The 57671-nt window shown below is 60.8% G+C and carries 49 protein-coding genes, 1 pseudogene and 1 riboswitch (1 of these 51 running past the window's edge); of the genes and pseudogenes, 26 read left to right on the top strand and 24 right to left on the bottom strand.

Features of this window, described 5'->3' with window-relative positions; translation table 11 throughout:
* Positions 1-591: the end of a hypothetical protein gene (locus tag C0617_RS13590; RefSeq protein ID WP_291317580.1), read on the top strand. 774 nt of this gene lie to the left of the window's left edge; only the last 591 of its 1365 coding nucleotides appear in the window; its start codon lies beyond the left edge, outside the window; its stop codon occupies positions 589-591.
* A gap of 252 nt (positions 592-843) precedes the next feature.
* The gene (hypF, locus tag C0617_RS13585) at positions 844-3108 is read left to right on the top strand and encodes a carbamoyltransferase HypF (protein ID WP_291317579.1); all 2265 of its coding nucleotides are present in this window, start codon (positions 844-846) and stop codon (positions 3106-3108) included.
* 144 nt (positions 3109-3252) lie between these two features.
* Here hypF and C0617_RS13580 read toward each other — a convergent pair whose 3' ends face one another.
* From C0617_RS13580 to C0617_RS13540, 9 genes are all read right to left on the bottom strand, one after another.
* Complete coding sequence (locus tag C0617_RS13580) at positions 3253-3978, bottom strand: hypothetical protein (protein ID WP_291317578.1); 726 nt, start codon at positions 3976-3978, stop codon at positions 3253-3255.
* The gene (locus C0617_RS13575; protein ID WP_291317577.1) at positions 3975-5024 is read right to left on the bottom strand and encodes a GSCFA domain-containing protein; all 1050 of its coding nucleotides are present in this window, start codon (positions 5022-5024) and stop codon (positions 3975-3977) included. Before C0617_RS13575 ends, C0617_RS13580 begins: the two co-directional genes overlap by 4 nt.
* A 272-nt stretch (positions 5025-5296) precedes the next feature.
* Positions 5297-5884, bottom strand: a complete 588-nt coding sequence (locus tag C0617_RS13570; RefSeq protein WP_291317576.1) for a sulfotransferase family 2 domain-containing protein — start codon at positions 5882-5884, stop codon at positions 5297-5299.
* A 203-nt stretch (positions 5885-6087) separates the two neighbouring features.
* A complete protein-coding gene (locus tag C0617_RS13565; protein WP_291317575.1) occupies positions 6088-6672 on the bottom strand; it encodes a sulfotransferase family 2 domain-containing protein in 585 nt (194 codons plus the stop codon).
* A 133-nt stretch (positions 6673-6805) separates the two neighbouring features.
* A complete protein-coding gene (locus C0617_RS13560; RefSeq protein ID WP_291317574.1) occupies positions 6806-7357 on the bottom strand; it encodes a hypothetical protein in 552 nt (183 codons plus the stop codon).
* A 149-nt stretch (positions 7358-7506) separates the two neighbouring features.
* On the bottom strand, positions 7507-8124 hold the full coding sequence (locus C0617_RS13555; RefSeq protein WP_291317573.1) for a sulfotransferase family 2 domain-containing protein: 618 nt from the start codon (positions 8122-8124) through the stop codon (positions 7507-7509).
* An 85-nt stretch (positions 8125-8209) separates the two neighbouring features.
* Entirely contained in the window at positions 8210-9007 is a 798-nt protein-coding gene (locus tag C0617_RS13550) for a sulfotransferase family 2 domain-containing protein (protein ID WP_291317572.1), read from the bottom strand.
* Between the two features lie 48 nt (positions 9008-9055).
* Entirely contained in the window at positions 9056-9772 is a 717-nt protein-coding gene (locus C0617_RS13545) for a hypothetical protein (protein WP_291317571.1), read from the bottom strand.
* A 590-nt stretch (positions 9773-10362) separates the two neighbouring features.
* Complete coding sequence (locus tag C0617_RS13540; RefSeq protein WP_291317570.1) at positions 10363-10851, bottom strand: histidine phosphatase family protein; 489 nt, start codon at positions 10849-10851, stop codon at positions 10363-10365.
* A gap of 154 nt (positions 10852-11005) precedes the next feature.
* Between C0617_RS13540 and ppgK the strand changes: the two genes are divergently transcribed.
* Positions 11006-11779 carry a polyphosphate--glucose phosphotransferase gene (gene ppgK / locus C0617_RS13535; protein WP_291317569.1) on the top strand — a complete coding sequence of 258 codons (774 nt, stop codon included), beginning with the start codon at positions 11006-11008 and terminating at the stop codon, positions 11777-11779.
* 28 nt (positions 11780-11807) lie between these two features.
* Here the strand turns inward: ppgK and C0617_RS13530 are convergent, their stop codons facing one another.
* The 3 genes from C0617_RS13530 to ppk1 are packed head-to-tail and all read right to left on the bottom strand — an operon-like array spanning position 11808 to position 15558.
* Positions 11808-12290, bottom strand: a complete 483-nt coding sequence (locus C0617_RS13530) for a CYTH domain-containing protein (RefSeq protein WP_291317568.1) — start codon at positions 12288-12290, stop codon at positions 11808-11810.
* Positions 12280-13248 (bottom strand): CHAD domain-containing protein, encoded by a 969-nt coding sequence (locus C0617_RS13525; protein WP_291317567.1) that lies wholly within the window; start codon positions 13246-13248, stop codon positions 12280-12282. The genes C0617_RS13530 and C0617_RS13525 overlap by 11 nt, the downstream gene beginning before the upstream one ends.
* Positions 13249-13272: 24 nt before the next feature.
* Positions 13273-15558, bottom strand: coding sequence for a polyphosphate kinase 1 (gene ppk1, locus C0617_RS13520; RefSeq protein ID WP_291317566.1), 2286 nt, complete (start codon positions 15556-15558; stop codon positions 13273-13275).
* A gap of 468 nt (positions 15559-16026) precedes the next feature.
* Between ppk1 and C0617_RS13515 the strand changes: the two genes are divergently transcribed.
* Positions 16027-17571, top strand: coding sequence for a Ppx/GppA phosphatase family protein (locus C0617_RS13515; protein ID WP_291317565.1), 1545 nt, complete (start codon positions 16027-16029; stop codon positions 17569-17571).
* 148 nt (positions 17572-17719) lie between these two features.
* On the opposite strand, the gene C0617_RS13510 is transcribed toward C0617_RS13515, so the two are convergent.
* The 5 genes from C0617_RS13510 to C0617_RS13490 form a co-directional block, all read right to left on the bottom strand.
* Complete coding sequence (locus C0617_RS13510) at positions 17720-18415, bottom strand: pirin family protein (protein WP_291317564.1); 696 nt, start codon at positions 18413-18415, stop codon at positions 17720-17722.
* 72 nt (positions 18416-18487) lie between these two features.
* Entirely contained in the window at positions 18488-19825 is a 1338-nt protein-coding gene (locus C0617_RS13505; protein WP_291317563.1) for an ATP-binding protein, read from the bottom strand.
* A gap of 3 nt (positions 19826-19828) precedes the next feature.
* Positions 19829-20536 carry a response regulator transcription factor gene (locus C0617_RS13500; RefSeq protein WP_291317562.1) on the bottom strand — a complete coding sequence of 236 codons (708 nt, stop codon included), beginning with the start codon at positions 20534-20536 and terminating at the stop codon, positions 19829-19831.
* A 119-nt stretch (positions 20537-20655) separates the two neighbouring features.
* Complete coding sequence (locus C0617_RS13495; protein ID WP_291317561.1) at positions 20656-21966, bottom strand: DUF3422 domain-containing protein; 1311 nt, start codon at positions 21964-21966, stop codon at positions 20656-20658.
* A gap of 214 nt (positions 21967-22180) precedes the next feature.
* Entirely contained in the window at positions 22181-23083 is a 903-nt protein-coding gene (locus C0617_RS13490) for a hypothetical protein (RefSeq protein ID WP_291317560.1), read from the bottom strand.
* Between the two features lie 801 nt (positions 23084-23884).
* On the opposite strand from C0617_RS13490, the gene C0617_RS13485 reads away from it, so the two are divergent.
* From C0617_RS13485 to C0617_RS13475, 3 genes are all read left to right on the top strand, one after another.
* Positions 23885-24391 carry a Spy/CpxP family protein refolding chaperone gene (locus C0617_RS13485; RefSeq protein WP_291317559.1) on the top strand — a complete coding sequence of 169 codons (507 nt, stop codon included), beginning with the start codon at positions 23885-23887 and terminating at the stop codon, positions 24389-24391.
* A gap of 144 nt (positions 24392-24535) precedes the next feature.
* Positions 24536-24618, top strand: a riboswitch (cyclic di-GMP riboswitch).
* An 87-nt stretch (positions 24619-24705) separates the two neighbouring features.
* A complete protein-coding gene (locus tag C0617_RS13480; RefSeq protein ID WP_291317558.1) occupies positions 24706-26853 on the top strand; it encodes a GGDEF and EAL domain-containing protein in 2148 nt (715 codons plus the stop codon).
* Positions 26837-29125, top strand: coding sequence for an ATP-binding protein (locus C0617_RS13475; RefSeq protein ID WP_291317557.1), 2289 nt, complete (start codon positions 26837-26839; stop codon positions 29123-29125). Before C0617_RS13480 ends, C0617_RS13475 begins: the two co-directional genes overlap by 17 nt.
* Before the next feature lie 52 nt (positions 29126-29177).
* Here C0617_RS13475 and C0617_RS13470 read toward each other — a convergent pair whose 3' ends face one another.
* A complete protein-coding gene (locus C0617_RS13470; protein WP_291317556.1) occupies positions 29178-29873 on the bottom strand; it encodes an alpha/beta family hydrolase in 696 nt (231 codons plus the stop codon).
* A gap of 236 nt (positions 29874-30109) precedes the next feature.
* Between C0617_RS13470 and C0617_RS13465 the strand changes: the two genes are divergently transcribed.
* From C0617_RS13465 to C0617_RS13440, 6 genes are all read left to right on the top strand, one after another.
* The gene (locus C0617_RS13465; RefSeq protein ID WP_291317555.1) at positions 30110-30340 is read left to right on the top strand and encodes a hypothetical protein; all 231 of its coding nucleotides are present in this window, start codon (positions 30110-30112) and stop codon (positions 30338-30340) included.
* 19 nt (positions 30341-30359) lie between these two features.
* A complete protein-coding gene (gene lon, locus C0617_RS13460) occupies positions 30360-32741 on the top strand; it encodes an endopeptidase La (protein ID WP_291317554.1) in 2382 nt (793 codons plus the stop codon).
* Between the two features lie 83 nt (positions 32742-32824).
* Positions 32825-34321: a pitrilysin family protein gene (locus C0617_RS13455; RefSeq protein ID WP_291317553.1), complete on the top strand. Its 1497-nt coding sequence runs from the start codon at positions 32825-32827 to the stop codon at positions 34319-34321.
* Positions 34318-35733: a pitrilysin family protein gene (locus C0617_RS13450; protein WP_291317552.1), complete on the top strand. Its 1416-nt coding sequence runs from the start codon at positions 34318-34320 to the stop codon at positions 35731-35733. The genes C0617_RS13455 and C0617_RS13450 overlap by 4 nt, the downstream gene beginning before the upstream one ends.
* Positions 35734-36005: 272 nt before the next feature.
* Positions 36006-36533 carry a YkgJ family cysteine cluster protein gene (locus C0617_RS13445; RefSeq protein ID WP_291317551.1) on the top strand — a complete coding sequence of 176 codons (528 nt, stop codon included), beginning with the start codon at positions 36006-36008 and terminating at the stop codon, positions 36531-36533.
* 93 nt (positions 36534-36626) lie between these two features.
* Complete coding sequence (locus C0617_RS13440; protein ID WP_291317550.1) at positions 36627-37997, top strand: YihY/virulence factor BrkB family protein; 1371 nt, start codon at positions 36627-36629, stop codon at positions 37995-37997.
* Positions 37998-38006: 9 nt separating this feature from the next.
* Here C0617_RS13440 and C0617_RS13435 read toward each other — a convergent pair whose 3' ends face one another.
* Positions 38007-38747 carry a UDP-2,3-diacylglucosamine diphosphatase gene (locus C0617_RS13435; RefSeq protein WP_291317549.1) on the bottom strand — a complete coding sequence of 247 codons (741 nt, stop codon included), beginning with the start codon at positions 38745-38747 and terminating at the stop codon, positions 38007-38009.
* Positions 38748-38964: 217 nt separating this feature from the next.
* On the opposite strand from C0617_RS13435, the gene C0617_RS13430 reads away from it, so the two are divergent.
* The 11 genes and pseudogenes from C0617_RS13430 (at position 38965) to C0617_RS13380 (ending at position 49794) form a co-directional block, all read left to right on the top strand.
* Complete coding sequence (locus C0617_RS13430) at positions 38965-39183, top strand: 4-oxalocrotonate tautomerase family protein (protein WP_291317548.1); 219 nt, start codon at positions 38965-38967, stop codon at positions 39181-39183.
* A gap of 156 nt (positions 39184-39339) precedes the next feature.
* Positions 39340-40584 (top strand): tetratricopeptide repeat protein, encoded by a 1245-nt coding sequence (locus tag C0617_RS13425; protein WP_291317547.1) that lies wholly within the window; start codon positions 39340-39342, stop codon positions 40582-40584.
* A 12-nt stretch (positions 40585-40596) separates the two neighbouring features.
* Entirely contained in the window at positions 40597-43269 is a 2673-nt protein-coding gene (locus tag C0617_RS13420) for a heavy metal translocating P-type ATPase (RefSeq protein WP_291317546.1), read from the top strand.
* 32 nt (positions 43270-43301) lie between these two features.
* Complete coding sequence (locus C0617_RS13415; protein WP_291317545.1) at positions 43302-43775, top strand: TIGR00725 family protein; 474 nt, start codon at positions 43302-43304, stop codon at positions 43773-43775.
* Positions 43772-44806 (top strand): bifunctional oligoribonuclease/PAP phosphatase NrnA, encoded by a 1035-nt coding sequence (locus C0617_RS13410; RefSeq protein ID WP_291317544.1) that lies wholly within the window; start codon positions 43772-43774, stop codon positions 44804-44806. Before C0617_RS13415 ends, C0617_RS13410 begins: the two co-directional genes overlap by 4 nt.
* Before the next feature lie 94 nt (positions 44807-44900).
* On the top strand, positions 44901-45974 hold the full coding sequence (locus tag C0617_RS13405) for an N-acetylmuramoyl-L-alanine amidase (protein ID WP_291317543.1): 1074 nt from the start codon (positions 44901-44903) through the stop codon (positions 45972-45974).
* 44 nt (positions 45975-46018) lie between these two features.
* A pseudogene (rph, locus tag C0617_RS13400) lies at positions 46019-46705 on the top strand (ribonuclease PH).
* Positions 46705-47298, top strand: a complete 594-nt coding sequence (locus C0617_RS13395) for an XTP/dITP diphosphatase (protein ID WP_363324388.1) — start codon at positions 46705-46707, stop codon at positions 47296-47298. Before rph ends, C0617_RS13395 begins: the two are co-directional and overlap by 1 nt.
* A 284-nt stretch (positions 47299-47582) precedes the next feature.
* Positions 47583-48557 (top strand): 4Fe-4S dicluster domain-containing protein, encoded by a 975-nt coding sequence (locus C0617_RS13390; RefSeq protein WP_291317541.1) that lies wholly within the window; start codon positions 47583-47585, stop codon positions 48555-48557.
* Positions 48544-49191, top strand: coding sequence for a cytochrome b/b6 domain-containing protein (locus C0617_RS13385; RefSeq protein ID WP_291317540.1), 648 nt, complete (start codon positions 48544-48546; stop codon positions 49189-49191). The genes C0617_RS13390 and C0617_RS13385 overlap by 14 nt, the downstream gene beginning before the upstream one ends.
* 141 nt (positions 49192-49332) lie before the next feature.
* On the top strand, positions 49333-49794 hold the full coding sequence (locus C0617_RS13380) for an SRPBCC family protein (protein ID WP_291317539.1): 462 nt from the start codon (positions 49333-49335) through the stop codon (positions 49792-49794).
* Between the two features lie 125 nt (positions 49795-49919).
* Here the strand turns inward: C0617_RS13380 and C0617_RS13375 are convergent, their stop codons facing one another.
* Positions 49920-51125 carry a peptidoglycan-binding domain-containing protein gene (locus tag C0617_RS13375; protein ID WP_291317538.1) on the bottom strand — a complete coding sequence of 402 codons (1206 nt, stop codon included), beginning with the start codon at positions 51123-51125 and terminating at the stop codon, positions 49920-49922.
* A 457-nt stretch (positions 51126-51582) separates the two neighbouring features.
* Here C0617_RS13375 and C0617_RS13370 point away from each other — a divergent pair, with 457 nt between their 5' ends.
* Together C0617_RS13370 and C0617_RS13365 are read left to right on the top strand one after the other, a co-directional pair.
* A complete protein-coding gene (locus tag C0617_RS13370; protein WP_291317537.1) occupies positions 51583-52650 on the top strand; it encodes a hypothetical protein in 1068 nt (355 codons plus the stop codon).
* A gap of 501 nt (positions 52651-53151) precedes the next feature.
* On the top strand, positions 53152-53352 hold the full coding sequence (locus tag C0617_RS13365) for a DUF1059 domain-containing protein (RefSeq protein WP_291317536.1): 201 nt from the start codon (positions 53152-53154) through the stop codon (positions 53350-53352).
* Positions 53353-53578: 226 nt separating this feature from the next.
* Here the strand turns inward: C0617_RS13365 and C0617_RS13360 are convergent, their stop codons facing one another.
* The 4 genes from C0617_RS13360 to C0617_RS13345 form a co-directional block, all read right to left on the bottom strand.
* A complete protein-coding gene (locus C0617_RS13360) occupies positions 53579-54148 on the bottom strand; it encodes a LemA family protein (protein WP_291317535.1) in 570 nt (189 codons plus the stop codon).
* A 38-nt stretch (positions 54149-54186) separates the two neighbouring features.
* Positions 54187-56223: a GIDE domain-containing protein gene (locus tag C0617_RS13355; RefSeq protein WP_291317534.1), complete on the bottom strand. Its 2037-nt coding sequence runs from the start codon at positions 56221-56223 to the stop codon at positions 54187-54189.
* Between the two features lie 44 nt (positions 56224-56267).
* Positions 56268-57053, bottom strand: a complete 786-nt coding sequence (locus C0617_RS13350) for an acyl-ACP thioesterase domain-containing protein (protein WP_291317533.1) — start codon at positions 57051-57053, stop codon at positions 56268-56270.
* Positions 57050-57671 (bottom strand): NlpC/P60 family protein (locus C0617_RS13345; protein ID WP_291317532.1); only part of this gene is annotated, 622 nt, incomplete at its 5' end. The genes C0617_RS13345 and C0617_RS13350, both read right to left, overlap by 4 nt.

Genomic DNA, 57671 nt, shown 5'->3' with positions numbered 1-57671 from the left:
ATCGACGGCGGCCGCACCCCCTTTACCGTCGAGGCCGGCGCGCGAACCAACGCTCTCTATGTCGAAGCCGACGGCGATATCGGCTTCGGGACTGCGAACCCCGTCGTCGACCTGCACGTAGTGCAAGGCAACACCCCGACCCTGCGCCTCGAGCAGGACGGCAGCAGCGGCTTCACCCCCCAGACTTGGGACGTGGCGGGGAACGAGGCCAACTTCTTCGTCCGTGATGCAACCAACGGTTCGGAATTGGTCTTCAGAATTCAGCCTGGCGCTCCCCAGGACAGCTTGCACATTGCCAGTACCGGGAAAGTCGGTCTCGGCACGAGCAGCCCTAGCACCTCACTGCACATCAAGGGTTCCAACCCAGTTTTTTCCCTTGAAGAGAACGGCCAGGATAGGTGGGTGTTTCGCACTAAGTACAATCAATTCAGGATCAGCAAAACCGGCACCAGTCGCGAGTTCCAGATCGACGCTGACGGCACGGTGTGGATGGGAGCGAACGGGAATGCTTATTTCAAGCTGACCCCGACCGGCGACCTTTATATCTCAGGCAAAATTTACTCAAACAACAAAGAGGTGATGACTTACTAATAAATTGTCCTTGGCGACGATTGAGGTGGCGACTCTCCTCTCACCGAGAGGGCTCCCTGCGGCTTGGTCCACAGGGGGATGTTATCGAACTGATCTGAAATCGCCGTGCCTTCCGACATGAGGGCGCGGCGATATTTTATGCCCGGGGTGGAAGTCCTGATCGGGGTCCGGAGAAGAGAGGCGATTGCCACAGGCCGAGTGAAAATGCTACAAAGGAGGGGGCCTCAGCTCTAACGCATCAAAGGGGATTCCTTGCCGAGAAAAAGAATCGTCATCGAGGGGGTCGTGCAGGGGGTGGGGTTCCGGCCCTTCGTCTACCGCACCGCCCGGGCCCACGGGCTTGCCGGGTGGGTGCTCAATGACTCCCGGGGGGTCCACATCGAGGCCGAGGGGGAGGCGAGTCCCATTAATGCCTTTCTCGATTCGCTGCATTCCGACCTCCCCCCTCTTGCCGTCGTCACCCGCTTTGATGCCACCGACATCCCTTCCGCCGGGGAGGAGGAGTTCGTCATCCGCCAGAGCAGCGGCGGGGGCGAGCGCGGCGCCCAGATCTCCCCGGACACCCACGTCTGCCCCGACTGCCTGGAAGAACTCTTCGATCCCGCCGACCGGCGCTTTCGCTACCCCTTCATCAACTGCACCAACTGTGGCCCTCGCTACACCATCGTCACCGGCATCCCCTACGACCGGCCCAAGACGACCATGGCCGCCTTCCCCATGTGTCCGGCCTGCCGCGCCGAGTACGAGGACCCTGGTTCCCGGCGTTTCCACGCCCAGCCGGTCGCTTGCCCCGATTGCGGCCCCCGTCTGGCCCTGCACGACGGAAGGGGGAAGGTCGTGGAGACCTGCGATCCCCTCCGGGCGGCGGCCGAACTGTTGCGGGCAGGACAGATCGTCGCGGTCAAGGGGCTCGGGGGCTACCACCTGGCGGCCGACGCCGGCAACGACGGGGCGGTGCGCGAGCTTCGGCGACGAAAGGTGCGGGACGAGAAGCCCTTCGCCCTCATGGCCAAGGACGCTGGAGCGGTCGCCCGTCTCGCCGAGGCCGGCGAGACGGAGTTGCTTCTCCTGACCGGCGTCGAGCGCCCCATCGTCCTGCTGCGGCAGAAGGAGGGGCACCCCCTCTCCGCCGCGATCGCCCCGCGCAACCGCTACTTCGGCGTGATGCTCCCCTACACCCCCCTGCACCACCTCCTGCTGGAGGAGTGCTTCGCCGCCCTGGTCATGACGAGTGGCAACCGCAGCGACGAGCCGATCGCCTTCCGGGACGGCGATGCCGCCGAGAAGCTCTCCGGCATTGCCGACGCCTACCTGACCCACGACCGGGAGATCCATATCCGCACCGACGACTCCATCGCCCGGGTCATGGCGGGCCGCCCCCTCCTGCTGCGGCGGGCGCGGGGCTACGTTCCGCGGGGCGTGACCCTGCCGCGGCCCCAGCGGCGGGTCCTCGCCCTCGGGGCCGAGTTGAAGAACACGGTCTGCCTCTCCCGGGAGGACCGGGCCTTCCTTAGCCAGCATGTCGGCGACTTGCAGAACCCCGAGGTTCATCGCTCCTTTGCAAAGACCGTCGACCACCTCCGTTCAATTCTGGAAATAGAGCCCGAGGTTGTGGCTCACTACCTGCACCCCGACTATCATTCGACCCGCTACGCCGCGGCCCTCGGGGACATGCCCCGGGTGGCGGTCCAACACCACCACGCCCACCTGGCCAGCTGCCTGGCCGAGAACGGGGTCGCCGGCGAGGCCATCGGGGTGATTTTCGACGGTCTCGGCTACGGCGCCGACGGCCACATCTGGGGGGGGGAGTTTCTCGTCGGGGGATTTTCCGGATACCGGCGGGCAGGTCATTTCGCCTACGTTCCCATGCCCGGCGGCGACGCCGCCACCCGTGAGCCGCTCCGCATGGCGATCAGCTACCTGATCCATGCCTTCGGGGAGGACCTCCCAGATCTGCCCCTGCTCGAGAGGGTTCCGGAGAGGGACCTGGCGCTCTACCGGCAGATGATCGCCAGGGGGGTCAACTCGCCGCTGACATCCAGCTGCGGCCGGCTTTTCGACGCCGTCGCCGCTCTGGTCGGGCTGCGCGACAAGGTCAGCTACGAGGGGCAGGCCGCACTCGAACTGGAGATGGCGATCGAGGGGGAGGGGGAGAGAGCGTCGTATCCCTTCGAGATCGAAGTGAAGGGAGAGTCGCTGATCTTGGACCCGGGCTCGCTTGTCCGGGCCGTGGTCGCCGACGTTCGGGACGGTGTAGGGGTCGGGACGATGAGCGCCAGGTTTCACAACACCCTTGCATTGATGGTCCGGGAGGTCTGCCTGCGGATTCGGGAGGGGACGGGCCTCGACTGTGTCGCACTCTCCGGGGGGGTGTTCCAGAACTGCGTCCTGACGGAAAAGGTCGTGCCCCTTTTGGAGAATGAGGGGTTCAGGGTCTTCACTCATTCCCTTGTCCCGCCCAACGACGGCGGGTTGGCCCTCGGACAGGCTGCTGTGGCGGGGGAGTGCGTCGACTAGGGCTGGGGGGTGTCGTTAAGGCGAAATAGAGAGGGTCTTACCCGGGCTTTTTGGCGAACCTCCCCGAGGCTTAATTGAAAGATGCTGAGATATTGAAATCTATGCGCTGAGTGGTAAGGCAAGACCCCCGCCACCCGCGGGTGATTATAATTCAGATTTAAGCCTACCCAGAAACGATTCCAGCCATATTTTTCCGAACTCGTCGTTCATATGCCTATTGTCACTCTCCGGGTGAAGCTCACCATCTTTTTCATCACCAACATCTAAACGTTTAGAGCCTTTCGAGTAAATAGAATGTGTGTTTCTCCCTTTTCCAACAATTGTTTGCTGAGGCTGCTCTAGCAACTCCGCTCCAAGTGGAAAAAACAGACTCTCATTAACCAGAGAGATGCCAAGGCTGTACTGCTCCGTTAATACCTTATCAAATTCAATACCATCTCTATCTTTGTTGACTCGCAACGGATCGTGACCTATAAATGTTTTCGTATCAACAACATCGCGAATCATGGTTAATATTTTAAACGACAATGAACTCGTATGATTGTCTTCAATAGACTTTATAAGGACAGCTTCGGAATAAAAGACCTTACTTAAGAAGTATGGCCTAGTACTTAAACCATAAACAAGAAAAACATCATACAAACTCAAGTCGACATATGGTTTGCCGCCTGATGTAAACTTTAAATTTTCTTTTAAATACTCGTTTTGGGGAATCAGCTTAGTCCCCTCAATCTTTAACCCCTCCAGCCTTTGTGCTCTGCTAGCAAAAAAAGTAAGATCAAAGATATTTTTGAAATTCGAATCAAAAAACGTATCCCAAGCTCTTTTTAAAGCTCCGGTGTGACTATTTCCTATAATACACACTTTCATTTACAAAAAGCCTCCAACAACTCTTCCTCACAAACCTCATCCGACTTTTTGACTATGGGAGGCGTCTGTTTTGTCTTCTTGTGAAGGTCACCAAACTTATCAACAAGGCATTTAAAGAAGTTATCCATAACAAAACTCACACCATACGGATTCACGCTTCGTTGATTTGGCTCAAAGAAGGCCCCCTTGAACACAGGACTATTGATGATCTCGTATGCAGGGAAGTAATCTACATAGCCTCGGTTAGCTACTAACTGGCTGGTTACCGCTCTTAAGATCGATTTTGAGGCCATCGTCGCAACAAGTACGTGCTGATTCGAATTAGTAGCCATCAAAGGAACAGGAGACACTGTCAGGATAAATTTTAGATCAGAATTCACCTCTCTCATCATCTCCATGGACTTGCCTAAGGCAGAGATGACCTGATTAAATTGCTGATTTACGAATTTATGCCTTATGTCATCAAACTTACCTGCCGCAGTGCCAGGACACATAGGGTATTCGTAACCCAGGTCCGAGTTCACCCAACTCTCAGTTAGTCCTAATGTGAAAACGAAATAGTGTGATTTTTTAATAGCCTCCCTGAACGAGGAAATTGTTTGATCAAGAGAGCTACCTACCTCTTCTTGGGAAGCAAATCCATTAGGTTCAATTCTTGGCCTAAATGGGTCAAAAAACCTCCCCTCTTTTTCCCAGATTTCATCAGGTACATCTTTTATGCCTAAGGCCCACTCTGTCCATTGCTTTAAAAGGGTAGTGGTGTAGATGTTTCCTGTTCTTGCAGAAAAGATGTTGTAGTTGAATGCTTTACAATTCGTTTCGCTCAAACCATATGGTGGGTTTTCAGTGCTTAGCCACTTGAAGCCTCTTTGTTTCATAGCGTTACCAATATGCTGAGCAAAACAAGAGCCAAAAGTCACGATGTGTTGATTCTGCTTGATGTGAAATTTAGGGTCCCAAAGTTCAGATATGTCAAACATGCTTTTATTTGCAACAGAAGATTTCCAAATAAATCTTTCTGGTAAATTATCGTAAGGATTTTTCATATTTCATACCTATTTTTTCTAGTTTATCTTTTAGCGATTGTTTGCCTAGTAAAAAAAGAATTGAATTTACAGCAGAATTGCCTATGCAATACAAACTACCCATGACATATTGAAGTTGCAAATGAAAATGGAGAGAGGTGGGAATCGAAACCAGAACCCCTAGGTGTTCGGGGGGTATAATATCAGTTTTAATGTTTTTCAATGCACACAAGATTCAAGTTGCAAGTGAATAAACTTTGTCTCTGAACTGCTCCGAATGTGCCCCACATTGGTTATTGCCTTTCGAAGCTATAATCCAGACGCCTAAGGTCTTCAGAGTAGAAGTCCTCAGCCATGCTGCGTGTTTTATCGTCGTAGTAGGTTGAATAATGCAAGTGCTCTGAAAAATGGCGTTTGGGAAGCGGCTTGTAGGGGTAGGAGACCGCTTTGCAAATATGCCGAAAATCTTCATCCAGGTTTTCGTAGCGCCCAACGAAGTCTGCCAGATGAAGACAATTGAACGGATGTGTTAGAGGGATGGTGTGATGTCTAATTCTTTCTTTCACTGTTTTTCTTCTTTCGTCATAAATAATCGATTCATCCATAACAATTTCAAGAAATTGTTTCAAGTTGTACTTGGGGTAGTCGGTGGCGTCTAGCTGACTTGTTCCACTTACAAACATGAACCATGCGCTGATGAGACGCTCAAACGGGTTTCGGACGAAAGCGAATTTGAAAAGCCCTTCCCATTCTTTTGGAATTCTACCGAACTCAGGGCCTGAATAATTGTTTTTAAAAAACCCGCTTCGAATGGAGGTTCCCGCTGTTTTGGGAATATGTATAAAGACGCTATTAATGTCTTTCAGTAAAAAGTTAGACATCTTTCAATTGAACTTTTTTGGGGCGTGGTCAGTCTTTAATGTGGTGAGTTGCCAGAGGGGACAACGGAATCCCCTGGCGATGTCCCTCCCTACACCAGAAGGCACCGAAGGGGGAACCGTTAACCGACTAACTCAATTGGGCTCGTAAGCTTCCCATGACGGGAGCACGATCCTTTTATTATCTGTTGACTATGAGTTCCCGGCTACCAAGAGTAGCCAAAAGTTTCTAGGTCCTCTGCATATACGGCCTCAATCTTCGCCCTCAACTCAGGGTCGATGACTTCTCGGTAATTTCTAGGGGTGGTTTTTCTTTTGTGATGGACGGGGCCAGTTTCAAACCCCAACAAAGATTCTATGTCTCTAAAGGCTTTTTCATATGACTCAAACCTACCGATATGCTTTGCCTTGGAGACGGAATGAACTGGGTGGGTCATGGGTGCGAAGTGTAGGCGGAGTTTGGATATGTAGTTATTCTCGTTAAGGGGAATGCTCCGATCAGCGATTGCTTCTAGAATATCGTTAACGGTGAGATTGGCCCTAAATGTTTCCTCTTTTGGTGTCCTAACATCGTAGGTCTTAAACATATGCCAGGCTGAGAGGAACCTGTCGAAGGGGTTTCTTACTATCGCAAAACTGGGTAGACTTTCCCACTCTCTTGGGAAATCACCAAAGCTTCTTCCTATTACGTTTTTCTGCCCTCCAAGAAGGCCTCTGAAAATTGAGGTAGACCCTGTTTTCATTATGCGACAGAAAACGCACCGTGGTTTGTTTATTAATAGTGCCGGCAAGATCAACTCCAGTTGTTAGGTAAAAGCCTTTACTGTGTTCAGCAAGTCAATGTCTATTCAAATTAAAATCAAAAATTCAATGTGAATTTATAAAAAAGAGGCTTGAAAGTTACGGAGCATCAGATGGTCACCCTCAAACAACACCATAGTTGTCAGGCATTTCTGTGGCGTTAAGCGGAAAGTACCGGTGCGGCACCTTTGACATCGACTTGAATTTGGTGATGGCGTTGTCGTAATTGTGGATGCGACTAATAATTTCTTTCCATATTTTTCCGAACACCGGATCATTCTTGGTCGCTCTCATAGTGCGCTTTGACAGGTTGAGGAAGACGTCCTGCCGGTTGATTGCAAAGGTGGCGACACCATCGTATTGCATGACGAGCCGATCGTTGGTCTTTTCCAGGTTTTCTTCGTCAATGCCAGAAGATACGAAAAAAGCGGTATCGGCCATGCGGAGCATGTTTACAAACATTGAAATCAAAAGCGCATTTCGTTTTTGTTCCCCAGAGCCATAATCTGCATATGTGTCGCAGACGGACACCAGCCAGCGGATGGAAAAAGTACTGACGATATCTTCAAGATTGTTTTCGATGAGCTTTCGAAAGGCGGGCCAATTCTGGTCGACGGCTACTGAATTGCGAAGTGCCGATATCAGGGGGGTTGCCGAATTCAATATATCTTCCATGATCTGCCTCCAAATTGAATATAAAATTGGCTTGATAAATAGGACTGCGGTTTCCGGCGTGTTGAACAATCGCTCCGGAATAGTCATTGTTTTTTTGCAGTGCCATAGCCAAGTAATAACTAATTCATCTCCTATTGCCTGTTGAGGCTTTATTGAAAGGAATATCCGAACAATTCAATCTCTCTTGAAAAGGCCTTGGAGATGATCTCCGCCTGTTCAGTTGACAATATTTCTTTGTAGTGTCTTCTGTCGGTCCTGTACTCCGATTTGGCCTTCACGCCTAGAGAACCCTCGAAAGGGATGTTCAGTCTTCTGAAAATATAGGCAAGTTCTTCGGATAGATTCTCGTATTTGACAATTCGGTCTACAATGACACTTCCAGAGTTGTCCGTGTATTTTGGGTAGTTGAAGCAGAATTGGCCCTTTTCGAAATATTCATCCAGCGACAAGTTGTTTTCTGCCCTGAATCTAAGCATATGGTAGTGGGACAGCGTCTTGTCCCAGGGGTTTCGTTCAACACAGAACTTGAAGTAATTGTTCCATATCTCCCTTGACACCTTTTTTTTGATATCTGCTGCCGGGATATGGTTGAAAAATTCCTTTTCCTCATAATTCCTGGCAACGTGGGGCTCTACATGGGGAAAAATGGGGGTCAGGACATCCTCCAGACCGCAATGGCGGGAGAGAAAAACTTCTATCGACGTTCCCGCCGTCTTTGCCGTTTTTATGAAAATGAATTTGTGCTTGTGAGAGATGATCACCGCCACTTCCCCTTTGTATCGTCTCCGTTGATGAAACCGCCATGCGAGGTGTTTCGGGTTGTTCGGTCCCGGTCTCTCCGCGAACCACTCCTCAGGCGAACATGAGACTCTTCGGGCCGAACAGGTCGATATAGAGGGCGATGTCCTCGGCGTACGCCTCGTTAACGATGGAGTGCAACTCGTCGTTGTAGAGGCACCGGGGCCTCGGAGAGCGTCCCGAATGTTTCATGGCCCGTATGGTTTCGGCCGAAAGGGCGGAGAAATCATCCCCGTCGACCAACTCGTGCTTGTCGAGGCCGTGATTAGTCAATCCCCGCGCGTCATGAATGTGCAGGTCGATTTTTGCCCTGAGCGTTCTGACGGCACGGGGGAATTCCTCGACTGAGAAATAATCGTCGTATTCCTTGTAAACCAGGAAGTCGCCTTGCGGTCTCCAGTGCACGTTCCCCCGTTTGACCTCGGGGTTGCGCATCGCCCTGACGAACGCGTCGAAGGTCACCTCTTCAACCCCGCCCTGTTCCCCTGCCATTCTGGCGAACTTGTGCCCGGCGGGTTCACGGCCCACCACCTTGTCCAGATAAACGCTGGCCAGGCGCGCAAAAGGACATCTCAGTATGACGAACGAATAGTTGGCCGTTATCAGGTGATCGAGGTCAGAGGCGAAGGTCTTGTTGTTTTCGTGGATACACTCGTAGTCCCGAACGTCGTCGATGCACCCGTTTTCAAGCGCCAGTGAGAGCCTCATGGTCGAACAGGCGTTTTTGGGGATGAAGCTGTATATCGCATTGGAGCGATATATCCTGAGGGCCCTCTCCATGGCAAACCGGTGGGGTTGGTTGTCGGCAAGGGGGCCGTAACTTGCGGCGGAAAATCTGAGGCGTCTTTTCATGGGCTGTTGGCAATTCCAAGAGGGCAATTGGACCAAGGAGGGTGCCGTCTAATCGAGGCAGGCCTCCATTTTCCGGTAAAAGTATTCGTTGGACATCAGGTGCCTGAGGTTTTCCGCCTCCAACGCAGGGGCATGCCGGGCCTCCCAATGATCCAGCATCTCCCGGGTGATCTCGGTCCACTCGTCGACCACGACGAGGGGGAGGTGCTCCAGGGCCTCGGACATGCTGTTCCTCCGCACGATGGGGATGGCGCCCATGATCAGGGCCTCCCAGCACTTGGGGTTCGGATCCAGTCCCCCTCCGTGGGGACACAGGACAAAGCGGTACCTCCCCATGGCGGCTATGAAGTTGTTTCGGTCCATGCCCGGTTCATGCCAGTCGAACAACTCTTTCCTGTTGATGAAGGTGTCGTAGGCGTTTTGCCTTTCGTTGTCCTCCTCGGGGCAGGTCCCGCTGTGGTGGTTCACCCGCGGGTACCAGCAGCCGAAGATTTTGGGGATTCGGGAGGCGTGCTTCCATGAATCGGCCAGCGCCGCAAAATCGTCCGTCCAGACCGTGGACGAGTTGGTGCCGGCGAGCCACGACGGCAGGTCGGGAAAAGGAATCCCGAGGGGGATCGGTCTGATCTTCTCGTGGACAAGGTCCAGGTTCTCCGTGAACCAGGCCCTCAGGTGGCGATTGCTTATTATGTCCTTCCACCGGAAGTCGAAAAACTTTTCGAAGCCGAGCGGCATGGGGGTGTCGTGGCACGTCGTTACCAGCACGAAGTCTCTGTTCAACCTGCTCAGGACGTTCTCTTTGAAGAAGTTCAAGGCAGTGATTTCACTTCTCACGTAGATAATTCTCGGTTGCCTTGGTTCGTCAACGAAAATGTTATCCTCGTCCCAGATAATCCAGTCGCAATAAAAGGCGAAGTTCGGCATAACTGTTCGAGGATGCCTAACCCGGGTTTGCAGGCAGTCGTTGCCTTTGGTGTAATTTAGGACGGTTTGGTCAAACATGACGGCGTTGAGAAGGGAGAATCCGGACAGGGGTTAACGGGAAGGAACGATATCAGGCACCAATCTTCTTTGCGTCCGGACCAGGCCTCGCCATCTCTTGGTGGCAATAGCCCCGGTGTGATGTCGGCGGTCTGCTCCCGCCTTGTCGGGGAAGTATATTCCTGTTTCTCGGCGGCGGCTTAAGAAGATTTTTAATACTAGCACTCGACTGAATCCCATTGCAAGGTTCACGTTCCTTGGGGGGGGAATCGAAAGATTTTCCGCAGGCAAGGTCGTACGGGTCATTCCGATGGTGGGCACGGAGTAATTGGGGGAGGCGTTTCCTGGCGCTGGAGGGAGGCCGGGACCCCGGATTACCTCTTTGGATAGTCGAAGAAGGACAGGATCGTTGCACCGGCGGCGAGCTCCTTCCAGGATGTGCCCCGCAACTCGGCGCAGAGAATCCCGCAGGTGGGAATGTTGGCGATGCCAGCACCGGTAAGCAGGTTGCCCAACTCGGTCAGGCCCGGGTTGTGGCCGACCAGCAGGGCCGTGTCCTGAGCGTCGTCGAAGCCGCGGATCACGTCGAGAAGCTCGGCGGCACTCGCTTCGTAGATCCTTTCGTCCAGCGCGATCGTCTCTTCCGGATAGGCGATCTCCTCGGCGAGGAGCAGGGCGGTCCTGCGGGCCCTCTTGGCCGGGCTGGAGACGATGAGGCCGGGGGCGATGCCCCGCTCGGCCAGGCGCCGCCCCATGGTCGGGGCGTCCCTTTTGCCCCGCTTGTTGAGGGGGCGGTCGATGTCGGCCAGATCCGGATCGTCCCAGCTCGACTTGGCGTGCCGCACCAGGAGCAGTCTTTTCATGGTTTTCCTCCCCTTTGCTCGTTCCTCATCCCTTCGTTGAATATCTCCATTTTCGAAAGCGCACTTTCTCGAGGGTCTTTCCGTCGATTGGCCCGGGTTGGTTATACTAAGAGTCTAGGCGATAACGGCGGAAAATCCAAAAGGGAGGCGGACCATGCATGTGCTCGGCATCGACATCGGCGGCAGCGGCATCAAGGGGGCCCTGGTCGATGTGACTCGGGGGGAGCTCGTTTCGGAGCGGGTTCGCATTCCGACACCCGCTCCCTCGACGCCCCGGGCTGTGGCAAAGGCCGTACGCGACCTGGCGGGCCGGTTCTCCTTGCAGGGGCCGATCGGCTGCGGCTTTCCGGCGGTCATCCGTGACGGGATCGCCCTGACCGCCGCCAACATCGATTCGGCCTGGATCGGCAACAACGTTGCGGCGGCCCTGAGCGCGGCCACCGGCTGTCCATGCCGGGTCCTCAATGACGCCGATGCCGCCGGGATCGCCGAGATGCGCTTCGGGGCGGGCCGGGGGGAGGTCGGGGTGGTGATGGTGGTGACCGTCGGGACCGGTCTCGGATCGGCCCTTTTTTCAGGGGGAGTTCTTTTTCCCAACACGGAATTCGGGCATTTCCCCATGAAGGGCGGTGCCGCCGAGAAGTACGCCTCCGCCGGGGTCCGGGAAGAGGAGGAGCTGAGCTGGGAGAAGTGGGGCCGGCGGCTTGGCAGGTTCCTGGGGAAGATGGAGGATCTGCTCTGGCCCGACCTGTTCATCATTGGGGGGGGCGTCAGCCGGAAGCACGACCGGTTCTTTCCCGCCTTCAAGGTCCGGGCGCGGGTGGTTCCCGCCCAGCAGCGCAACCAGGCCGGAATTATCGGTGCGGCCTGCCATGCCGCCGAGGCGCTGGAGGTGAAGGGGGAAAAAAGGGGAAAGGTCGACGATTAACCGTCGCATCCAGAGATGCCCTCGGCGCTCAGGGCTCGCCCTTCGCCTCCCAGTCTGTGAAAGGGTGCCGGGCCAGTGCGGCGTTGAAGTAGCGGGGGTCTTCGGAGACTTCGCGGCCGGCCCATGGCGGCAGGGGGACCTCCTGGGCGGCGCTCTCCAGCTCGACTTCTGCGAGAATCAAGCCCGTGTTTTCGCCGAGAAACTCGTCGACTTCCCAGAGCAGGCCGGCATGGGGCACCCGGTAACGGACCTTCTCGATGAGAGGCCGCAGGCAGAGGTGCTCCAGCAGTTCCTCGGCGTCTTCCAGGGGGATGGGATACTCGAATTCGGTCCGGCTGATCCCCTCGGTTTTCCCCTTGATGGTGAGAAAACCCCTTTTCCCCGTCTGGCGGACCCGCACCGCGCGCGGCGGGTCGACGCTCAGGTAGCCCTGGCGAACCGGGATTCCTTCGGCGCCGGCTCTCCACGCATCTCCCCGAACCAGGAATTTCCTCTCGATCTCAACCCCCATTTTTCTCTCCTGTGGACCGGAAGGTTTGCGTCCAGATGCGCCGGTTCGGCTTTCGGGAAAATTTGTCGAACCTTTCGCCAAACTCTTCCCGCGTGCGACCCTGGTGGCGATGCAGGTCGCCGATGAGCATTCCCATGGCCAGCAGGGTCTTCGCCGGGACGGGCCCCTCATCGGCCATCTGGGCGGCGAACCGGCGCAGGGAATCGGTCTGGACCTGAAGGTCCTGGAAGCTGCCAAGGCTGTCCTGGAGGATCTTCAGGTCGCGGATCGCTTTCCGGATTCGACCGGGGGGGTAAAGGCTCTGGAAGAACTCCACCAGGTAGCGCAGTTTTTTGCAGGCGATGCGCAATTCGTGGAGAGCCGACGCGGGCGAATCGATGTCGATGGCCTTCCCTTTTCGCATCACCCTGCGGAAGGCTATGATGATTCGGGCGTCGGCCGTTTCGCGGACCGGGAGGGCGGCGCCCGGGGGGGACGCGGCCGGGTCGGGGCCGGTCTCCAGGAAGGCCTTCCAGTCCCGGAGCAGGTCCCCGTAGCGGCGGGTGTCAAGGCTGCGGAGCATTTTGCGCCGCTCCCGTTTTTGCTGTCGGAGCAGAAAATGGTGCAGCGGCTCCAGGTCGTCCCGCGCCGTCTCCGGGAGGCTGTCGCGATACGCGCAAAACCGGAGCAGGTAGACGTCCATGTCCCGGGTCGCTCCGGTGACCTGGCCGAGCCAGGCAAAACGTGGGCGAAAGGAGACGAGGACCGGCGCCGGAAGAACGTTTTCGACCTGTCCGAAGGCGCAACGGGTGCGGCGAACCGCAACCCTAAAGTCGTGGAGGGACTCCGGGTCGAGGCCCTCCCGAAGGCCTGCCTCGTTGGCTTCCATGGTTTCGAACAGGCGCCTCAGGATCAGGAGCAGGGCCTGCCCCGCGGGCATTTTCTGTGAAAGGGGGTATCGGCGGGCAGCGTCATCCATGGATAGATAGGGTCTGGGAAAGCCCTAGCGCAGGTTGCGTTGTCCGAAACTCTTGGACCTGCGTTTTTTGAGCCGGGTTACGTCCTTGTTGCGCCTTTGGGCCAGTTCGATGAGAATCTCCTGGGAGCTGCGGTCGTCGGCCTCCGGGCGAGGGGAGCGCTGAGCGTAGTTTCCGTCAGGCCCCATCTCCCATCCGCCGCGCTCGTCGTTCCACTGGGCTTCGAGCATTGTCCACAGGTCGCTGCGCAGCAGGGGGGCCTCCACCGGCACCACCACCTCCACGCGGTGCTCCAGGTTGCGCTTCATGCCGTCGGCCGAGCCGATGAGGTATTCCTCCTCTCCCCCGTTGCGGAAATAGTAGATTCGGGCGTGCTCCAGGAAGCGGCCGAGAATCGAGACGACCCGGATGTTCTCCGAGAGGCCCGGGACCTGCGGACGGATCTGGCAGCTGTCGCGCACGATGAGATCGACCCGGACCCCCGCCTGGGAGGCCCGGTAGAGAGCCCGGCTGATGTCGGCATCCTCCAGGGCGTTCATTTTGAAGCGGATATGGCCGGAACCGTTCTCTTCGTGCCGGTCGATTTCCCGCTGGATCTTCTCCAGGAGGGCATTCTTCAGGTGCTTCGGGGCCGGCAGCAGCTTGCGGTAGGTTCGCTTGGGGGTGTAGCCGGTGGTCAGGTAATTGAACAGTTCGGTGGCGTCCCTGCCGATGTCCTTGTCGTAGATCAGCAGACCGAGGTCGCTGTAAACCCGGGCGGTCTCTGGATGGTAGTTCCCGGTGCCGATATGGACATAGCGGCGCAGGCCGTTGTAGTCCTGGCGCACCACGAGGATGACCTTGGCGTGGGTCTTCAGGCCGACGACCCCGTAGGTGACATGGATGCCCGCCTCCTCGATGCGGGAGGCCAGGCGGATGTTGGCCGCCTCGTCGAAGCGGGCCTTCAGTTCGACGACCACCGCGACCTGTTTGCCGTTCTGGGCGGCCGTGATAAGGGTGTCGACGATGGGGCTTCTGCTGGAGGTGCGGTAGAGGGTCATCTTGATGGCGCGCACCTTGGGATCGTTGGCTGCCTCCTGGAGGAACCGCTCGACGGAGGAGGAGAAGGCCTCGTAGGGATGCTGCAGCAGGACCGATCCCGCCTCCCGGATGATGTGGAAGAGATTGCGCTGGCTCTGCAGGGCCGGGTGGTCGATGGGGTGATGAGGCGGGTCCTTCAGCCTGGGCAGCGCCAGCGCGGCCAGTTCGAGCAGGTCGCGCATGCCCATCATGCCCTCGATGTCGAACACGTCGGCTTCCTCGTTCAGCCCCAGTTCAGCGGCCAGGCGTCCGCGGTGGGTCGGGTCCATCTCCGGCATGATCTCCATCCGCACGATGGGGGCGAATTTGCGCTCCACCAGCGCCGACTCGATGAGGGCGAGCAGGTCGTCGGCGTGCTCCTCGCTTCTGTCGGTGTTGGCGTTGCGGGTGACCCGGAAAAGTTCCCACGCGACGATCTCCATGCCGGGGAAAAGCATGTCCAGATTGTGCCCCATGACCTCCTCGAGGAGGATGAAGCGGTTCTTCTCCCCGATCCGAACGAAGCGCGGCGCCCCGGCGATGATCGGAACCTTGACCCGGGCCAGGGAAAGCTCCCGGTCCTCGGGGTAGCGCAGGGTAATCAGGAGGTTGAGGGAGAGGTTGGAGACGAAGGGGAAGGGGTGGGCGGGGTCGATGGACTGGGGGGTGACGAGGGGAAAGATATTGCGGAAATAATCTTCGCGGATCTCCTCTTCCTCTTCTTTAGTCAGGTCCCGGTAGGGGACGACCTCGATGTGGTGGTTTTGCAGCTCCTTTTGGAGTTCGATCCACAGCCTCTGTTTTTCCTCCTGGTGCCTGCGGATGAAGGCGTAGCATTCGGCGATCTGTTCTGCCGGCGTGCGTCCGTCGACAGTGCGGTCATGCACCCCCGCGCCCAGTTGCTGCTTCAGGCCGCCGATGCGTTTCATGAAGAATTCGTCCAGGTTGGACGCGGCGATGGCTGCGAACTTGACCCTTTCCAGAAGGGGGTTGCGCGGGTCTTTGGCTTCGTGGAGAACGCGGTCGTTGAAGGCCAGCCAGGTCAATTCCCGGTTGAGAAAGATCTCCGCGGAACCCAGGCTCGGCGGGGAGGGTCCCTGAGCGGACGGGGCGACCTTGCGCCTCACGGTTCGAGGAGACGTCTTATCCTCAGTGCGCTCCGTTTCCCCCGTCATCCCGCTTGTGGGGAGAGTCTCCTTTTGGATCTTGGCCTGGCTTCTGGTTTCGACGCTCGGTTCCATCTGGTCTGCCATCCTTCTGGATGTTTCCCCGGTTTGGTCTGCTTCAGCCGACCAGGGAGGATTTTCGGTGGGGGAACGCTGGAATCGGGTTTCCCCGTGGCAACAAAGCCCTTTTCAAAAATCCATTTTCAGCGAGGAGTGCTCTCGGATAACAAAGAAAATGAAGGGTGAATCTCCTTCTTGCAATGCGACCGCCGGACACCGGGAAATGCCCTGACCGTGGGCGCTCGGCTTTGGGCGATTACTTTTTCCCCTTCTTCTCGGTTTTGATTTTTTTCGGTTTGCAGACATGATCTTTTTTGGGCGTCTCCGCGCCGCATTTCTGACATTCGTATTTGGCGGACTTGTCCTTGGTTTCTGATTTGCCCTTCAAGCATTTCCCCATGACGAGCACCTTGATAAGAATGGATTTTCATACCATCTCAATTATAATTTTATTGTAACAGATTCTTAAACCATGCCGCCTGTCACGTTCTATTTATGTCATCAAGTTCTGAAAAGAGGCTTGCCGCCATCGATATCGGCACCAACTCGATTCGCTGTATCGTCGTCGAGGTGACGGGCTACAACGATTTTCGAATCCTCGATGACGAAAAGGCCACCGTCCGCCTCGGTGAAGGACTGTTCGCGGGCGGCTCAATCTCCCCTGATGCCTGGGAAAGAGCCAGAGAGGCCCTGCTGCGCATGCGCATGATCATTGAAGGCCTCGGGGCCGGCTTCGTCGAGGCCGTGGCCACCAGCGCGGTGCGCAAGGCGCGCAACGGCCGGGAGTTCATCGTGGCCATGAAGGCTGAAGCCGGGGTGGACATCCGGGTGATCGACGGGAAGGAAGAGGCCCAGCTGGCGGCGACGAGTGCCTATCACAACTTCGACATGGGCGGCCGGCGCTACGCCATGGTCGATATCGGCGGCGGCAGTGCCGAGGTGGTCATCTCCGCAGGGAACCATGTCGAAGAGATCCATTCCCTCGACCTGGGGGCGGTCTATCTGTCCGAGCGCTTCGTCCGGACAGACCCCATCTCGAGCGGCGAGTTTGCAGATCTGCGCAAATACCTCCGAAAATCCCTCAAACAGGCCCTCAAGGGGCCGGACGCATCGCTTCAGACCCTGGTCGGGTCCGGGGGGACGATCACGGCCATCGGGGCCATGACGATGGCAATGCGCGAGGAACGCTACGATTCAATGCACGGCTACGAGGTGTTGCGTTCCGAGGTCGTTCACCTCCTGTCCATGCTGGAGCGCATGACCTTCAAGGAGCGCAGGGCCCTGCAGGGGCTCAACCCCGAACGGGCCGATATCATCGTCGCGGGGGTGGCGGTCATCAACGAACTGATTAGACGGCTCGGCAGCAATGTTTTGAAAGTTAATGAGCGGGGCCTCCGGGAAGGCTTGATCCTGGAGAGTCTCTGGAAGCACGGCCTCATCGAGCGTCGCGCGCACCCCAGGGACTGGCGCGATTCGATCAGGGATTTCGCCCGGTCATGCCACGTTGACATGAACCACGGCGAGCAGGTCCGCAAACTCGCCTTGAGGCTCTTCAAACACCTGGCTGAGCCCTTCGGCCTCGACAAGCGCTCCGGGCAGATGCTGGAGGCGGCCGCCCTTCTCCACGACGTGGGGTATTTCATCAACTACAGCAAGCACCACAAACATTCCTACCACCTTATCCGCCACGCCGACTTGTTCGACTTTTCCCCGCGGGAAAAGGAGGTGGTCGCCAACCTGGCCCGCTACCACCGCAAGGCCCTTCCCAGGTTGCGCCATGAAAACTTCGCGGGGCTCTCTCCCGAAGATCGGACCCTGGTGAAGCGGCTCGGCGGGATTCTTCGCCTGGCCGACGGACTCGACCGGCGCCGCAGCCAGGTTGTCGAGGGGGTGAGCTGTGCTCTCGAGGAGGAAGCCTTCAGCGTTGCAGTGGAGGGGGAGGGGGATCTTTCCGTGGAGGTTTTCGGGGGGCGAGGCAAGGGAGACCTCTTTGAAGAGGCCTTCGGCCTTAGACTCGACATCGCTGCTTCATCGCACTGATCCCTTCGCGCGTCTCCACGCAAAGAGATTTTTGGTCCGAATCGCGGCTCTCTGGTATCTGCTTGCGGGGAAGGAAGCCCCGAGCGATGAGAGGCAGCAGTACCGTTGCGGAGGCCGAAAAAAGGGGGCCCCGCGGGAATGGAGTGGCTCAGTTGAGGTCGAAGAGCAGGAAACGGGCATGGCTGACCGCGGAGATCAGCAGTATCCGCTCCTCGCTGACCGCGGCGCCGTCGCCGGCCTGCAGGGCGGTTCCGTTGAGTTCGACGGCGCCGTCGACGACCTGCACCCACGCATGCCGTTCGGCATCGAGCTGGTGGTCGAGGCGCTTGCCCTTCTCGATCTTCGCCAGGTAAAGGGAGACGTCCTGGTGGATGGTGGCTGAACCGAGGCGGCCGTCCCGGGTGGCGACGGGCCTCAGGGTGTTGGCGGGCAAATCGGAAAAGTCCTTCGTCTCGTAACTCGGTTTCAGCCCCTCTGCATCGGGAAAGATCCAGATCTGCAGAAAGTGGACGGGCTCCTCGTCCGAGGGGTTGTACTCGCTGTGCCGGACGCCGTTGCCGGCAGTGATGCGCTGCAGCTGCCCCGCCTCGATGATCCCCTCGTGGCCGAGGCTGTCCTGGTGCTTCAGCGCTCCTTCGATGACGATGGAAACGATTTCCATGTCGCGGTGGGGGTGGAGGGGAAATCCCCCCCCGGCCTCGACCCTGTCCTCGTTGATGACCCTCAGTTTGCGAAACCCAGTGTGCCGGGGGTCCTGATAGGTGTCAAAGGAGAAGGTGTGCCGGCTGTCGAGCCAGTCCTGTTGATAACGGCCCCTCTCTTCCGACCTGCGCACGGTGATCATCGTTCTGCTCCTTTTGCCGGAAGGCTGTCTTGACGCTCTTGTTTCATTATAGCAGGAGAGCGCAAAGGGGGGCTATGTCGGCAGCAGGATTTCCAGCTCCAGGCCTCCGTCTTCCGGGTTGCGGGCCCTTATGGTTCCTCCGTGCAGGCGCACTGCGCGTTCGGCGATGGCCAGGCCGATGCCCGTTCCGCCGCTCTGCCGGTCCCGGGCTTCGGAGACCCGGTAGAAGGGGTGGAAAATCTTTTCCAGGGATGCTTCGGGGACGCCGGGCCCGTGGTCCCGGATCCGGATGGCGATCGGCTCATTTTCCCGGTGGTGAACATAGACCTCGACCGCCGTTGCCTCCGCCGTGTAATGAACAGCGTTGCGCACCACGTTTTCGATTGCCCGGTGGAGAAGTTCCGGGGACCCTTGGAGAACGACCGGGTCGGCCTGTCTCAGAACCACCGACCGATTGCGGTTGCGGGCCTCGAAGTCGGCGTCTTCGACGATCGACCGAACCAGAGGTCCCAGGTCCACCTCGGTCTTCTTGGCCGGTTCCGCCTTGCCTTCCAGAAGGTTGAGGCTGAGCAGCTGGCCGATCATTTCGTTGAGGCGCTCGGCCTCCCGTTCGATGCGGGCCAGGTCCGATTGCGCCTCGGCGCCCGAGCGCTGGCGCGCCAGTTCCAGACTGACTGCCAGCCGCGCCAGGGGAGAGCGAAGTTCGTGGGAGATGTCTCGAAGCAGGCGCTGCTGGGAACCGACCAGGTCTTCGATTCGCTCCGCCATCAGATCGAAATCGCCGGCCAGGGCGCCGATCTCGTCCTTGCCCTTGATCGTTCCCTGGACCCGGGTTGCCAGGTCGCCGGCGGCGAACCGGCGGGTGGCCCGGCGCAACTTGGCGATGGGGGCGGTCAGGGAACGGGCCAGCAGGTAGCAGATGATCCCTGCAATGACGAAGGTGATCAGCAGGCGCGATCCGAGGCGGTGTGGGTCGAGGAGCATTTCGAGCCGGCCGGAAGGCCGTGCTTTGACCAGGAGGGTGTAGTCCCTCTCCAGGGGCAAGGCCACCCAGAGCCCGTGAGGACCCGGTTTGATCTGGACCTCCCCGCTGTGAAGGGCGAGGGGGACAAGTCGGCGCGGACGCGGCGGAACCGGTTCCCCGGGGAGAAGGCTTTCCGTCCCCTTGAAAAGAAAGAGACGGCTGCGGGAGGCGCCTTTGGGGTCCCTTATTTTTTTCTTCAGTTGACGAGCGCCTCCCTTCTCGTAGGCGGCGACGAGTTCCTGGCCCTGCTGCTGGAGGGCCTGGCGATGGCGGCCAAACTGCGCCCGGTGAGGGTCGGTGTTCAGGGCGAGGATGACGAGGGCGGCGCCGATCAGCACCATGGCCAGCCAGAAGACGAGGAATATTTTCCAAAACAGGCTGCGCATGGGTCAGCTTTCTGCGTGGGGCAGGGCGTAGATATAGCCGATCCCCCGCACTGTCTTGATGCGCTCGGCACTGTCGGCCCGCGGGCCGAGCTTGCGGCGCAGGCTGCTGATATGCACGTCGATGCTGCGGTCGTAGGGGGAGAGCCGGCGACCGAGGACCTTCTTGGTCAGGTCCTCGCGGCTCAGGACCTGCCCGGCCTGTCGCAGCAGCGCCTCCAGGAGGGAGAACTCCACCGAGGTCAGCGCCACCGACTCCTTTCCCCTGAAGATCTCGCGGGTCGCCGGGTCCAGGCGGAGGTCGCCGACGTTCAGACTTTCCTCCTTCGCCGCGGCGGGCGATTGCCCCGCCGCCTCCGAGCGGCGGCCGATGGCGCGGATGCGGGCGACGAGTTCCCTGGGGTTGAAGGGCTTTGGCAGGTAGTCGTCCGCTCCCATCTCCAGGCCGACGATCCGGTCCACGTCGTCGCCCCGGGCCGTGAGCATGATGACCGGGATTCTGGATTTCTCCCGGATCCGGCGCAGCACCTCGAAACCGTTCATCCCCGGCAGCATCACGTCCAGCACCACCAGCTGGTGCTCTTCGGAAAGAGCGCGCTCCGCGCCAGCCTCTCCGTCGTTGACCGTCTCCACCTCGAAGTCTTCCGGTGTCAGGTAATCGGTGAGCAGTTCGCACAACTCGATGTCGTCGTCGATGACGAGAATTCGATTCATGGGTAGATCCTTCCACCGTCGTCTATGGAATTCGTACACCCTAATATTAGCGGAAAGAGGCTGGTCGGTCTGTAAAGAAGTGTAAAGGGGAGAGCTTGGTCGGTACCCGGGCGTAGGTTCTATTCCCCGTGGGCCGGCGCCTTGATCAGCCGGTGCTTGATGCGGTGGGTGAGCCACCAGACCGACCCCAGCACCACCGGCACCGACAGGGCCATCAGCACCTTCTTGTCCAGGTGCCACCGCTCCAGGGGCAGGCCGCCGATCAGGTAGCCGACCAGCCCCACCAGGTAATAGCTGATGGCGGCGATGGACAACCCCTCCACGGTTTCCTGAAGGCGAAACTGAAGGCGGCTGCGCCGGTTCATGGAGGCCAGCAGGCTCCGGTTCTGCTCTTGCAGGGTGAGGTTGACCCGGGTGCGGAGCAGGTCGCCGGCCCGCTCGATGCGCCGGGAGAGGTCCTCCATCCAGTCCTGGACCGACTGGCAGGTGCGCTGGGCGGGGGTGAGGCGGCGGGTGATGAACTCCCCCATGGTCAGATAGCCTTCCACCTTCTCTTCGCCGATGACCTGCAGGCGGTGCAGGACCAGGTCGTGGTAGGCCCGGGTCGCGGAAAAGCGGTGGTTGGTTTCGGCGCGGAACGATTCGAGCCGGGCGGCTTGGCGCGACAGGCTCTGGAGCAGGTCCCGCTCGTCGCCTGCGTCGTCTATCTTCAGAATGCTGGAGAGGGTCTTCGCCAGCTGCTGGTCCATGGACTCCAGTTCAGGGGCGATGCGCTTGGCCAGGGGCAGGGAGATCTGGGAGAGGAGCCGGTAGGTCTCCAGATCGATCAGGCGGCGGACCAGGCGGCCCATCTGGGCGTCGCTCAGGCCCCTGTTTCTGATCATGAAGCGGCCGAAGCCGTCGCCGTGCAGCTTGAAGGCCGAGCCGAGCAAGGCTTTGCCGCCCTTGACCTCGCTGAGGATGACCTTCTGTCCTTCGAAGAAGCCCCCCAGCTCCTCCGGCGTAGCGTCCTCGGTTTCATTGTCCACCGTCAGGTGGAAGGCGGCGACGGCCTGGCCTGGCAGGTCCTTTGCCCAGTCGACGGGAAGCAGATCGAAGGTCGGGTCGCTGAAAGGCGCATCGCCGGGAGGGCAGGGGCGCAGGAGCGTCAGGGAGTAGAACTCCATGTGGCGCTCCCAGTGAAGGACGAAATCGCCGAATTCCTGCCGGTAGGTCGTCCCGCCGGCCGGCGGCGGATTGACGCGGTAGCGGCGGCAGAGTTGCTTCAGGAGGGTGAAGGCCTCCTCCTGCTCCTCTTCCCCTGCCTGAACGGCGAGGTGGGAGATCTGTTGCGGGGTGGCGACGAGGTGGAAGGGCCTGGCGTGGAGTTCGTCGTAGAGGCTTTGGCGCAGCGGATGGGTTGTCAGCGGAAGGAGGTTCGATTCAGGCATGTAAACGGGTTCCCCTCGGGTGCGGTGGCGCCGGGCGCCGAATATTCGGATGTTCTGAATCCACCCGTGATTTGCATCAGGTGTGCCAACAGAGAGAGGCGGGACGAGCGGCCCATGGACGGCCCGGGAAGGAGGGGGGCGGGACAGAATGCCTCTTTTATGGGTTTTTCCTGCCCGAAAGATGTTCCGGCGGGGAAAGGCGGCCGGCTCTTTTTCAGAAGGCGAAGCGGACATTTGCACCGGCGACCCAGGCGTCGTCGAACTCCACCTTGTCCTCCCGGTCCCCGAAACCCTCTTCCCGGAAAAAGCTGCCGTCAAAGGAAAACCCCCCGTAAGCGGAGAGGGTCAGGAGGGCGATTCGTTTTTCGGCGCGCACCTTGACCGTTCGGGTCTCCAGCACCAGGGAGTCGTCCTTGTCCCGCCGCCCGGCAACCAGGTAGCTCTCTTCGTCGATTGCCCCCTCCAGGGCCATGCTCCAGGTCGGGCTCAAGGTTCGCTCCAGGGCGATCTTAGCGCGTCGCACGGGGACGTAGGAACCCTTGAGGGTGGTCCGCTCGTCGATCCGCCAGGAGACACTCGCCACCGGCAGGCCGACCATGAAAAAGAGGTCCCGGTCCGCGAAGGTGTAGACCAGGGTCGGCAGGGGATAATCGAAACGGGTGGTGTAGAACAGCCCGAGGTGCAGGGAACTGCGCTCCCAGCGCGCGACTTCTCGTGAGGCGCTCGCCTGCAGGCTGATCTCGTCGCTGCTGTCAAAGGGCTCGTCACTCTCGGAGGCCAGCCCCAGGGAGAATCTCCACAGGCGGTTTCCGGCGCCGAGTTTGAGCCCGAGCCGGTAAAGGTCTTCGGGGAAGAGGCCGCTGCCGGTGGTGGCGCGATGGGCCAATTCGAAATCCCCGGAGAGGCGGTACGCGCCTAGTTTCCCAAGGCCGAAATTCCCGGTAGCGCGGCTCAGAAGACTGTCGAAGTTGTCCGCGGGCAGGACCTCGAAGGCCAGGTCGATATGGGGGGCCGAGCCCCTGCCCTCGGTTGCATGGGTTAGGGGGGGAACCGTTATTCCGATGCCCCACAAACCCAAAAAACAACAGCTCGCAAGTATCAGAGTGCTCTTGACCATGGTCACTCCTGAGCATTGACGGATCGCACGGGAACGGGCGGTTTCCCCCCACCGGTGCTGGAATATTGCAGCCTCTGTTTCTCTGATCCGTCCCTTTTTGTAAAGAAGCGTAAAGGAAGAGACCCTGGGGCATGACAAAACTTTACCGGAGTTCGCCGACTCTTAACCCAACCTTTACGCAGTTTCGGTTAGCATCCCTACCATGAAAACGGCGACGGAACAAAGGAATAATCTCATGAGCGTTGATGGCGGTGCGTGGGCGGTTCGGGCGAGGGCGGTCACGACCGGGCGGTAAGGCGACAAATCGAAGGCGGGCCACTTGCCCCGGGGAATATTTCCTCCGTTTCCCCGGGGATTTTTTCTGACCCTCGGCCGCCGACAATCCTCCGAGTTCGATGCCCGGCACGGAAATATGAAAAGACGCGGTATTCCGCAGTGGGGAGACGGAAGGGAAGAACATGCTTAAAAGTAATCTCGAAGCCCAGATCCGGGAGACGGAAAATCAACTCGAAGCCACGTTGACTCCGGCACAGATGATGGAATACAGGACGTTCAGGCGGGAGCAGCAGGCACGGGCACTGAGAAGCAGGCCTGGCGGCGCAGGGTCTGGCGACTCCAGTCCGAACGGGGGCAAACGCTGCGGGTCGGGCGAAGTTCGTTGACTTTACATAACTTTACCCAACGCGGTACAGACTTAACACCCGCTTTACCTGAAAGCGGCTACCTTTGAATCAAGGACAGCCCGGTCGGATCCGGACCCGAGCTGAAAGCGAAAAAACCACCCAGAAAGGAGAAAAAGCCATGAAAAACCGATTCTTCATCACCGCTCTTGCCCTCATGACTGCCGCCAGCGGGGGGCTGTTCATCAGCGGCATGTCCCCGCCGGCCATCGCCGAGGAGATCGCTCTGGCAGAGGATGCCCCGATGATGGGGCGCTATGGGGAGAGAGGGCGCGGCCCCGGCCACCGAATAGAGGCCATGGCCGAGGTTCTGGAACTGAGCGAAGAGCAGCAGGCCCAGATCGAGGCCGTCATGGCGGCCGAGCGAGAGGCGACCGAGCCCTATCGGGAGCAGATGAGGCAGACCCGCGAGGAGCTTCGCGAAACCATGCAGGACGGCGCCTTTGACGAAGCCAGGATCCGGGCCCTTGCGGCCCGCCAGGCTGCGGCGAAAACCGAAATGATCGTGTCCAAGGCGCGGACCCACAGCAAGATTTTCGCCTTTCTGACCCCCGAACAACAGGTTCTGGCGAAGAAACTTCGCCCCCTGATGGGCCCCCGAAAAGGCCCCCGGCACTTCATGCATTAAACGAACTGTTCCGTCCCGGTTCGGGCCCCAAGGCTCCCGAGGTCCGAACCGGGACACTTTACTTCTCATTGTTCTGGAAGTGCCCCGCTCGTCTGCATTTTACTTGTCAAATAATATAAAGATTGTTAACCTTTGGTTCGACATCGTCGATAAGAGCAAACCAGGAGAGATCCTGGGACGCAAAGCCACGGGTCCGTCGCAGGAATGCGGACAGCCGGGTTGCCGAAGCTGGTGGATAAAACGATCTTCTGCTTCCCGGTCAAACACCCGCTCTTTCGTGCGAAGAGGGGTGTTTTTTCTTTTGGGAGGGATCGGTGCCCGAAATTGCTGAAAAGGGCATGAATAGCAGCGGGAACCAATCCTTTCCGGAGAGGTTGGCTCTTGCGGACTCCTCTCGGGGGAGGGGTCCCAAACGAGCCTGGTCCTGCCCGACCTCCTCCATCATCCTGATCTTCACCGTTTGCGCGGTGTTCATCGCCGAACTCCTGGTGATGTTTGTGAGCCCGACCTTCGGCACGCTCTCCCCCCTGGACGTGGCTCTTCTGGACGCCCTTCTGCTCACCCTGGTCCTCTTCCCCGTCTTTTTGCGCTGTTTTCTCCGCCCCTATAGGGAACGTCTCCGGCAGCTGCACTGTGCCGAGGAGACTCTCAACGTCGAGCATTCCTTCCTGCAGTCTGTCATCGACGGGGTCATAGATCCGATCATGGTCATCGATCTGGAGTGCCGGATTCTGCTCATGAACCAGGCCGCACGGCTCTATCTTCCCCCGGGAGAAGGGGACGGGGAGGGGCTTCGTTGCCATCAGGTCTCCCATCGTTCCGACCAGCCGTGCCGGGGGGAGGACCATCCCTGCCCCTTGGAGGAGGTGCTCCGCACCGGCAGCGAGGCGATTGTGGTTCACCAGCACCGCCTTGCGGACGGCGAGTTGCGCAGCTATGAACTCAAGGCCTCACCCCTGCGGGACGCCTCGGGAAAGGTGGCGGGGATCATCGAGTCGTCCCGGGACATCACCGAACGACTGCATGCCGAGTCTCAGCTGCGAAGAAAAGAGGCGCGCCTCAAGCATCTGGCTCACCATGACCCCCTGACCCAGCTGCCCAACCGGCTGTTGCTGCGTGACCGCCTGGAGCAGGCCCTGCACAAGGCCGAGCGCCGCAAACGCCAGGCGGCCCTCCTGTTTCTCGACCTCGACCGCTTCAAGACCATCAACGATTCCATCGGCCACGATGTCGGCGACCAACTGCTGCGGGAGGTGGCCCAGCGCCTCTCCGGCTGCGTGCGCAAGAGCGATACCCTGGCCCGCCTCGGGGGGGACGAGTTCCTCGTCGTGGTGGAGGAGTTCCAGAAGTTCACCGACCTGGCCACGGTGGCCGAGAGCATCCTCGGAACCCTCGCCCGCCCCTTCAACATCCGCAACCACGAGCTGTACGTGACCGCCAGTATCGGCATCAGCGTTTATCCTGCTGACGGCATGGATTCGGAGGGATTGTTGCGGTGTGCCGACGTCGCCATGTATCGCTCCAAGGAGCGGGGGCGCAACACCTACCAGTTCTACACCCCGGATATGAACGCCCGGGCCCACGAGCGGCTGCTCCTCGAGGGGGATCTGCGCCGGGCCCTTGACCAGGAGCAGTTCGTCCTTCACTACCAGCCCCAGGTCGAGCTGCCCAGCGGGCGTCTGATCGGGGTGGAGGCCCTGCTGCGCTGGCGCCATTCCAAGCGGGGGCTCGTTCCCCCTGCCGATTTCATCCCCCTGGCAGAGGAGACCGGGTTGATCGTGCCCATCGGAGAGTGGGTGCTGCGGCAGGCCTGCCGACAGGGCCGTGCCTGGCAGGAGTCGGGCCTGGCTCCGGTGCGGATGGCGGTCAATATCTCCGGACGTCAGTTCCGGCAGCCCAACTTCGTCGATACCGTCGACGAGATTCTCGGTGAAACCGGGCTCGACCCGCGCTGGCTGGAGCTGGAAATCACCGAAAGCGTGATCATGGGGGACGTGGAGGAGAGCATCATGACCCTGACCGATCTCAAGGTCCGCGACATCCATCTGGCGGTGGACGATTTCGGCACGGGCTACTCGTCCCTCAGCTACCTGAAGCGTTTTCCCATCTCCAGGCTGAAGGTCGACCGTTCCTTTGTCCGTGACGTGACCAGCGACCCCAACGATGCGGCCATCGCCGGGTCGATCGTGGCGCTGGGCCGGAGCATGGGGCTCGATGTTGTGGCAGAGGGGATCGAGACCCCCGAACAGCTCGCCTTCATGAAGGAGCGGGGGTGCCAGCAGGGGCAGGGTTTCCTGTTCAGCCGGCCCCTGCCTGCGGAGCAGATCGAGAGTTTCCTGCGGCGGGAGCAATCCGGGGAACAGGGCACGTTCTTCCCGGAGGAGACCGGGGGAGCCGCCACAAGGGGAAGACGGGTGGGGGAAATGATGCCGGTGGAGGGATGCCGTGTCGATAAGAAATAAGCTGTTACTGACTTTTCTGGGTCTGGCCTTTTTGCCCTTGTTTGTTGTGGGGGGCGGCGGCTTTTACGCCGGCAAAGACGCCATTCAAAAAAGCACGACGGCCTCACTGGTTGCCGTCGCCGAGCTCAAGGCGAAACGGGCCGCGGCCTTTGTCGCCGACAAGGGCCGGGCCTTGCGGACCCTCCGACACTCATCCGTCCTGTTGCGCAACCTCCCGGTTCTGACCCGCCATGCCGATGTGCCGGGACACTCCGAGTTCGCAGCCGCGACCCGCGCCCTCGACGAGGCCCTGAGTCCCCTCCAAGCCCTCCTCGGCCTGGAGGACATTCACCTCCTCGCCCCCGACTCGAGAATCCTCTACCAAAGCAACAAGAAGCACGCCGTCGAGCGGACCGGTCGCCCTTTTCCGGAGGTCGGGGCGCAGGGGCCTGAAACGCAGCAGGCCGCCGCTCTTTATCGCTGTCACGAGGAGGGGCCGTATGCGTTGCTGCTGAGCGAACCGATTCGCGGAAAGGACGGGGCGATCCTCGGCTTCGTCGCTTTCGAGGTCGGGGTAGAGGGGATCCTCGACCAGGTCCGGGATCAGGTCGGCCTCGGCCGGACCGGAATAACCGTTCTCGGAAAGACGGTTTCGGGGCAGGGCTATATCCATCTCACTCCCCCGCACAAGGGGGGGGGGCATGACCCGAACCTGGTGTCTCCCTTTTCCGAGGCGGGGACAATGCCGATGGAGGAAGCTCTCGCCGGACATAGCGGCACGGGCCTGGTCGAGACCTGCGAGGGGGCCGAGGTGATCGCCGCTTGGCGGCCCCTGCCCGAGCTGGGGCTGGGGATGGTGGTCAAGGTCAATACCGATGAGGCGTTCGCCTCGGTGAGCCGGCTGGAGAGACTGGTCCTGATCCTGTCGCTGTTCGTTTCCCTGATCGGTATGGGCGTGGCCCTGGGGGTCGCCCGGTCGATTTCGAGTCCCCTTTACCGACTGCAGAAGGGGACCGAGGAGATCGGTCGGGGCAACCTCGATTGCAGAGTGGGGACCCTGCGACAGGACGAGGTCGGAGTCCTCTCGCGGGCTTTCGACCGCATGGCGCAGAACCTGAAACAGGTTACCGCGTCCCGCGAGGAACTCAACCGGGAGGTCGCCGAGCGCCAGGAGGCCCTGGCGCTGCTGCTCCAGAGTGAGGCCCGCTACCGTGACCTTTTCGACAATGCCAGCGACCTGATACAAAGCGTCGCCCCGGACGGGTCTTTTCTGCTGGTCAACCGGGCCTGGTGCGAAACCCTTGGCTACGATCAGGATGAGGTCGGCAGCCTTTCCCTTTTCGAAATCATCCATCCGGACTGCCTCGAGCACTGCATGGGGGTATTCCAGCGCATCATGGCCGGGGAGACGGTCGACAGCATCGAGACCTCCTTTAAAGCCAGGGACGGCCGGAATGTCACCGTCGAGGGGAACGTCAATATTCACGTTGAGGACGGCCGGCCGGTGGCCACCCGGGCCATCTTTCGCGACATCACAGAACGAAAAAAGGCGGAAGACAAACTGCGGGAAGTAGGCCTCATGAAGAGCGAGTTTATCTCCACCGCGGCCCATGAACTCCGCACCCCCCTCGCGTCCCTGATGGGGTACACCGAACTGCTTTTAAACCCGGAGGAATTCGGGAATTTCGAACCCGAGCAGCAGAGAGAATTTCTCGGGGAAATCTACGATAAAGGGGAGGTGTTGTCCAAGATCACCGACGACATCCTGGACATCAGCCGCATCGAGTCAGGGCAGGCCATCCCGTTGGAAATGGGGTTCTGGGATCTGCCGGGAATCCTGAAAAAGGTGGTGGGACAGTTCCAGAGCCGTGCGGTCAACCACCGCTTCGAACTCGCCCTGGCCGCGGATTTTCCGGAAAACATTTGCCTTGACCGCAATAAAATGGTGCAGGTCCTTGAAAATCTGCTCAGCAACGCGGTGAAGTATTCCCCCGGGGGCGGGGAAATCCGGGTGGAGGGCTGTCAGGTCGACGACCGTTACCAGCTGTCCGTGACCGACGAAGGCATCGGCATGACCCCTGAGCAGGTCGAGCGGATTTTCGACAAGTTCTACCGTGCCGACGCCAGCAACACGGCAGTCGGCGGATTGGGACTTGGAATGGGTATCGCAAAAAATATCGTGGAAATGCATGGCGGAACGATCTGGGTCGAAAGTGAGCCTTCCCGCGGCACACGGGTCTGTTTTATATTGCCGATCGGTCTTCAAGCTCAGGCGGCGGGGGAAGCGGTATAGAGTCGAACCTCCGCCGCCCCATATCCGGGTGTCTCGCCGCTCCTTGAGGAACTCAGGCCCGAAAACCGCATTCCTCCAGCCATGCCGTGGTCCTTTCCAGAATATCTTCCTTGACCGAAGGGTAGCTTTGTCCGCTGGACTTTGGCACCTTGAAGGAGTGGTCGCCCCCTTCGATCACCTCCAGGTTCCACGGGGCCGTCAGCCTCGGCAAAACATCCTTCAACAGGGTCAGGTCGCACAGAGCGTCGCGGGTTCCGGAGACGAACAGGGTCGGGATCCGAACCTGGCGCAAGTGCCCATCTCGCAGTTTTTCCGGCTTCCCAGGCGGGTGCAGGGGATAGCCGAAGAGGATCAGGCCGTCGGCCGGGAGCAAGCCCTCGGCCACCATCTGCGATGCGATGCGCCCGCCCATCGACTTGCCCGAAACGACGATCCTTGAAGGGCAGGGCCCCTTCTCTCCGGACATGAAATCGAAGGCCGCCCGCCACGCTGCATAGAGCTTTCGCGGAGTGTCGGGTGCTTTTCTTCTCTCCTCGCTGAATGGAAAGTTGAAACGCAGGGTGGCAAGGCCCGCCGCCGTCAGGCCTTCGGCCACCGTGACGATAAATTCGTGGTCCATGTTTCCCCCGGCCCCGTGGGCGATGAGCACCGCGGCCGGGCGCTTTTCTGTTGCATCCTCCGGTTGGGCCAGGACCGCCGAAATGCTCTTTTGCCCGTCTATCGGAAGGGTGACTCGCTCGACCGTCATGGTTCCTCCTCCTGCCCGAAGTTGTGCTCCGATACTTGGTTCGTCACTTATACAATCCGCCGAGCTCTCGGGCAAGGTCGCTGAAGCCTTTTCGGCGCCTCTGCCGGAGAATATGTGCCGGGCTCACCATCCGCTGCCGCTGGCAACGGCGCCGGTATCGAGCCTTGACAGCCCTTTTGGGGTTGTTATCCTTGATGGTGATTTAGGCCCCCATCGACCCGAAAACGAGGTGTGGCATGGACAAGGTCCCTTTGGACGAACCCATCGTTCGCCCGGGAAAGGAGCTCACCCTCTCCGGGCTCGAAACAGACAGCGGCCTGCTTGAATTGCGCGGCGAGGTCGATCGGCTGCGCCTGGAGGTGATCGCTCTTAAGACGTATCTTGGTTCTGCCCACCCATCCTTCAGGGAACTGTTTCCCGACATCCTGGCCCGCACCATCGAAGACGTGAATCCCGAGTTCGATTAACCCAGACAGGGAGCCGATCATGTTCAGCCGGCCACTTCCCTTTCCGCAGGTTCTTCCCATCTATCCCATGCGGGAGCATGTGGTTTTCCCTCACATGGTTTTTCCTCTTTTCGTCAATCCGGCCCAGATGACGATTATCGATCACGCCATGCGCGGAGACCAAATGCTTGGGCTGGTCTCTTGCTTTGTCCCCGGTGAGGAGAGCCGCTTCGAGGACATGGCCCAGATCGGCACCCTGTGCCGGATCAACCAGATTTTCCGTTTCCCCGAGGGAGGGGCGAAAGTGGTGGTGGAGGGTATTCGGCGGGTTCGACTGGTGGCGCCGACCCAACGCATTCCTTATCTTCTGGCCACTGTCGAAACGGTGGAAACCCCCGAGAACAATGGCCTCGTTACTGAGGCCCTGGTGCAGAGCGTTAACGCCCTTCTTAAAATCGCCTTGGCCTACGGGCGGCCCCTTCCGGGCGATGTGCTCAAGATGATCGACCAGATCGAGGATGCCGGTCAGCTGGCCGACCTGGTGGCGGTCTATCTCAACCTTGAACTGCGTGATCAGCAGGGACTTCTTGAGATCACCGACCCCCTGGATCGGCTCAAGGAGGTTTACCTGCAGTTGACCAACGAGGTCCAGCGGCTCCAGGTGCGAGGGGAGGTTCAGTCCGAGGTGGCTAAGCGCCTCGGCAAGACCCAGAAGGAGTACCTGCTGCGTGAGCAGATGCGGGAGATTCAGGAAGAGCTGGGAGACGAGGATCCCCGCCAGTCGGAAATCAACGACTTTCGAAGGAGAATTGCCCGGGCTGGCATGCCGGAGGATGTGCTCAAAGTGGCGGAGAAAGAGCTGTCCCGGCTTGAACGGATCAACCCCTCCTCCCCCGAATACACCGTCTCCCGGACCTTTCTGGAGTATTTGTGCAACATGCCCTGGAGACGGGGTACGGAGGACCGGCACGACATCAATCAGGCTCAGCGGATTCTGGACGAGGACCATTATAACCTCAAGGAGGTCAAGGAACGCATCCTGGAGTACCTCGCGGTGCGCTCCCTCAAGGCCACCACCAAGGGGCCGATTCTCTGTTTTGTTGGCCCCCCGGGGGTCGGTAAAACCTCTCTCGGACGTTCCATCTCCCGGGCCATGGGGCGCAAGTTCATCCGCATCTCTCTCGGCGGGATGAAGGACGAGGCCGAGATCCGGGGCCACCGGCGCACCTACATCGGTGCCTTGCCGGGCCGGATTATTCAGGAAATATGCCGCGCCGAGTCCAACAATCCGGTGTTTATGCTCGACGAGGTCGACAAGATCGGGCAGGATTTTCGCGGAGACCCGGCCTCGGCCCTGCTGGAGCTCCTCGACCCGGAGCAGAACGACACCTTTACCGATCACTACCTGGACGTCCCCTTCGATCTGTCCCGGGTCATGTTCATCACTACTGCCAACATCATGGACCCGGTCCCCCATGCCCTGAAAGACCGCATGGAGGTCATTCGCCTGACCGGCTACAGCGATGAAGAGAAAAGTCAGATCGCGTTCAAGTACCTGATTCCCAAACAGATTGTCGAAAACGGCCTGGAGTCCAACTCCATGGTCTTCGAGGAGGATGCGATCCTCAAGATCGCCAAGGATTATACCCGGGAAGCCGGGGTGCGCAGTCTCGAGCGCAAGATCGCCTCGATTTGCCGCAAGGTCGCCAAGGAGATCACCCAGGGGCAGCCCCCCCATCTCACCGTTTCCCCGGCCGCAGTGGAGGACATGCTCGGTCCGCGCACCTTCTTCACCGACGTGGCCGGCGAGTCCGATCGGGTCGGGGTGGTGACGGGATTGGCCTGGACCGAGTCCGGAGGTTATATCATTTTTGTGGAGGCCTCGCGAATGGCCGGCAGGAAGGATCTGATCCTTACCGGCAGCCTCGGCGACGTGATGCAGGAGTCGGCCAAGACCGCCCTCTCATTCGTCCGGGCGCGGACCGCCCATTTCGGCATCGATGCGCGGTTTTTCGAGAACAGCGATATTCATATCCACGTTCCCTCCGGAGCCATTCCCAAGGACGGGCCCTCGGCGGGTATCACCATGGCGACGGCCCTCATTTCAATGCTCACCGGGCGTCCTGCCCGCCGTGAAGTGGCCATGACCGGGGAGTTGACCCTCTCCGGCCGGGTTCTGCCCATCGGCGGAGTCAAGGAGAAGGTCCTGGCGGCCAGCCGGGCCGGGGCCACCACCGTGCTCCTTCCGGAGTGCAACCGGGAGAACCTTCTGGACCTCGAGGAGTACGTCCGCAAGGAGATCTCCGTATTCTTCGTAGGAGACATGGACGAAGTGCTGGAAAAGACCCTCTTGCCCCCCGAGGGCAAAGGCGCTCCGAGTTTTACCGACAGCTCCGCTACATCCTTCCCCGCCCGCCCCTGACCTGTCCCCTCGACCTGGAGGGGATGAACGGTTATACTATGGGGTAGCCCGTCCAGCCTCAGCCTTACAAGGAGTATCCCCCTATGCACCATCGGTTTGTCGGGAGGTCTTTGACCGCCCTGCTGTTGACCCTGTTGTTGGCCCCCGGGGCTCTTGCCCAGTACCTCGAAGAGAAGGTCCGGGAGCACACCCTGGCCAACGGCCTGAAACTGCTCACCGTGGAGCGCCACGACTCGCCGACCTTCGCCGCCTACATCACCATCGGGGTCGGCGGGGTGGACGAGACCAGTCAGACCCGCGGGGTGGCCCATCTGCTCGAACACATGCTGTTCAAAGGGACGAAAACCCTCGGCACTGTCGATTTTCGCAAAGAAAAACCCCTTCTGCAGGAGATCGAAGAGGTCGGTGTCGCTCTCGATACCCTTCGGGAGGCCAGGGATGCCGACCCGCAGGAGGTTTCCCGTCTGAAAGACCGACTCGAAGCCCTGCAGAAGAGGCACAAAGAGTTCGTGGTCAAGGACGAGTTCTCCCGCATCTATGCCAAAAACGGAGGGGTGGGCTACAATGCCTTCACGAGCAAGGACCTGACTACTTATCTCGTCTCCTTGCCGGCCAACAAGTTTGAACTGTGGGCCGCAGTCGAGTCGGACCGGATGAAGAACCCGGTACTGCGCGAGTTCTATACCGAACGCGAGGTGATTACGGAGGAGCGCCGTCGCTCCTATGAGAGCAGCCCCGGCGGAATGCTTTATGAGACCTTGATCGCCAACGCTTTTACCGTGCACCCCTACCGCAATCCGACCATTGGCTGGCCTTCCGACATCGTCAACCTTTCCCTGGCCGAGACCCGTGATTTCCTCCACAGCTACTACGCTCCGGTCAACACCGTTATCGCCATCGTTGGAGACATCGACACCGAGGAGGCGGTGGCGACCGTGGAGCGCAACTTCGGGGACATTCCGCCCGGAACCCCTGTGCCCCCCGTGGTGGCCGTTGAGCCCGAGCAGAAAGGTGAGAAGCGGGTCAAGGTGGAGTTCGACGCCGAGCCCCGATTGGCCGTCGCCTTCCACAAGCCGACCTTGCCCGAGCGGGACGATTACGTCTTCGACCTCATCGACCTGATTCTCGCCGGGGGCCGGACCTCGCGTCTCTACCGGGCGCTGGTGGTGGAGCAGCAACTGGCCACATCGGTTTCGACCTACGGCGCACCGGGCTCCCGCTTCCCCAACCTGTTCGTCTTTTCCCTCGTGCCACGCTACCCCCACACCCCCGGGGAGGTGGAAAGGGCCCTGTACGCAGAACTCCAGCGGCTGGCCAGCGAACCTGTAACGCCCCGCGAACTCGAACGGGCGCGCAACCGGCTACGCACCGACCGGCTTCGCTACCTCAAGGGAAACACCGGCCTGGCGCGAATGCTGACTTATTACCAGACCGTGGCCAAAGACTGGCGCTACCTTGTGGACTATGACGAAGTGGTGGCGGGGATCGGCGCCGACGAGGTCATGGCCGCCGCCCGCACCTACTTCACCCCGGCCAATCGCACGGTTGTCACCCTTGCCAAGAAAGGGCAGCAACCATGAACCGCCTTCGCTGTTGGGCCCTGATCCTTCTGTGCTTCGTGCTGACCGCCTGTTCCGCCCGGATGCCGCTTCACCCGGACCAGATGCAATTCTCTCCTCTGGCCTTTGAATTGCCGCAGGTGGAGAGACTCGTCCTTCCAAACGGCATCCGACTCTTCCTCAAGGAGGACCACGAACTGCCTCTGGTCTCGGTGACTGCGATGATCGGAGCGGGATCCATCGGCGACCCGGCGACCAAGACCGGCCAGGGTGGAGTGTTCGCTTCCCTGCTGCGCACCGGTGGGGCCGGGGAGATGAGTCCCGAAGCGCTCGACGAGAAACTGGAACACCTGGCCGCCGATTTCTCCGCGACCTCCGACACCTATACCACCACCCTCGGCCTTTCCTTGCGAAGCGGCGACCTGCGGGCTGGACTGGGTGTTTTGGCCGATGTCCTGCGCCGTCCCGGCTTTGACGTCCAGCGTCTCGAGCTGGCCCGCAAGCAGGCCGTCGAGGGGGTGCGCCGCCAGGATGATGACCCCGGAGCGGTGGCCCAGCGCACCTTCATGAAGGCCCTTTACGGAGACCATCCCCTGGGGCGCACTCCCACGGAGAAGACCCTGCAGGCGGTCACCCGCGAGGACCTGGTCGCTTTTCACCGGCGCTATTCTCATCCCGAAAACCTTTGGCTCGGCATTTCGGGGGACTTCTCCCGGGGGGAACTGAAGGCGCTTCTGGAGGAACTGTTCGGCTCCTGGGAAGGGGGGGCTTTCCGGTATCAGGATGTGCCGCCCTTCGGGGGCGTGACCTCTCCGTCGCTGATCCTGGCGCAGAAGGAGATCCCCCAGACCACGATTCTCATGGGACAGGTCGGCATCGAGAAGGGCAACCCCGACCTGCAGGCCCTTCGGGTCATGAACTTCATCCTCGGGGGGGGAGGCTTCAATTCAAGGCTCATGCGCGAAGTTCGCTCCAACCGGGGTCTGGCTTATTCGGTCTATTCCTATTTCCAGGTCGGCCGACTCCTGCCCGGGCCCTTTATCGCCGGGGCCGAGACCAAGAGCGCCTCGACCATGGAGGTGGTAGGCCTGATGAGGGCCCTGATCGGTGAGATGCGCGAAAGCCCCGTTCCCGAAGCGGACCTGCAACTGGCCAAGGAGAGCCTGATCAACTCCTTCGTTTTCGCTTTCACCGACAGCCACGACATCGTCACCCAGAGGCTGCGCCTGGACTTCTTCGACTATCCCGATGGCTACCTGGAAACCTATCGGGACAAGGTGGCGGCGGTGACCGGGGAGGACGTGCTGCGGGTGGCCCGCCGCTATCTCGACCCCGATCGCCAGATCGTGGTTCTGGTCGGGGACGAGGCCGCCCTCGATGCCCCGCCTTCCTCTCTGGGCCTGCCGGTGCGCCCCGCCGCGCAGATAGACTGAGGCGTGGCGGCGAAACTCGAGGTGTCTGCGTCTCTTGCCTCTGCAGCGTCTCTCGGGAAGGGCGCCGGCATCGGTGCCATCGGCAGAGATCTGTTTTTCTGAATCGGGCCGACGATTTGCAGTGTTGGGTCGGTTTCATCGGCAGCACCGTTTATTTGCCGCATCTTGGACTTGATGCTTGTTTTCCCGCATCCCCTTTGTGGTGAACGGGGTGCCGGAGTTCCTGTGCCCCTGAACGTCGGAGGGGGAGACAACCAAGGAAGGATGTACCAATGGACCTGCTCGAAAACTATCGTACCCTGGTGGAACGGGTCGATGCTTTGGCCGGCCGGATCGAGGAGGCCTTCTCCGATGAGATCGCCTGCCATAGGGGTTGCGACAGCTGCTGTCGCCACCTGAGCGTCTTTCCCGTGGAAGGGTATGCCTTGGCCCGCGCCCTGGAGGAAATGCCCGAGAAGGCCGCGAACCGACTTCGTGGACTGGCCCGTAAGGTCGCCCCCGACGCCCCCTGCCCCCTGTTGAAGGGTGGGGAGTGCCTGCTGTATTCGGCACGCCCGATTATCTGCCGTACCCATGGATTGCCTCTGCTCACCGGCGAAGGAGGGGAGCGTCGCATCGATTTCTGTCCTCAGAACTTCACCGGGGCCGCCTCTCTTCCCGCCGAGGCGGTTATTAATCTTGACCTGCTCAACGCCACCCTGGCCACGGTCAACGGATTGTTAGTGGCCGAAAAATACCAGGGGACGCCTCCCGAGGCCCCGCGGCTGAGTCTCGCCGACGCTCTCTTGTCTTCCTGGTAACACCCCATTATCATTGTCAAATTGCATAGATGTGGTGTAATTTAATAAAGCGCCTCTGCGGCGCGCAGGTTGAGTCCTTACCGGAGGGTTGCCGTGGGTCTGCTGGATCAGCTCAGAAGGGTGAAGAGGTTTCTGTTTCGCGACCTGTGGGAGGTTGACATCTCGGATCTGCCGCGGGCGAAAGCCTTGCTGGTTCGGCAGGTGCAGGTCGCGAACCTCGTCGTACGCGATTTCATTGCCGATCGTTGCCTGCTGCGGGCCTCGGCTCTGACCTACGCGACCCTCCTGTCGATCGTTCCTCTGCTGGCCCTCATGTTCGCGGTACTCAAGGGCTTCGGTGTTCAGAACTCCCTGCAACCGCTTCTGCTGGAGAAGTTCGCCGCCGGTTCCGGGGAGGTGATCGGCGAGATCGTCAACTATATCGACAACACCAACGTGGGTCGCCTCGGGATGCTTGGCCTCGCCATGTTGATCTTCACGGTACTGACCCTTCTCTCCAACATCGAGAAAAGTTTCAACGCCATCTGGGGGGTGGACGAAACCCGCGGCCTGCTGCGACGCTTCGCCGACTATTTCTCGGTTGTCACGGTAGGGCCTTTGCTGGTGATCGCGGCCATCTCCATGACCTCCACTCTGCAAAGCCACGCCTTCGTCGCCCGCTTCCAGGCCACCGCCTTCATCGGACCGATTATTCTTTTCCTCTTCAGCACCATCCCCTATCTGGGGATGTGGATTGCCTTCACAGCCCTGTACATCTTCATGCCCAACACCAAGGTGAACTACCGTGCCGCCGTGGTCGGCGGCATCTTTGGCGGTACCTTGTGGCAGTTGGCACAGTTGGGTTATGTCCACTTCCAGGTCGGTGTGGCCAAGTACAACGCCATCTACGGCACCATGGCCGCCCTTCCCATTTTCATGGTCTGGATCTATCTCAGCTGGCTCATCGTCCTCCTTGGGCTGGAGGTGACCTATGCCTGGCAGAACCTGCGCCTCGTCCCGAGCGATGTGCGCGGCGAGCAGGTCAACTTCTCCAGTCGCGAGATGGTGGCCCTGACCGTGATGCTGGTGGTTGGCGAGGCCTTCTATCGCGGCGAGAAGCGCTGGACCCCGGAGCGCCTCTGCGTCGATCTCGACCTGCCTCCGCGGCTGGCCAAAAACATCCTCGCCCAGTTGGTTAGTCTCGGGTTCCTATCGGAGGTGCATGATAATGGCGACGAAGGCTGCCACTATCAGCCCGGTTTGGCTCCCGAAGTTCTAACGGTGCATGATCTGCTGGAGGGGTTGAAGGGGGACGGCGTCACCTTCGCTCGTCTGCGTCGAACCCCGGAACGGGATGTGGTGACGGAGATCGAGGCGCGCATCGCGGAAGCGGGCCGTTCCGCCCTGCAAGGGGCGACCCTGCAGGATCTGGTGACCCGGATGAGGGAAAGAAGGGGGGAGGAAGGCGAGGAGGGGGAAGGGTAGAGCCCAGACTCAGTCGGTCTTGGAACCGGCCCCTTTGAAACTGCGAAGAGAAAAGGCGCCGTCCTCGTAGACGGCGTAGGAAAACTGGTCGATCCAGTCTCCGAGGGCGACCAGAGTACCCTCCTCGATGGTACGGATCATGGGGGAGTGGAAATGCCCGGTGACCACGGCCCGATACCCTTCGGCGAAGCGTTGCCGGGCGAAGGAGGCCAGGGTCGCCTCGGATTGTCCTTTGTTCCTGTCGACGTGGGGGGTTTTCTGGCTCTGGCGGCTGGCCCAGCGGGCCACGGACCAGGCCCAGTCGGGGGGGATAAGGCGCATGAGCCAGTTCAGGGGTCTGCTGCGCAGGCAGCGGCGCAGCAGGCGGTAGCCGGGGTCGTCGGGGCGGACCAGGTCGCCGTGGGCGATAAAAATCCGCTCGTCGTCGATTCGCACCTCGCCCCCGTCGGGCAGGATCCGGCAGCCGAGGGTCTGCTCGAAGAAGGGGCCCATGTGAAAGTCGTGGTTGCCTTCGACGTAGACGATTTCCGTCCCCTCCTCGCGTATCCGGCGAAGGGCTTCCAGGATGGGAACGTACGGGGCAAAGACGGTGTGCCGGTAGCCGAACCAGAAGTCGAAGATGTCGCCGAGCAGGTAAAGTGTGCGGATGCGTCCCCTCTGTTCGTCAAGGAATGTCAGCAGGCGCCGGTAGTTGGCGTCGCCGGGGTCGAGCAGATGGGCATCGGCGATGAAGAGGTCTTTCTCTTTCATGGGAGCCAACTATAGTGACAGCGATGTGCAAAGTCAAGTGACCGAAGCGCCGCCATGGGCGTGTCCGAATGGGGGCCGGCATCGCAGAAGCCCTGGTTCGAATCTTTCGGGCGGGACCGTGGGGGGATCCACGGAGATGCTATGATTCAGGCAGCCGTTTGTCCGGTCCGGGAGGGTCGGCTCAGGTCTGTCTCCAACCTACAATCCAGGAGGAGCCATGCCCTTCGTGAACGTGCGCATCACTACCGGGGCGACGAAAGAGCAAAAGGAACAGCTTGTCGAGGGAATCACCGACCTGCTTGCCAGGGTTTTGAGCAAGAACCCGGCATCGACCCATGTGGTCGTCGAGGAGGTGCCCCCGGGCAACTGGGGAGTGCGGGGGGAGACGGTGGAGAGCCTCCGTGCCAAGGGGGTTCCCGGCATTTCCCCGAAGTGAATTGATCGAGGTCCGACTGGCTCCGCAGAGAGGTGGTTGATGCCTCGGGAAAAGACCTGCGGAACAAGGTGCTTCGTCAGGTCTTTTCTGTTATATTGGCTCCCCCGGACCGCCTCAGGCATGACCGGACGTTTTTCCCTACCGCCGGGAGCTGGCATGAACGAGGAATTCGACGAATACCTGGAAGAGAACGACGACACCCTGGAACTGGCCCAGATGTCTTTGGACCGGGGGGATGACAGCGGCGCTCTGGAGATGGCGGAAAACTGCCTGGAGAACCATCCGCTGCGGGTTGATGCCCTGAACCTCTGCGCGGTGGCGGCCTTTAACCTGGGGGATGAGGTCAAGGCTCTGGGGTTGTTCCAGAAGGCCTTGCGCCTGGAACCCCGCAACGGATCGATCCATCACAATTACGGCGTGCTTCTGGAACGCATCGGCGAATACCAGGAGGCCCTGAGTCACTTCCGGCGTTGCCTTGATCTGCAGCCTGACTTTCCAGAGGCCTACCTCAACCTCGGCAACGTTCTGGACGGATTGGGACGGACCGAGGAGTCACTGGAGTGGTACGATAAGGCCCTCAAGCGGATGCCGGAGGCCATCGACCCCCTCTACAACAAGGGGTACGCCCTCAACCACTTGGGTCGCTTCGAAGAAGCCCTGGACGTCTTCACCCGGGCTCTGGGTATTCGCTCCAACGACGCTTCCTGTTTGAACGGCAAGGGCTACGCTCTTTCCGGCTTGGGGCGCGACGAGGAGGCCCTGAAGGATTACGATCGGGCCATCGCGCGCGAACCCGACACCGCCATCTATCGCTACAATCGCGGTCTTTCCTACTATCGGCTGGGCCGCCATCAGGCAGCCCTGGACGACCTAAAGGTCGTTCGGAAGCTCGATCCCGGATTTTTCGAGGCCTGGGTCGAGACGGCCAGCCTGCTCACCGACCTGGGGCATTTCGGCGAAGCTTTGGTGGTGCTAGAAGAAGCCGAACGGCTGGAGCCGGGCAGCCCCGAACCGCCTTTCTACCGGGGGGTGATCCTGGAGAAGCAGGGGGATGCAGCGGGGGCACTGGCCGCCTTGGACGAGAGCCTTGGCCGCGACCCCGATGCGGTTCATGCCCTCAACAACAAGGGGAACGTGCTCATGGACATGGGCCGGGTGGACGAGGCCCTTGTCTGCTTCGATGCGGTCCTCGAAAAGGACAGCCGCTATTCCCTGGCTCATTACAACCGGGCATGTGCTATGGCCCTCAAGGGCCAGGTGCGCGAGGCCGTACGGTCTCTCGAAGAGGCAGCAACTCTCGATCCGCAATTTTTGGAGGACGCCGATCGTGATCCGGATTTTGACCCGATTCGCAACCGGCCTTCTTTCCGGCGCCTGTTCGGGAGCAATAAGGCGGTGTGAAGGAGGCATCCCGTGAAGCAGACCACGGTGTCCGTCCACGGAATGAGCTGCCAGAGGTGCGCGTCTAAGGTCACTTCGGCGTTGGAGTCCCTGGACGGGGTGAAGGCGGTGCGGGTCTCCTTGGAGAAAGAGGAGGCGTCGGTCGTTTATGATGAGCTCCGGGCGGGCCGACGGGAGATCTTGGCGGCCATCACCGCTGCCGGTTTTCAGGCTGGCGGGGTCCTTGGGGCGGCACACCGGGCACCATCGGAGACCCAGGAGGAAGCCGGGGAGCCGAAGCGGACCGAAACTTTCACCCTGCAGCTTGGGGGAATGACCTGCGCCAATTGCGCCCGAACGGTCGAAAAGGGGGTTTTCGGCCTGGAAGGGGTGCAGGAGGCCTCGGTCAACTTCGCGGTGGAAAAGCTGACCGTGGTCTTCGACGCCGATCGCCTGAATACCGGCGACATCGTGGGCAAGGTGCAGGATCTCGGCTATCGGGCCCTGTTGCCGGGGACTGCCCCCGAGATCCCAGGGCGGCTGATCTTCGCGATCCAGGGCATGCACTGCGCCTCCTGCGCCCGGACGATCGAGAAGAAGCTTCAGTCCCTGGGAGGTGTGCGCTCCGTTCAGGTCAACCTTGCCGGTGACAGCGCCGCCGTGGAGTTCGATCCCGCCGAACTCGGCCGGGTCGAGATCTTTCGGGCCGTGCAGGACGCCGGCTTCACTCCCCTGGAGTCCCGGGGGGGCGCAGGCGAGCAGGACGAGGCCCGCGCCCAGCTTCGCTGGCTGCTCTTCTCCGCTATACTCACCCTTCCCATCCTTCCTTTGATGTGGACCGAGCCTTTCGGCGGGTCCACCGTCTACCTCAACGCCCTGCTCGCCACGGTCATCCAGTTCAGCGCTGGCCTCACGTTTTACCGTGGCGCCTGGACGTCGCTTCGAAACCGTTCGGCCAATATGGACGTGCTGGTGGCCATGGGAATCACCGCTGCCTACGGCTATTCGATGTTCGCCCTGCTGAACCTGTTCGGGGTTTCGGGTCATGTCTTTTTCGAGACGAGTGCCATGCTGGTCACCTTCATCCGCTTTGGTAAGTGGCTGGAGGCCCGGGCCAAGGGGAAGGCGAGCCAGGCCCTGAAGGCATTGCTCCAGCTCCAGGCCGACAGGGCGTCCCTGCTGGTGGACGGCCGCGAGGAGGATGTGCCGGCGGACCGTGTCGGCATCGGCGACCGGGTCGTGGTCCGCCCCGGAGAGAAGATCCCCGTGGACGGGGAGGTGGAAGAGGGCAGTTCGGCGGTGGACGAATCGATGGTCACCGGCGAGTCGGTGCCGGTGGACAAGGAGGCGGGCGACAGCGTCACCGGGGCCACCATCAACCGGACCGGCAGGCTGGTGGTCAGGGCCACTCGGGTCGGCGAGGAGACGGTGCTCGCTCAGATCGTGCGCATGGTGGAGGAGGCCCAGGCGGACAAGGCCCCCATCCAGCGCCTGGCCGATGCCGTATCCAATGTTTTCGTCCCCGCCGTGGTGGCCGTCGCCCTGGCGACCTTTCTCCTCTGGCGGTTTGCCGCGGGGGCCGAGTTCCTTTTCGCTTTCAAGATGGCGATCGCGGTTCTGGTCATCGCCTGCCCCTGCGCGCTCGGTTTGGCCACCCCGACCGCCATCATGGTCGGCAGTGCTGTCGGTCTCTCGGCCGGAATCCTCTTCAAGCGCGCGTCGGTCCTGGAGAACATGTCCAGGCTTGACGTGCTGCTGCTCGACAAGACCGGCACCCTCACCAAGGGGGAGTTCTCCGTCACCGACCTGATTCCCGCCGGGGGCGAAAGCGAGGCGGAACTGCTGCGGGTCGCAGCCGGGGCCGAGGCGGGCAGCCTGCACCCCCTGGCCCGGGCAGTGGTTCGCCGTGCGCGTCAGGAGGGCATCGACATCCCCGCCGTCGGGGAGGTGACGGAGGTTGGCGGCCACGGTCTGATCGCAGAGGTGGAGGGCGCAAGAGTTCTCGCCGGAAGCCATCGTCTCATGGAGCGCGAGGGGGTGGACGTGACCCCCCTGATGGAGACGGTGGATGAACTGACCGCCGCCGGCAAGTCGGTGGTCTATCTCGCCAGATCGGGCGCCTTGCTGGGGGTGGTGGGCCTTGCCGACACCCTTCATGAGAACGCTGGCAAGACCATTGCCCGGCTCAGGGACCTGGGGCTGAAGACGGTGATGATCACCGGCGACCGGGCCGCGGCGGCCCGGGCGGCGGCTGCCGAGATCGGCGTGGACGCGGTGGAGGCCGAGGTCCTTCCGAGCGACAAACTGGAAGTTGTCCGCAGGTACCAGGGGCAGGGGCACTTCGTGGGGATGGTCGGTGACGGCATCAACGACGCACCGGCCCTGGCCCAGGCGGATATCGGCATCGCTATCGGTAGCGGTACGGACGTGGCCAAGGAGACCGGCGACATGGTCCTGGTCCGGGGGGACATTCTGGACGTGGAACGGGGTATCCGCCTCGGCCGCAGGACCCTGGCCAAGGTCAAACAGAACCTGTTCTGGGCCTTCTTTTACAACGTGGTCGGCATCCCCATTGCCGCCGGTGCCCTTTACCCGGCCTTCGGGGTGGTTCTCAAGCCCGAGTTCGCCGGCCTCGCCATGGCCTTCTCGAGCGTTTCGGTGGTCACCAACAGCCTGTTGCTTCGCCGCTACCGGCGCCGGCTCTGACAGGTTTGGGGAAAACAGGGAAGGAGAGCGTCATGGGCAGAACGGTCATCGGGGTTGTCGGGGCCTCCAGCGTCAGCGCCGGCGGATACGACAAGGCGCGGCAGGTCGGCCGGCTTCTGGCGGAGCGGGGGGCGACCCTGGTCTGCGGTGGCCTGGGTGGGGTCATGGAGGCGGCCTGCCGTGGGTGCAGCGAGGCCGGGGGGTTGGCGGTCGGCCTTTTGCCCGGCGGCGAGGCGGGACAGGCCAATGCCTACGTGTCCCTGGCCATTCCCACCAACATGGGGCACGCCCGCAACGTTATCATCGCCCATACGGCTCAGGCACTGATCGCCGTGGAAGGAGAATACGGAACCCTCTCCGAGATGGCCATCGCCCTCAAGCTGGGGCGCCCGGTCATCGCCCTCGACGCCGGATATCGTCTCGAAGGCCTGGCCCATGCCGCTACCGCCGAGGAGGCGGTACGGCTGGCCCTGGAGAGCCTCGGCGGCGAAGGGGGCCTATCATGACCGCGGAGGGGAGCCGTTCCAGGACCTTTTCCGACCAGTTGATCGAGTGGGTGCGGGGCAAGGGGCGCATCCTGATCGTGGCCCATGACAATCCGGACCCCGATTCTCTGGCTTCCGCTTTCGCCCTCCAGCACCTGTTTCTGGTCAAGGCCGGGCAGGAGGCGACCATCGCCTTCGGCGGAGTGATCGGGCGGGGCGAGAACCGGGCCATGGTTCATGAACTTGAAATCGGCGCTGTCCCCATCGACGGCCTTGATCTGGACCAGTATGGAGTGGTGTGCATGGTGGACACCCAGCCGGGCACGGGGAACAATTCCTTTCCCGCCGGCCGCCGGGTGCACGTCGTCATCGACCACCATCCCCTGCGTATCGAGGCACCCGGCCCCTGGGTCGACGTGCGGGAGAACTACGGGGCCTCGGCGACCATCCTCTTCGAGTACCTCGTCGCTCAGGATGTCTACCTGAGCACCAAGCTGGCCACGATCCTGTTCTACGCCATCAAGTCAGAGACCCAGGATTTGGGTCGAGAGTGGTGTCGGGCCGACCGGGAGGCTTACCTCTCTCTCCTTCCATTGGCCAATAACCGGATCCTTTTCAACATCACTCACCCCAAGTCCCCCCGCGCCTACTTTTTCTCCTTCTACCGGGCGCTTAAGAACGCCCGCATTTTCGATCGGGTTCTGGTCTTCAACCTTTACGACATCGAGATTCCTGACATGGTGGCCGAAATGGCTGATTTCCTGCTTCGCATGGAGGGGATCGAGGTCGTCCTGGGCATGGGGCGGTACGGGGAGAAGGAAATTCTTTCTCTTCGCACCTCCGATCTCTCCCTGAAAGCGGGGGAGGCCCTGCACCGGGTCGTCGACGGTCTCGGCAGCGCCGGGGGACACGGCATGACCGCGGGCGGACAGATCCGGTCCATGCAAGGCAGCAAGGCCGCCCAGCGGGAACTGGAGGAGACCTTGACCCGCAGGCTCCTGAAGACCCTGGGCATGCCCTTGGTGTATGGCGCAAAGCTGATTCCCTCCTGATGCGGGGAGGGAGCCCGGCCTGGGGGCGTTCGCATTGACAGGGCGCGATAAATCGGGGTATAAGGTGGGCGCCCGACTCCGCCCCGAGGTGACCATGGTCCGAACTTTAATCCTGCTCTGCCTAGCTCTGACCCTCTCCGTGCCGGCCGCGGCCTCTGTGGAACTGTCCCTCGGGCGCCAGAAGCCGACCACTATTCACGAAGTCTACCTGCGCGACGGGGTCGCCTACCTGGCGCTCGACGACCTGCTTCCTACCCTGGGCCTGCGCGGCCGGTGGGATTCTGTGGAGCACGTCTACCTCATCAAGAGTTCATGGGGCACCGCGGTCATCTCCCCGGGCAGCCAGTTTTTGCGCCAGGGGGAGCGGTTCGTTCCCCTGCAACGCCCCCCCCGATTCATCGACGGCCGACTGCGGGTTTCCTCGGATTTCATTACCGAGCATCTCGCCCAGATGGTCGAGAGGCCGATCTACTTCCGCAATCTCCATCCGACCGCCCCGACACAGCAGGAGAAGCAAAACCCCCTCGATCGCTTATTCGCCTTCCTGCTGCGCAAGAAGCAGCCGGTCTCCGGAGGCGGATTGCACGGGGTGGCCATTGACCCCGGCCACGGCGGCCAGGACCCGGGGGTTCTCGGCCCTCTCGGAGGCAAGGAAAAGGAGGTGACCCTTGAGGTCGCCCGGCAGTTGGAGAAGCTTGTCAAGATGCGGCTCGGCATCCCGACCTTTCTGAGCCGCGACGGCGATTATTCCCTGACCTGGGAAAAGCGCCTGGAGCCTGCGGCACGCCCTGAGGTCGACGTGCTTCTCCTGCTCCACGCACAGGCCTCCCTCGGTCATGACCCGCGGGGACTCAGTCTTTTTGTGCGGCCTCGCGAGGGGCTTCCCGGTGGCGGTCCCGAGGTTGGCGATGGGGAAAGCATGCGCCTGGCTCGCCACCTCACCGAGGCCCTGCGCGATTCCGGCATGGAGGTCGCCGGGATTCGCGAGGCGCCTTTGCTGCCTCTCGGCCGGGGCGACCTGCCCACGGTCTTGGTGGAGCTGGGTTATCTGTCCCACCCCGGGGATCGGGTTCTGCTGCAGGATGCGGATGGGCAACAAAAACTGGCCGGCGCTCTGTTTGCAGGGCTGAAGGCTTTTGCAGATGAACTCAAGGAGGTCTCACATTGAACGGAAGCGATGACCGGCGCCCGGACGGGCGCGTTCCGGCCCAGCTGAGGTAAGTCACATTTCAGAAGGGTTTCACCCGCTACGCCGAAGGCTCGGTCCTGGTTCGCTTCGGGGAGACCGTCGTGCTGTGCAACGCATCGGTCGAAGAGAAAGTTCCCCCCTTTATGCGCGGAGAGGGGCGCGGCTGGGTGACGGCCGAATACTCCATGCTTCCCAGGGCCACGCACACCCGCTCGCCCCGGGAGTCGACCCGCGGCAAGGTCGGTGGACGAACTCACGAGATCCAGCGTCTCATCGGCCGTTCCTTGAGGGCCGTGATCGACTTGGAGGCCCTCGGCGAGCGAACCATCCAGATCGATTGCGATGTGCTTCAGGCCGACGGCGGTACCCGGACAGCAGCCATTACAGGATCCTGCGTGGCCTTGGGCGATGCCCTGGATGGGCTGGTCGAGCAGGGCCTCCTGACCCGTTCGCCCCTGCTGGAGACCGTCGCAGCGATAAGCGTCGGGATTGTCGATGGCCGGCCTCTACTCGACCTTAATTACGAGGAGGATTTCGGCGCCTCGGTGGACATGAACTTCGTCATCACCGAATCCGGACGCTTCGTGGAGGTCCAGGGGACCGCCGAAGAGGAGCCATTTACCTCGCAACAATTGGATGCCCTGCGCGACCTGGCCCTTGGCGGATGCCGGGACCTCGCCCTGCTGCAGAAACAGGCCAAGGAGGGATGATCATGGAACTGGTGGTCGCGACCCGCAACGAGGGTAAACTCCGGGAGATTCGGCGACTGCTCGAGGGGACCAGGTTGGAGGCCCGGGGGCTTGACGCCTTTCCCGAATTGGCGGAGATTGAGGAGGACGGCGATACCTTCGAGGCCAATGCCCGCAAAAAGGCCCTGACCGTGGCCCGTCATACGGGTCTCCTGACGCTGGCTGACGATTCGGGGCTGAGTGTTGAGGCTCTCGCCGGGCAGCCCGGAGTGCGTTCCGCCCGCTATGCGGGTGAGGGGGCCAGCGACGCCGACAATAACCGGAAGCTTGTTGAAGCTCTGGCGGTAGTTTCCCCTGAACGGCGCCAGGGAGCTTTCCACTGCGCCATGGCCCTGTGTTGGCCAGAGGGGAAGTGTCTCGTTTTCGAGGGGCGTCTCGAAGGCCTGCTCCTGGACGAGCCGCGCGGCGAGGGAGGCTTCGGTTACGACCCCCTCTTCCTGGTGCGGGAGTATGGCAAGACTCTTGCGGAACTCCCCCTGGAGGTGAAAAATCGCATCAGCCATCGGGGGCAGGCCCTACGCTGCGCCCTCGAGTATCTCCAGAAACTTCCCTGAAGGACAGGCCTGATTCGCCGCATCAGGCCTGTCAGCCAGAACCGACCCTGCCGCCCGACTCCCCCGCTTGCCTTGCTCTGCCAGATCCCCCACCCCCAAAGAGGTGCCCATCGCTGGTCTTCGGGGCCTGATTGTTCACTCTGTTACTCGGGAAGGATTAAGAAAAGGTAAAGTGGAACCCTTGAGTTTGCCCTTGTCTTTTTTATCCATATATAGGAAGATACGGCAGATGTTTTCGGTTCGGTTTTGGGGCCGGGACAGATCGGCTTGAGGAGGCCAGGCTTGTGAAGTTGAATAGAAGAACCTTCCTTGCTGGGATGGCTGCGGCCACCGGCGCGATGATGGTGCCATGTTCGAGAGCCCGGGCGGCCGCGAGCAAGGACTCCTACGCCACGCTCATTGACCTGACCCGGTGCGACGGTTGCTCCGGAGAGGAGGTCCCGCTTTGCGTGGGGGCCTGCCGCACGGCTTGTACGCCCAAATTCCCCGAGCCGGACCCGGCAAAACTCAAGGACTATTGGCCCCAACCCTTCCACGAGGACTGGAGCGGTCGGCGCGACATCACCGATCGGCTCACACCCTACAACTGGAGCTATGTCCAGAGGGTGTCCGTCGATGTGGACGGCCGGCGGAAGGAAGTGGCCATCCCCCGTCGCTGCATGCACTGCGACAACCCCCCCTGCGTCAAGCTCTGCCCCTTTGGAACCAACAAAAAGACCCCGGAAGGTCCGGTTCACATCGACCCAGACCTCTGCTTCGGTGGTGCAAAATGCCGCACGGTCTGCCCCTGGCATGTGCCGCAGCGGCAGGCGGGTGTTGGAATCTACACCCATCTCGACCCCCTGCCGGTGGGGGGGGGAGTTATGTACAAGTGCGATCTTTGCCGGGATCGCCTCGCTCTGGGTGAGCAGCCCGCCTGCCTGGCCGCCTGTCCCCGGCAGGCCATGCACCTGGGGACCCGGCGCGAGATCGAAGCGCTCGCCGACGACTTGGTGGCCCGTTGTCAGGGACACCTTTATGGTCGTACCGAGAACGGAGGGACCTCGACATTCTACGTTTCCCCTGTCCCCTTCGAGGAACTCGATCGTGCCCTGCTTGAGCAGGCCGAGGACCCCAAAAAGGTAATGCGCCTGCACCAACCCGAGAACCTTCTGGAGCGGCACACCGTCCTGGCCAAGGCGGCCCTCGTCGCCCCGGTGGCCGGAGCGGTGGGGGCTTTCGCCGCCACCGTGATAAAGAACAGAGATGATGAAAAATAGCGAAAAGGTAGTCCGTCACTCTCTCGCTGTGCGGCTTGTCCACTGGTTGGTCGCCATCAGTGGCCTGTTGCTGATTTTTACCGGGATGGGCGAGTTGCCCATGTACAAGCGCTACAACCTGGTCAAGTTGCCGGGGCTGGGCTGGGCCGGAGATTTCGAACTGAACCTGATTCTTCACTACGGGACGGCCGTCGTGTTCGGTGCGGCGGTCTGCTTTCACCTGGTATACCACCTGCGGAGAAGGGAGCTGGCAGCCTGGCCGCAGAAAGGCGACTTCAGGGAGAGCCTTTCCATTATCAAGGCACTCTTGTCGGGCGGAGAGGAGCCGCCCCACGGCAAATTCCTCGCCGAGCAGCGCCTGGCGTACGCCGCGACCGGAGCCGTGTCCCTGCTGCTTCTGCTCACCGGTTTGCTCAAGAGCTACAAGAACCTGGGGGCCATCGTCATCGATCCTTCCATCCTGCAGGTGGTGACCGTCCTTCACACCGTTGGGACAATGGTTTTCATGCTGCTGATCATCGCCCACGTGGGGGCCTTTGCCCTGAGGGCCAACTGGCCCCTGCTGCCGACCATGCTCACCGGCGCGGTGAACCGGGATTACGCCCGAAGGCGCCATCGCAAGTGGCGCATCTAGAGAGACAAGGCCGTCCTGCAAAACATGGGCGGCCTTTTTTGTTCCATTCCCTTTGTTGCTGGGCGGGTTTTGCCTTCGGACTGCTGGAGGGGTAGAATGAAGTGAGGGCGCACTTTGGCGCCCCATCCTTCGAGGAGATCGATGAAACTTTATCGCCTCCATTACCGGCAAAAACTGCCTGTCTCTCTCGAGGAGGCGTGGCGGTTTTTTTCCGACCCGGCCAACCTGGCCTCCATCACTCCACCGGGGCTCGGTTTCGTTGTGACCTCGCCCCCACAGTCCGCCATGTACCCCGGTATGATTATTTCCTACCGCATCCGTCCCCTCGTCAACATCCCCCTTGCCTGGGTGACCGAGATCACCCACGTTCGACAACCCACCTATTTCGTCGACGAACAGCGCGCTGGTCCTTATCGTTTCTGGCAGCATCAGCACCATTTTCGAGCCATTCCCGGCGGCGTGGAGATGGAGGACCTGGTTCACTACGCCCTGCCCCTAGGTCTTCTGGGTAATTTTCTTCAGCGAGTTGCGGTTGGCCGCCAGTTGGAAGAGATCTTTTCTTTCAGGCGTCACACCCTCGAGAGCCTTTTCCCCGTTCAATGAACTCGCCCGGGTGCGGGGGGAGAGTGGAAAAGGCCCCCCCGGGGGGGCCTGCAAAAGAATAGCCCCGGCAATAGCCGGAGCTGATTCCTCATAACTCATGTGACAACTAATCGCTGCTGCCGCCCTTAGGGCGAGACGCCCAGGGCCTTAACCGTACTCACGGTCAAGTACTTGCCAACCGCCAGGTTTTTGTCCTTCTGGAAGGCATTGACAGCCGCCATTGTCTGGGAACCGACGTTGCCGTCGATAGGACCAGGGTTGTAGCCCGCTTTTTGCAGCGCCCGCTGGATTTCCATGACCTTGCTGCGGGTTGTATTGGTGTCACAGAGAATCTCTCTCCACTCCATGTGGTCTTCGGACACCTTCGTCTTCTTTGTCACCGTCTGATACTGGGCTGCCACCGGAATCCGCACTTCGCGGGCCGGTTCGACCAGTTTCGTCACCTGGACGGTATTGTACGTGGCCGGGATATCGATCACCCGGGTGGTGGGTTCCTTGACCAGTATCTGCTTCTTCACGGTCTTGTAAACGGCCGGAGTCTCAATCGCCTTGGTGGTGGCCGGAGACTTGAGGACCTGCTTGGAAACGGTCCGGTACTGAGGAGGTTCTTCCACCAGGCAAAGGATCTCACCTGTCGACTCGTCGATCCGCTGGATGGGGCCGGTCCCCTTTTTCCAAACAGTCTGGGCAGGCTTGACCATGATCTGCTCTGTGACCGTCTCGTAGCGGGCGGGAACTTCCACCAGTTTCGTCTTTGCCGGCTGCACGAGAATCTGCTCTTCCACCCAGTCATGCTGGGCAGGGATCACCTCGAGCCTCTGAGAGGCCTCTTGGGCCAGCACTTTCTCGGTGACCGTCTCGTAGCGGGCGGGGATGATCTCGATCCGCTCTCCCGCCTCGTGCTTGAGGACCTTCTCGGTCACGGTCTGGTACTCGGCCGGAATGAACAGCCGGGCATAACAATGGCCAAGTTCGGCGTTGGGCGGGAAGAGAGCTTCACCCCCGGCGAACTGGAGAGCGGGTGCCGCCGGAGTCTGCATCATGGAGGACATCTGCTGGGCTTCCAGGGCTTTCTGCTCAGCCGAGAGGGCCGCCATCTGGCGTTCAAGCTGCATGTTCTGCTGCGCCAATTGGGACTCTTTTGCAGCCAGAAGTGCCTGCTGTTGGGCAAGCCCTGCCTCACGCGCCTGGATTTCAGCCATGCTCGCGCCGGATTCCATCATCGCTCCGGTCGTGGTCCCGGCCATCTGAGGCTCGGTCGAGGCGCAGGCACTCAGCATCAAGGCAACCGCTACGGTAGCGATTGTGCTGAGGAACACCTTGGTCTTCATAGTTTCCTCCTTCTTGCGGTTAATTGGTCATGGGTGAGAGGGCCACTGCCGGGCGCTGCCGGCCCAGCGGGCTAGGTCGGGCCGGCAAATCGGGTCTCACCCCTTGTCTCCATTAAATACCCGAAAAGGTCCTTGTCAAGCTATATGGCGGAAAAAAATATGGGGGCGCCGGTTTTTTCTCCTGTGAACAGGGGGTTGGGTGAGAGACGTCTATGGAAAAGCTCCCGGAAACATTTTAAGTGGTTAATTTAGCGTAGTTTTAGGCCGGTCGGCCCAAAGGGTAAGGAGTGGTGATTTCAGCGTCTTAAGTAGCAGGGGATCGGTCTTTGGTAGGCCTTTTGAATGGGGGGGAGGGGGGTTCTGTGGCAAAGGTGGCATGTATATTGAATATGAAAGGAGCAGTGTTATTCGGCCCAGGGTCAAACCTCCGGCTGAATGCATCGGTCCCGCTAGGCGGATGAATTCAAAAAAGGAGTACACCCTGTCCATGAAGTCGCTGTTGCCCCTGTTGCCCCTGTTGATCCTGCTGACCCTGGCCTCGCCCGTTCTGGCTCTTTCCGCGATGTCGCCCTCCATTCTTTTTTCCCAGGAGGTTATCGCCATCGCTCCGGACGGAACCCCTTATCCCGCGCAGACCATCGACCCCGCAGCCATTCCCGGCATGCGCACCTATGATTTCGACCTTGGAGGGGGCAGGGCGCTTCAGATCTGCTCCAACCTGGCCGATCCCGAATCCCGGGGCCTGAACGAAACGGCCGGGGTTGTACAGCGCAGCTATCGATATATCGAGGCCGCCTCCGGCCGCACCCTGGAACGGGGGGTTCTCCTTTATATCATCGAGATGGAGCGGATTCCCGTCTCTTACAGGTTCCAGGCCAGTTACCAGGAAGCCCAGTGGGGCGAGGTACGCCTCGCCCTGGTGGAGCCGGGCCAAGACCTTTTCGGCCCCAACGCGGCCGAAGGGCTCACCGAACTGATCTACGACACCATCCCTCACGAACTCGGTCACGACGTTCTCTCCGGCATGCCTTGTATGCTTCACGATCTCGACGGTGAGGCCTCCGTCCATACCCGCTGGTTCATCGAGGGGATCTGCGAAGTGCTCGCCAAGGGCTTTGCCGGCCAGGAGGATCCCACCTTGCTGAAACGCTTTATGGCCCTGCGAAAGGTCGGGACGGTGCTGGATGATCTTTCGGTCCGCGACCAGCTCTTCTCCTGGGCTCAGCACAACGGCAACCAGATGGTTCTCGAGTCGGATCTCTACGGAGCGGCTCTTCTCGTGATGATGGCCTGGACCGAGAAGGTGGAATTGGTCACCCTGCTCGACCGCCTGGAGCGGGATTCCAGGTCGTTCTGCGGCAACGATCTGGTGGCCCTGTTGGGTGTGACCACCGGACTCGGCCGGGAGGAGATGATCGAGCGGGCCAGCCTGCTTGGCCAGCGCATCGAAGAAGAGATCTTCCTCGTCAAAAACGAGGCGGATTCCGGGGATGTGCTCACCGTTTCGACACGCGCCGGTTCCTGAATCGATCATAGAGCCGAGAAAGAAGCCCTCTTTCCCAAAAAGGGGGTCCTGATTTGCCGGACATCCCCATCCTGAACCCTAAAAGCCTCCAGGCCATCATGACCTGGAGGCTTTTTTTCATCCCGTGTTTGTTGATGAAACCCTGCGGGTCAAAGAATCTTTTTACGCCCATGAATCCCCGGGGTTTTTCCCGGGCCTGCCTGGCGATCGTCTGCAGTGGGGGCGACTTCACGCCCTCGGTGTCGATTCAGAAAACCTTTGTGTTTTAACGTCTTCGGGGCGGGAACAGAACCTAAAGTTCGATTTTCCCCCTTCAGGAAAATAATTAGCTACGCTATACAGACAACCGTTGAAGGGGCTATAATTGTTGCAGGAAAGCCTTGAAGTCCGGTGTTTTTCGAATTGATGTTCCTTCGGCGGTGTCGGGGGACGAAAAGGGCTGCAAGGCTTGGTTCGAACCTCGCGGCAGCGGGGTCAATTCTTCAGGAAAGGAGAATGGTCATGGGAAGCAAATATATCGAATGCCATGATTTTCCGGGTGGTGACAAGTGCAAACATTCCACGACCCTCACCGCCGATAGCGAAGAGGAACTCCTCGAGGAAGTGGTCAGGCACGCCATCAATGTCCACGGTTGTGCAAACACCGAAGAGTTCCGGGACCATGTCCGCAGGGAATTCAAGGACGGGAACCCGCCAGCGTAAAGGCGCGAACCGTTGTATGGCGATTTTTAAAGGACACTTCGATCGAAGTGTCCTTTTTTCATAGCCAATTGATGCAGTGATGTTCGTCGCTATCGGACATCGGGTGACGCCGGGAACCATTAAGCCTGGCTGTCCCCAGAGGGGAGGCCTTTGTCTTTTGACAGGTATCCGGCGAATGCAGTGAACCCCTGCTTGAGAGGTCTTTTGGCCTGGCCCGGGGGCGGGCCTAGCCCTGTCCAAAGCTTACTTCGACATCGGTCCGGTGGGCCGGATCGATTTTCCAGAGGGGGCGCCTGGCGAAGGTGAAGAAGCGGGCGATGAGCACGTCGGGGAACTGGTCGAGGCGGATATTGTAGATGTTGACCGACTCGTTGTAGAACTCGCGGCGGTCGGCGATCTGGTCCTCCAGTTCGGAGATGCGGTTGCTGAGGCTGCGGAAGAGCTTGTCCGCCTTCAGTTCCGGGTAGCGCTCCACGACCGCGAAGAGGGAGCGTAACGTGTCGGTGAGCATGTTCTGGGCCTGCATCCTTTGCTCGTCGTTGCCGGCGCTTTTGATCTGGGAGCGGGCCTGGATGACCGCCTCGAGAGTCTGGCGCTCGTGCTGCATGTATCCTTCGCAGACCTTGATGAGCTTGGGCAGTTCGTCATAGCGCTGTTTGAGGAGCACGTCGATGTTGCTCCAGTCGCGGTCGATGTTGTTCTTGAGGCGGATAAATCCGTTGTAGATCATCACGGCGTAGAGGACCGTTCCGACCAAAAGGAGCAGCAAGACGACAAGCACAATCCAACCGATCATGTTACCTCCTGGAAAAAAGTGTCATTGCGCCCCTGCCTTCAAGTCCCGAGATGGCGCAGCACTGCGATGCTGGCCCAGACGGCGGCGGCCAGAGCGGTTAAAAGGAGCGATCCGATGAGCAGCCCGTACTTGCGTGTCAGGCGGGTCTCGGAAGCGGTTTCGGAGATGATGAAGGGCAGCCCCATCCCCCGGGCCCGGGTGATGACCACCCGGTCTTTTTGCCCGTTCCTCTCGGTCAGGCTCTGGCGCAGAGACTTCTCCTCCATGGCGCGGCGGGCGGCATCCCATTCTCCGGCGTCGATGCGCCCGTCGCCGTCGGTGTCGAAGGCACGCATGGCCGCAGGGTCCTGTTTGATTCGGCGCAGGGCCTCGGCCGTTCTCTGCCGAAGGGACTTGCGCTCACCGTGCCGCACGGTTGCAAATCCGAGAACGTAGAGATCGTTGTTCTCGAAAATGATCTCCTCCTCGTACTTTTCGCTGTTTCGGCCGGCCAGGGGACCGTCGAGCAGAACGAAGGCGTCGCCGGTGTGGTTTCCGGTGCGGCGGTGGCGGGGGGTGATGCGGGCCCGGGCGGGACTGATAGAGACCCGGCCCGTTTCGTCTTTCAGGAAGAAGGGGACGTGGCTGCTGTCTGTCTGGCGCACCAGGTTCCAGTGTCCCTTTGCATTGCGGCGGTATTTGCGAAGGCGGTAGAAGACGCAGGGGATCTGGGTGAGGGGGGAGACGAGGGCGTACTGGCGCACCGCCTTGCCCTTGAGCTCGACCATGCCCATTGCCAGGGAGCGAACCTTGCTTGTGGGGGTGTTCTCCACCATGCGCTTGAGCCTCAGGTAGTGGAAAGCGGCCAGGAAAAGGGCGGTGGAAAGAAGGGCGGGAACGGCGCCGGACTGCAGGCCGTAGCGTTTGAAGAAGGGCAGCACGCTCTGGGCCGCTCCCGTGCCTTGAAGGGCCATAAAGGCCAGGACGCCGCCCCCGATCATAAGGGTACGCCTCCTCCAGAGAAACTCCCTGTCGTCGCCCCGTTCCGGCGGCTGTGGCAGGGGCGGTCGGGCCTCGATCCCTTCGGTCTTCGCATCCCTTTCCCCGGCGGATCCGGCCGGTTCATCGAGGCTTCCCGAACCAAGCGCCTCGCCGTGGCCCACGGCGCCGAGGAGGACCGGGCCGAGCCCGATCCCCTGGCTGGCGTCCTCCGGGGAGGAATTGCGAAGGGTTTCGGCCTGCAGGTCGGCGAGCAGCCAGCCGTAGCGGGTCAGGGCTGCCAGGTTGGCTTGCAGGTCGGGCCGGCCGTCGGCGTCTTTGCGGGGGCGGCAACCGGGGAGTTTGGCGAGGCCGAAATCGGTGTTGAGGGAAAAGGATCCGGCGTACTGGCGGGCCAGTCGGACCAGCTGGTCGAGGTTGCCGGAACCGCTCAGGGAGGCGCGCTCCCCCAGACCCTCGGTTTTGAAACGGCCGGGAAAGAAGCGGATCGCGGTTCGTACCTTCCCCTTCTCGGACAGGAGGTAGAGGTCGAGGATCGGTTTGTAGAGCAGGACTTCGCGGTAGGTCTTTCCATCGTCGCCGGGAGGGGGGGCAGTGGTGCCTCGGTAAGTCTGTCTGGCTACGGCGCGCTTGCGGCTGCGGCCGACGATCTGACCCGACAGGTCGGCGAGGACCGCCAGCACCCTGTCCCCTCGCTGTAGCGGGATCTCCTGCCCGTCGCAGCGGAAGACGACCTCCTGGTCATCGATCCGCAGTTCACGAACCCGCGCCGGGGCGAAGGAGGGCGGGGTCGGCTCGATCAGCCAGTGACGCCAGCCGGTTTCATCGAGCGCTTCGGCGATCTCCTCGAGCCTCTCCCGCTCCCCGCGGGCCAGGAGGGCCGGCCCCCGGCCGAGGAGACGCTGGCGGGAGGTGGCGGCATCGAGGCCGAAGGACCTGTTCAACTCCGCGATCAGTGCCTGCACCCGCTCTCCGGCGGACGGAACCTGGTCGACGACGAGGCAGGGCCCAATTCCAACGGTGGTCTGCCGCCTCGGGCCAGGGGTGCCGGTTCGAAGCTCCTCGATGCCGTTTCTATGGAAAAATGTCTCGCTCACTGGCCGGTCTTTCGGGTCGGGCGGGAATAATCCGGACGCTTCCTTTATACAACCCCGCGGTGCGTCGTGGCAAGTCCCGGTGGGCATGGTGTCCATCGAGATTCCAGCCGGGTCAGTTCGCGGCCGTCGGCTTCGCGGAGCAACTGGTGGATGAACGCCGGAGGTCCTTTCTCGACCGACCGCAGGCGGGAGAGTACCCGGTCGCCGTAGAATGCCTCGGCGCGATAGGCGATCCGCAGTTCTGACGGGACATGGGTGCGTTGTATCGTTTCGGGGACCGCTTCCAAAGCCCAGGCGGCGTAGACCGCATTATTGACATGGCGGTTGAGATCGAGGTCGGTCATGCGAACCCTGAAGGGAAACTCCTGCTCGGCCTCCCCGAGCGCCTTCGGCATGGGGAACTCGGTGGCCAGGGCCCGGCGGGGAAGGAGGGGGTAGGGGGGGAGATGGTCGTCGAGGCGCACTGGTCGTTTGGTGGCCAGGTCGATGACGACCCAGGAACTCGATGCCTTCAGGAGAGTCTTCCCTGCTGCGTCGAATATTTCGAAATCCCTCACCGTCCCCTTGTGCTCGCGCAGGGCGGGCCAGGTCCGGAGGAGTACCTCTTCGCCCCGGCCGGGATACCGATCGACCTGCAGGTGGTAGCGGGAGAGGACCCAGGTCAGACCCCTCGGCCTCAGTTCCGCAACCGAGACGCCGAGCCTCAGGGAGTGTTCCCCGGCGGCGTCCTGGAGGAAGTTGAGCAGGGTGAGAGGCTGGGCCTGGTCGCGGAAATCGACTTCATAGGCCCGGATGCGGTAGGTCTTTTCAAAAAGCGCCTTTGCGGTCATGGCCGCCCGGGGGACAGCAGGAGGTTCATGCTTTCGACGCGGCGGCGCAGGCTGCTCACCCCGAGGGAGAGGCTGGCCTGCTCCAGGCCGGGTTCCAAGGTGGTAATGGCGGTCTTGCCGACGATCCAGCGACCTTCACGGTTCCAGAGGTTTCGTGTGCGCACCCCCCACAGGGTGTGCAGCAGGGCGGCCCGGTCTTCGTGCTCTCCGATGTACAGCATGATGTGACCGGGGACCCGCACCAGGGTCAGAAACGGGACTCCTTCATCGAGCAGGCGCCTCTCGCGCCGACTGGGGCTCAGGCCGGACAGGGGAACCACCGTCCCCTCCATGGCCTGCTTGGAGGAGTTGCGCGGCAGCCAAAGCCCGAAGGGGGCAAAGAGGTCACGAACAGTAGCCGAACAGTCCCGGTCGGCAAAGCTCTCACCCCAACCGTAGGCTTGTCCCACCATATTGCCGGCCAGGCTCGCGAGGCGCAAAGGGGTCAGCGGCAGGGGGAATGTCTCCCCGCTGTCGGGAGGAAGAAGGGCCTTTGCCAGGAGGGCCCGGCGGTTCTCGTCCGCAACTGCGAGAAAGACTTCATGGCTACCGTCCCCGGTCAGGGGGAGGAGGGTCCCG

Origin of the sequence: Desulfuromonas sp., from assembly GCF_002868845.1 — a bacterium.
GTDB lineage: Bacteria > Desulfobacterota > Desulfuromonadia > Desulfuromonadales > BM501 > BM501.
This window is presented reverse-complemented; position numbering and strand designations above follow the sequence as displayed.

Bases quoted from the DNA above. Each gene is read 5' to 3' on its own strand.
- C0617_RS13580 (WP_291317578.1), bottom strand. From the start codon at position 3,978: ATGAAAGTGTGTATTATAGGAAATAGTCACACCGGAGCTTTAAAAAGA.
- C0617_RS13575 (WP_291317577.1), bottom strand. From the start codon at position 5,024: ATGAAAAATCCTTACGATAATTTACCAGAAAGATTTATTTGGAAATCT.
- C0617_RS13570 (WP_291317576.1), bottom strand. From the start codon at position 5,884: ATGTCTAACTTTTTACTGAAAGACATTAATAGCGTCTTTATACATATT.
- C0617_RS13560 (WP_291317574.1), bottom strand. From the start codon at position 7,357: ATGGAAGATATATTGAATTCGGCAACCCCCCTGATATCGGCACTTCGC.
- C0617_RS13550 (WP_291317572.1), bottom strand. From the start codon at position 9,007: ATGAAAAGACGCCTCAGATTTTCCGCCGCAAGTTACGGCCCCCTTGCC.
- C0617_RS13540 (WP_291317570.1), bottom strand. From the start codon at position 10,851: ATGAAAAGACTGCTCCTGGTGCGGCACGCCAAGTCGAGCTGGGACGAT.
- ppgK (WP_291317569.1), top strand. From the start codon at position 11,006: ATGCATGTGCTCGGCATCGACATCGGCGGCAGCGGCATCAAGGGGGCC.
- C0617_RS13530 (WP_291317568.1), bottom strand. From the start codon at position 12,290: ATGGGGGTTGAGATCGAGAGGAAATTCCTGGTTCGGGGAGATGCGTGG.
- C0617_RS13525 (WP_291317567.1), bottom strand. From the start codon at position 13,248: ATGGATGACGCTGCCCGCCGATACCCCCTTTCACAGAAAATGCCCGCG.
- ppk1 (WP_291317566.1), bottom strand. From the start codon at position 15,558: ATGGCAGACCAGATGGAACCGAGCGTCGAAACCAGAAGCCAGGCCAAG.
- C0617_RS13515 (WP_291317565.1), top strand. From the start codon at position 16,027: ATGTCATCAAGTTCTGAAAAGAGGCTTGCCGCCATCGATATCGGCACC.
- C0617_RS13510 (WP_291317564.1), bottom strand. From the start codon at position 18,415: ATGATCACCGTGCGCAGGTCGGAAGAGAGGGGCCGTTATCAACAGGAC.
- C0617_RS13505 (WP_291317563.1), bottom strand. From the start codon at position 19,825: ATGCGCAGCCTGTTTTGGAAAATATTCCTCGTCTTCTGGCTGGCCATG.
- C0617_RS13500 (WP_291317562.1), bottom strand. From the start codon at position 20,536: ATGAATCGAATTCTCGTCATCGACGACGACATCGAGTTGTGCGAACTG.
- C0617_RS13495 (WP_291317561.1), bottom strand. From the start codon at position 21,966: ATGCCTGAATCGAACCTCCTTCCGCTGACAACCCATCCGCTGCGCCAA.
- C0617_RS13490 (WP_291317560.1), bottom strand. From the start codon at position 23,083: ATGGTCAAGAGCACTCTGATACTTGCGAGCTGTTGTTTTTTGGGTTTG.
- C0617_RS13485 (WP_291317559.1), top strand. From the start codon at position 23,885: ATGAAAAACCGATTCTTCATCACCGCTCTTGCCCTCATGACTGCCGCC.
- C0617_RS13470 (WP_291317556.1), bottom strand. From the start codon at position 29,873: ATGACGGTCGAGCGAGTCACCCTTCCGATAGACGGGCAAAAGAGCATT.
- C0617_RS13465 (WP_291317555.1), top strand. From the start codon at position 30,110: ATGGACAAGGTCCCTTTGGACGAACCCATCGTTCGCCCGGGAAAGGAG.
- lon (WP_291317554.1), top strand. From the start codon at position 30,360: ATGTTCAGCCGGCCACTTCCCTTTCCGCAGGTTCTTCCCATCTATCCC.
- C0617_RS13455 (WP_291317553.1), top strand. From the start codon at position 32,825: ATGCACCATCGGTTTGTCGGGAGGTCTTTGACCGCCCTGCTGTTGACC.
- C0617_RS13450 (WP_291317552.1), top strand. From the start codon at position 34,318: ATGAACCGCCTTCGCTGTTGGGCCCTGATCCTTCTGTGCTTCGTGCTG.
- C0617_RS13445 (WP_291317551.1), top strand. From the start codon at position 36,006: ATGGACCTGCTCGAAAACTATCGTACCCTGGTGGAACGGGTCGATGCT.
- C0617_RS13435 (WP_291317549.1), bottom strand. From the start codon at position 38,747: ATGAAAGAGAAAGACCTCTTCATCGCCGATGCCCATCTGCTCGACCCC.
- C0617_RS13430 (WP_291317548.1), top strand. From the start codon at position 38,965: ATGCCCTTCGTGAACGTGCGCATCACTACCGGGGCGACGAAAGAGCAA.
- C0617_RS13425 (WP_291317547.1), top strand. From the start codon at position 39,340: ATGAACGAGGAATTCGACGAATACCTGGAAGAGAACGACGACACCCTG.
- C0617_RS13415 (WP_291317545.1), top strand. From the start codon at position 43,302: ATGGGCAGAACGGTCATCGGGGTTGTCGGGGCCTCCAGCGTCAGCGCC.
- C0617_RS13410 (WP_291317544.1), top strand. From the start codon at position 43,772: ATGACCGCGGAGGGGAGCCGTTCCAGGACCTTTTCCGACCAGTTGATC.
- C0617_RS13405 (WP_291317543.1), top strand. From the start codon at position 44,901: ATGGTCCGAACTTTAATCCTGCTCTGCCTAGCTCTGACCCTCTCCGTG.
- C0617_RS13385 (WP_291317540.1), top strand. From the start codon at position 48,544: ATGATGAAAAATAGCGAAAAGGTAGTCCGTCACTCTCTCGCTGTGCGG.
- C0617_RS13380 (WP_291317539.1), top strand. From the start codon at position 49,333: ATGAAACTTTATCGCCTCCATTACCGGCAAAAACTGCCTGTCTCTCTC.
- C0617_RS13375 (WP_291317538.1), bottom strand. From the start codon at position 51,125: ATGAAGACCAAGGTGTTCCTCAGCACAATCGCTACCGTAGCGGTTGCC.
- C0617_RS13370 (WP_291317537.1), top strand. From the start codon at position 51,583: ATGAATTCAAAAAAGGAGTACACCCTGTCCATGAAGTCGCTGTTGCCC.
- C0617_RS13365 (WP_291317536.1), top strand. From the start codon at position 53,152: ATGGGAAGCAAATATATCGAATGCCATGATTTTCCGGGTGGTGACAAG.
- C0617_RS13360 (WP_291317535.1), bottom strand. From the start codon at position 54,148: ATGATCGGTTGGATTGTGCTTGTCGTCTTGCTGCTCCTTTTGGTCGGA.
- C0617_RS13350 (WP_291317533.1), bottom strand. From the start codon at position 57,053: ATGACCGCAAAGGCGCTTTTTGAAAAGACCTACCGCATCCGGGCCTAT.